At 69.9% G+C, this 54,742-nt stretch carries 57 protein-coding genes and 2 pseudogenes (2 of these 59 cut by a window edge); 25 read left to right on the top strand and 34 right to left on the bottom strand.

Going from position 1 to position 54,742, the window contains the following annotated elements; translation table 11 throughout:
* The 3 genes in view from ACGFJ2_RS54260 to ACGFJ2_RS54250 are tightly spaced (each overlapping or abutting the next) and all read right to left on the bottom strand, a layout consistent with a single transcriptional unit that may run on beyond the window.
* On the bottom strand, positions 1–122 hold the 5' portion of the coding sequence (locus ACGFJ2_RS54260; protein WP_393482419.1) for a shikimate dehydrogenase family protein. It extends 700 nt beyond the left edge of the window; 122 of the gene's 822 nt are visible here — the first part of the coding sequence; its start codon is at positions 120–122; its stop codon lies off the left edge, out of view.
* On the bottom strand, positions 119–733 hold the full coding sequence (locus tag ACGFJ2_RS54255; protein ID WP_357955230.1) for an AAA family ATPase: 615 nt from the start codon (positions 731–733) through the stop codon (positions 119–121). The genes ACGFJ2_RS54260 and ACGFJ2_RS54255 overlap by 4 nt, the downstream gene beginning before the upstream one ends.
* Positions 730–1,377 carry a bifunctional 2-keto-4-hydroxyglutarate aldolase/2-keto-3-deoxy-6-phosphogluconate aldolase gene (locus ACGFJ2_RS54250; RefSeq protein WP_357955228.1) on the bottom strand — a complete coding sequence of 216 codons (648 nt, stop codon included), beginning with the start codon at positions 1,375–1,377 and terminating at the stop codon, positions 730–732. Before ACGFJ2_RS54250 ends, ACGFJ2_RS54255 begins: the two co-directional genes overlap by 4 nt.
* A 395-nt stretch (positions 1,378–1,772) precedes the next feature.
* Between ACGFJ2_RS54250 and ACGFJ2_RS54245 the strand changes: the two genes are divergently transcribed.
* Positions 1,773–3,188 carry an MFS transporter gene (locus tag ACGFJ2_RS54245; protein WP_393482416.1) on the top strand — a complete coding sequence of 472 codons (1,416 nt, stop codon included), beginning with the start codon at positions 1,773–1,775 and terminating at the stop codon, positions 3,186–3,188.
* Positions 3,189–3,220: 32 nt separating this feature from the next.
* On the opposite strand, the gene ACGFJ2_RS54240 is transcribed toward ACGFJ2_RS54245, so the two are convergent.
* The 8 genes and pseudogenes from ACGFJ2_RS54240 to ACGFJ2_RS54205 form a co-directional block, all read right to left on the bottom strand.
* Positions 3,221–3,613, bottom strand: coding sequence for a hypothetical protein (locus ACGFJ2_RS54240; RefSeq protein WP_393482552.1), 393 nt, complete (start codon positions 3,611–3,613; stop codon positions 3,221–3,223).
* 118 nt (positions 3,614–3,731) lie between these two features.
* Positions 3,732–4,075 (bottom strand): annotated as a pseudogene (locus ACGFJ2_RS54235) (DUF4158 domain-containing protein); the annotation flags it as partial.
* A 146-nt stretch (positions 4,076–4,221) separates the two neighbouring features.
* A complete protein-coding gene (locus tag ACGFJ2_RS54230; protein ID WP_393482534.1) occupies positions 4,222–6,816 on the bottom strand; it encodes an SDR family NAD(P)-dependent oxidoreductase in 2,595 nt (864 codons plus the stop codon).
* 11 nt (positions 6,817–6,827) lie between these two features.
* A complete protein-coding gene (locus ACGFJ2_RS54225; RefSeq protein WP_393482549.1) occupies positions 6,828–7,007 on the bottom strand; it encodes an SDR family NAD(P)-dependent oxidoreductase in 180 nt (59 codons plus the stop codon).
* A gap of 470 nt (positions 7,008–7,477) precedes the next feature.
* Complete coding sequence (locus tag ACGFJ2_RS54220; protein WP_357955216.1) at positions 7,478–8,401, bottom strand: RNA polymerase sigma-70 factor; 924 nt, start codon at positions 8,399–8,401, stop codon at positions 7,478–7,480.
* Complete coding sequence (locus ACGFJ2_RS54215) at positions 8,398–9,309, bottom strand: NAD-dependent epimerase/dehydratase family protein (RefSeq protein WP_393482412.1); 912 nt, start codon at positions 9,307–9,309, stop codon at positions 8,398–8,400. The genes ACGFJ2_RS54220 and ACGFJ2_RS54215 overlap by 4 nt, the downstream gene beginning before the upstream one ends.
* Before the next feature lie 76 nt (positions 9,310–9,385).
* Positions 9,386–10,600: an RNA polymerase sigma factor gene (locus tag ACGFJ2_RS54210; RefSeq protein WP_393482409.1), complete on the bottom strand. Its 1,215-nt coding sequence runs from the start codon at positions 10,598–10,600 to the stop codon at positions 9,386–9,388.
* Positions 10,597–10,968, bottom strand: coding sequence for a YciI family protein (locus tag ACGFJ2_RS54205; RefSeq protein WP_393482406.1), 372 nt, complete (start codon positions 10,966–10,968; stop codon positions 10,597–10,599). Before ACGFJ2_RS54205 ends, ACGFJ2_RS54210 begins: the two co-directional genes overlap by 4 nt.
* A 198-nt stretch (positions 10,969–11,166) precedes the next feature.
* Between ACGFJ2_RS54205 and ACGFJ2_RS54200 the strand changes: the two genes are divergently transcribed.
* The 4 genes from ACGFJ2_RS54200 (at position 11,167) to ACGFJ2_RS54185 (ending at position 15,279) form a co-directional block, all read left to right on the top strand.
* A complete protein-coding gene (locus ACGFJ2_RS54200) occupies positions 11,167–12,660 on the top strand; it encodes an MFS transporter (protein WP_393482403.1) in 1,494 nt (497 codons plus the stop codon).
* 37 nt (positions 12,661–12,697) lie between these two features.
* Positions 12,698–13,162 carry a MarR family transcriptional regulator gene (locus ACGFJ2_RS54195; protein ID WP_357955208.1) on the top strand — a complete coding sequence of 155 codons (465 nt, stop codon included), beginning with the start codon at positions 12,698–12,700 and terminating at the stop codon, positions 13,160–13,162.
* A 116-nt stretch (positions 13,163–13,278) separates the two neighbouring features.
* Entirely contained in the window at positions 13,279–14,184 is a 906-nt protein-coding gene (locus ACGFJ2_RS54190) for an LLM class flavin-dependent oxidoreductase (RefSeq protein WP_357955207.1), read from the top strand.
* 678 nt (positions 14,185–14,862) lie between these two features.
* Positions 14,863–15,279, top strand: a complete 417-nt coding sequence (locus ACGFJ2_RS54185) for a hypothetical protein (RefSeq protein ID WP_393482400.1) — start codon at positions 14,863–14,865, stop codon at positions 15,277–15,279.
* A gap of 353 nt (positions 15,280–15,632) precedes the next feature.
* Here ACGFJ2_RS54185 and ACGFJ2_RS54180 read toward each other — a convergent pair whose 3' ends face one another.
* Positions 15,633–16,556 (bottom strand): LysR family transcriptional regulator, encoded by a 924-nt coding sequence (locus ACGFJ2_RS54180; protein WP_393482397.1) that lies wholly within the window; start codon positions 16,554–16,556, stop codon positions 15,633–15,635.
* Between the two features lie 71 nt (positions 16,557–16,627).
* On the opposite strand from ACGFJ2_RS54180, the gene ACGFJ2_RS54175 reads away from it, so the two are divergent.
* Positions 16,628–17,464, top strand: coding sequence for a class I SAM-dependent methyltransferase (locus tag ACGFJ2_RS54175; protein ID WP_393482394.1), 837 nt, complete (start codon positions 16,628–16,630; stop codon positions 17,462–17,464).
* A 492-nt stretch (positions 17,465–17,956) separates the two neighbouring features.
* Here ACGFJ2_RS54175 and ACGFJ2_RS54170 read toward each other — a convergent pair whose 3' ends face one another.
* Positions 17,957–19,036: a Gfo/Idh/MocA family protein gene (locus tag ACGFJ2_RS54170; protein ID WP_393482391.1), complete on the bottom strand. Its 1,080-nt coding sequence runs from the start codon at positions 19,034–19,036 to the stop codon at positions 17,957–17,959.
* Positions 19,037–19,138: 102 nt separating this feature from the next.
* Between ACGFJ2_RS54170 and ACGFJ2_RS54165 the strand changes: the two genes are divergently transcribed.
* From ACGFJ2_RS54165 to ACGFJ2_RS54145, 5 genes and pseudogenes are all read left to right on the top strand, one after another.
* A complete protein-coding gene (locus ACGFJ2_RS54165) occupies positions 19,139–19,729 on the top strand; it encodes a TetR/AcrR family transcriptional regulator (protein WP_393482388.1) in 591 nt (196 codons plus the stop codon).
* A gap of 218 nt (positions 19,730–19,947) precedes the next feature.
* Positions 19,948–20,337, top strand: a complete 390-nt coding sequence (locus ACGFJ2_RS54160) for a hypothetical protein (RefSeq protein ID WP_393482385.1) — start codon at positions 19,948–19,950, stop codon at positions 20,335–20,337.
* Between the two features lie 507 nt (positions 20,338–20,844).
* A complete protein-coding gene (locus tag ACGFJ2_RS54155) occupies positions 20,845–21,357 on the top strand; it encodes a GNAT family N-acetyltransferase (protein WP_393482382.1) in 513 nt (170 codons plus the stop codon).
* Positions 21,358–21,384: 27 nt separating this feature from the next.
* Positions 21,385–22,221, top strand: a pseudogene (locus ACGFJ2_RS54150) (DUF4158 domain-containing protein); the annotation flags it as partial.
* A gap of 51 nt (positions 22,222–22,272) precedes the next feature.
* Positions 22,273–22,524 (top strand): hypothetical protein, encoded by a 252-nt coding sequence (locus tag ACGFJ2_RS54145; protein ID WP_357955189.1) that lies wholly within the window; start codon positions 22,273–22,275, stop codon positions 22,522–22,524.
* Here ACGFJ2_RS54145 and ACGFJ2_RS54140 read toward each other — a convergent pair.
* Positions 22,506–22,796, bottom strand: a complete 291-nt coding sequence (locus tag ACGFJ2_RS54140) for a hypothetical protein (RefSeq protein WP_393482546.1) — start codon at positions 22,794–22,796, stop codon at positions 22,506–22,508. The genes ACGFJ2_RS54145 and ACGFJ2_RS54140 overlap by 19 nt on opposite strands.
* Between ACGFJ2_RS54140 and ACGFJ2_RS54135 the strand changes: the two genes are divergently transcribed.
* A complete protein-coding gene (locus ACGFJ2_RS54135; protein WP_393482378.1) occupies positions 22,722–23,264 on the top strand; it encodes a Tn3 family transposase in 543 nt (180 codons plus the stop codon). The genes ACGFJ2_RS54140 and ACGFJ2_RS54135 overlap by 75 nt on opposite strands.
* Positions 23,265–23,439: 175 nt before the next feature.
* Here ACGFJ2_RS54135 and ACGFJ2_RS54130 read toward each other — a convergent pair whose 3' ends face one another.
* Positions 23,440–24,090, bottom strand: coding sequence for a TetR/AcrR family transcriptional regulator (locus ACGFJ2_RS54130; RefSeq protein WP_357955185.1), 651 nt, complete (start codon positions 24,088–24,090; stop codon positions 23,440–23,442).
* A gap of 145 nt (positions 24,091–24,235) precedes the next feature.
* On the opposite strand from ACGFJ2_RS54130, the gene ACGFJ2_RS54125 reads away from it, so the two are divergent.
* The 3 genes from ACGFJ2_RS54125 to ACGFJ2_RS54115 all read left to right on the top strand — a co-directional run bounded on the left by ACGFJ2_RS54125 (position 24,236) and on the right by ACGFJ2_RS54115 (position 27,408).
* Positions 24,236–25,897: a cytochrome P450 gene (locus ACGFJ2_RS54125; protein ID WP_393482375.1), complete on the top strand. Its 1,662-nt coding sequence runs from the start codon at positions 24,236–24,238 to the stop codon at positions 25,895–25,897.
* 328 nt (positions 25,898–26,225) lie between these two features.
* On the top strand, positions 26,226–27,002 hold the full coding sequence (locus ACGFJ2_RS54120) for a sensor histidine kinase (protein ID WP_393482372.1): 777 nt from the start codon (positions 26,226–26,228) through the stop codon (positions 27,000–27,002).
* Positions 26,962–27,408 (top strand): hypothetical protein, encoded by a 447-nt coding sequence (locus ACGFJ2_RS54115; RefSeq protein WP_393482369.1) that lies wholly within the window; start codon positions 26,962–26,964, stop codon positions 27,406–27,408. The genes ACGFJ2_RS54120 and ACGFJ2_RS54115 overlap by 41 nt, the downstream gene beginning before the upstream one ends.
* 282 nt (positions 27,409–27,690) lie before the next feature.
* Here ACGFJ2_RS54115 and ACGFJ2_RS54110 read toward each other — a convergent pair whose 3' ends face one another.
* On the bottom strand, positions 27,691–28,443 hold the full coding sequence (locus tag ACGFJ2_RS54110) for an alpha/beta hydrolase (RefSeq protein WP_393482366.1): 753 nt from the start codon (positions 28,441–28,443) through the stop codon (positions 27,691–27,693).
* Positions 28,444–28,575: 132 nt separating this feature from the next.
* Here ACGFJ2_RS54110 and ACGFJ2_RS54105 point away from each other — a divergent pair, with 132 nt between their 5' ends.
* A complete protein-coding gene (locus ACGFJ2_RS54105) occupies positions 28,576–30,999 on the top strand; it encodes a M28 family peptidase (protein WP_393482363.1) in 2,424 nt (807 codons plus the stop codon).
* A 76-nt stretch (positions 31,000–31,075) separates the two neighbouring features.
* Here ACGFJ2_RS54105 and ACGFJ2_RS54100 read toward each other — a convergent pair whose 3' ends face one another.
* The 7 genes from ACGFJ2_RS54100 to ACGFJ2_RS54070 form a co-directional block, all read right to left on the bottom strand.
* A complete protein-coding gene (locus ACGFJ2_RS54100) occupies positions 31,076–31,972 on the bottom strand; it encodes a helix-turn-helix domain-containing protein (RefSeq protein WP_393482360.1) in 897 nt (298 codons plus the stop codon).
* Positions 31,973–32,024: 52 nt separating this feature from the next.
* A complete protein-coding gene (locus tag ACGFJ2_RS54095) occupies positions 32,025–32,735 on the bottom strand; it encodes a hypothetical protein (protein ID WP_393482357.1) in 711 nt (236 codons plus the stop codon).
* A gap of 16 nt (positions 32,736–32,751) precedes the next feature.
* Positions 32,752–33,048, bottom strand: coding sequence for a hypothetical protein (locus ACGFJ2_RS54090; protein ID WP_393482354.1), 297 nt, complete (start codon positions 33,046–33,048; stop codon positions 32,752–32,754).
* 251 nt (positions 33,049–33,299) lie between these two features.
* A complete protein-coding gene (locus tag ACGFJ2_RS54085) occupies positions 33,300–33,776 on the bottom strand; it encodes a hypothetical protein (RefSeq protein ID WP_393482351.1) in 477 nt (158 codons plus the stop codon).
* Positions 33,773–34,735 carry an FAD:protein FMN transferase gene (locus ACGFJ2_RS54080; protein ID WP_393482349.1) on the bottom strand — a complete coding sequence of 321 codons (963 nt, stop codon included), beginning with the start codon at positions 34,733–34,735 and terminating at the stop codon, positions 33,773–33,775. The genes ACGFJ2_RS54085 and ACGFJ2_RS54080 overlap by 4 nt, the downstream gene beginning before the upstream one ends.
* Positions 34,736–34,799: 64 nt before the next feature.
* Complete coding sequence (locus ACGFJ2_RS54075) at positions 34,800–35,834, bottom strand: zinc-binding dehydrogenase (RefSeq protein ID WP_393482346.1); 1,035 nt, start codon at positions 35,832–35,834, stop codon at positions 34,800–34,802.
* A 56-nt stretch (positions 35,835–35,890) separates the two neighbouring features.
* Entirely contained in the window at positions 35,891–36,868 is a 978-nt protein-coding gene (locus tag ACGFJ2_RS54070) for an aldo/keto reductase (RefSeq protein ID WP_393482343.1), read from the bottom strand.
* Positions 36,869–37,105: 237 nt separating this feature from the next.
* Between ACGFJ2_RS54070 and ACGFJ2_RS54065 the strand changes: the two genes are divergently transcribed.
* On the top strand, positions 37,106–37,999 hold the full coding sequence (locus tag ACGFJ2_RS54065) for a helix-turn-helix transcriptional regulator (protein ID WP_393482340.1): 894 nt from the start codon (positions 37,106–37,108) through the stop codon (positions 37,997–37,999).
* A gap of 36 nt (positions 38,000–38,035) precedes the next feature.
* Positions 38,036–38,638, top strand: coding sequence for a class I SAM-dependent methyltransferase (locus ACGFJ2_RS54060; protein WP_393482337.1), 603 nt, complete (start codon positions 38,036–38,038; stop codon positions 38,636–38,638).
* Positions 38,639–38,643: 5 nt separating this feature from the next.
* Here ACGFJ2_RS54060 and ACGFJ2_RS54055 read toward each other — a convergent pair whose 3' ends face one another.
* Together ACGFJ2_RS54055 and ACGFJ2_RS54050 are read right to left on the bottom strand one after the other, a co-directional pair.
* Positions 38,644–39,828, bottom strand: coding sequence for an MFS transporter (locus tag ACGFJ2_RS54055; RefSeq protein WP_393482334.1), 1,185 nt, complete (start codon positions 39,826–39,828; stop codon positions 38,644–38,646).
* Between the two features lie 56 nt (positions 39,829–39,884).
* Complete coding sequence (locus tag ACGFJ2_RS54050; RefSeq protein WP_393482331.1) at positions 39,885–40,856, bottom strand: DUF5937 family protein; 972 nt, start codon at positions 40,854–40,856, stop codon at positions 39,885–39,887.
* 131 nt (positions 40,857–40,987) lie between these two features.
* Here ACGFJ2_RS54050 and ACGFJ2_RS54045 point away from each other — a divergent pair, with 131 nt between their 5' ends.
* Genes ACGFJ2_RS54045 through ACGFJ2_RS54020 form a run of 6 tightly spaced genes read left to right on the top strand, consistent with a single transcriptional unit; the run spans position 40,988 to position 48,893 of the window.
* A complete protein-coding gene (locus ACGFJ2_RS54045) occupies positions 40,988–41,905 on the top strand; it encodes a carbohydrate ABC transporter permease (RefSeq protein ID WP_393482328.1) in 918 nt (305 codons plus the stop codon).
* Complete coding sequence (locus tag ACGFJ2_RS54040) at positions 41,905–42,726, top strand: carbohydrate ABC transporter permease (protein WP_393482325.1); 822 nt, start codon at positions 41,905–41,907, stop codon at positions 42,724–42,726. Before ACGFJ2_RS54045 ends, ACGFJ2_RS54040 begins: the two co-directional genes overlap by 1 nt.
* A gap of 5 nt (positions 42,727–42,731) precedes the next feature.
* The gene (locus ACGFJ2_RS54035; RefSeq protein ID WP_393482322.1) at positions 42,732–45,434 is read left to right on the top strand and encodes a family 78 glycoside hydrolase catalytic domain; all 2,703 of its coding nucleotides are present in this window, start codon (positions 42,732–42,734) and stop codon (positions 45,432–45,434) included.
* A 32-nt stretch (positions 45,435–45,466) separates the two neighbouring features.
* Complete coding sequence (locus ACGFJ2_RS54030) at positions 45,467–46,720, top strand: ABC transporter substrate-binding protein (RefSeq protein ID WP_393482319.1); 1,254 nt, start codon at positions 45,467–45,469, stop codon at positions 46,718–46,720.
* Between the two features lie 54 nt (positions 46,721–46,774).
* Entirely contained in the window at positions 46,775–47,650 is an 876-nt protein-coding gene (locus ACGFJ2_RS54025) for a dihydrodipicolinate synthase family protein (RefSeq protein WP_393482316.1), read from the top strand.
* A 40-nt stretch (positions 47,651–47,690) separates the two neighbouring features.
* The gene (locus tag ACGFJ2_RS54020; RefSeq protein ID WP_393482313.1) at positions 47,691–48,893 is read left to right on the top strand and encodes a sialidase family protein; all 1,203 of its coding nucleotides are present in this window, start codon (positions 47,691–47,693) and stop codon (positions 48,891–48,893) included.
* 45 nt (positions 48,894–48,938) lie between these two features.
* Here ACGFJ2_RS54020 and ACGFJ2_RS54015 read toward each other — a convergent pair whose 3' ends face one another.
* The 7 genes from ACGFJ2_RS54015 to ACGFJ2_RS53985 all read right to left on the bottom strand — a co-directional run bounded on the left by ACGFJ2_RS54015 (position 48,939) and on the right by ACGFJ2_RS53985 (position 53,935).
* Positions 48,939–49,250 (bottom strand): type II toxin-antitoxin system PemK/MazF family toxin, encoded by a 312-nt coding sequence (locus tag ACGFJ2_RS54015; protein WP_357955136.1) that lies wholly within the window; start codon positions 49,248–49,250, stop codon positions 48,939–48,941.
* Positions 49,247–49,498: a hypothetical protein gene (locus ACGFJ2_RS54010; protein WP_357955134.1), complete on the bottom strand. Its 252-nt coding sequence runs from the start codon at positions 49,496–49,498 to the stop codon at positions 49,247–49,249. Before ACGFJ2_RS54010 ends, ACGFJ2_RS54015 begins: the two co-directional genes overlap by 4 nt.
* An 81-nt stretch (positions 49,499–49,579) precedes the next feature.
* Positions 49,580–50,335 carry a GntR family transcriptional regulator gene (locus ACGFJ2_RS54005; protein WP_357955132.1) on the bottom strand — a complete coding sequence of 252 codons (756 nt, stop codon included), beginning with the start codon at positions 50,333–50,335 and terminating at the stop codon, positions 49,580–49,582.
* Positions 50,336–50,344: 9 nt separating this feature from the next.
* Positions 50,345–51,142 carry a tryptophan synthase subunit alpha gene (gene trpA / locus ACGFJ2_RS54000; protein WP_393482308.1) on the bottom strand — a complete coding sequence of 266 codons (798 nt, stop codon included), beginning with the start codon at positions 51,140–51,142 and terminating at the stop codon, positions 50,345–50,347.
* On the bottom strand, positions 51,139–52,344 hold the full coding sequence (gene trpB, locus ACGFJ2_RS53995) for a tryptophan synthase subunit beta (protein ID WP_393482305.1): 1,206 nt from the start codon (positions 52,342–52,344) through the stop codon (positions 51,139–51,141). The genes trpA and trpB overlap by 4 nt, the downstream gene beginning before the upstream one ends.
* 276 nt (positions 52,345–52,620) lie before the next feature.
* Positions 52,621–53,319, bottom strand: coding sequence for a class I SAM-dependent methyltransferase (locus ACGFJ2_RS53990; protein ID WP_393482302.1), 699 nt, complete (start codon positions 53,317–53,319; stop codon positions 52,621–52,623).
* A 46-nt stretch (positions 53,320–53,365) separates the two neighbouring features.
* Complete coding sequence (locus ACGFJ2_RS53985; protein WP_393482299.1) at positions 53,366–53,935, bottom strand: TetR/AcrR family transcriptional regulator; 570 nt, start codon at positions 53,933–53,935, stop codon at positions 53,366–53,368.
* 75 nt (positions 53,936–54,010) lie between these two features.
* Between ACGFJ2_RS53985 and ACGFJ2_RS53980 the strand changes: the two genes are divergently transcribed.
* On the top strand, positions 54,011–54,514 hold the full coding sequence (locus tag ACGFJ2_RS53980; protein ID WP_357955124.1) for an FBP domain-containing protein: 504 nt from the start codon (positions 54,011–54,013) through the stop codon (positions 54,512–54,514).
* 65 nt (positions 54,515–54,579) lie between these two features.
* On the opposite strand, the gene ACGFJ2_RS53975 is transcribed toward ACGFJ2_RS53980, so the two are convergent.
* Together ACGFJ2_RS53975 and ACGFJ2_RS53970 are read right to left on the bottom strand one after the other, a co-directional pair.
* A complete protein-coding gene (locus ACGFJ2_RS53975; RefSeq protein ID WP_393482296.1) occupies positions 54,580–54,729 on the bottom strand; it encodes a hypothetical protein in 150 nt (49 codons plus the stop codon).
* Positions 54,726–54,742: the 3' end of a PadR family transcriptional regulator gene (locus ACGFJ2_RS53970; RefSeq protein WP_358184956.1), read on the bottom strand. Its footprint extends 319 nt past the window's final position; only the last 17 of its 336 coding nucleotides appear in the window; its start codon lies beyond the right edge, outside the window; its stop codon occupies positions 54,726–54,728. The genes ACGFJ2_RS53975 and ACGFJ2_RS53970 overlap by 4 nt, the downstream gene beginning before the upstream one ends.

Genomic DNA, 54,742 nt, shown 5'->3' with positions numbered 1-54,742 from the left:
ATCGGGACGACGACGGCGTCGATGCCGTTCTTCTCGAACCAGGGGTTGCAGATCAGCGACGACTTGAACGTGTGCGTGGGGTAGCCCAGGTGCGCGATGAGTGTGGTAGTTCCGCTGATCATCGGGTGCCTCCGTCCGTGCCGCGTCCTCCGTGCTCGAAGTCAACCGAGGGGGCTGTCACGTCCGAGGCGGTCCCTGCCTCCAGCGCGTCGTTGGAGAGCTCTGACAGCCGTACGCCGGTCCACGCGCACCGCAGCCCGCCGTGCACGGCCCAGTACTCGTCCCAATGGGCGAGCTTGACCTGGTCGCGTTTGAGGCCACGCTTGCGCAGTCGGTCCTGCAGCGTCCTCGGGGAGACGCGGACCCGTACCACCTCCACGTCGACCGGCGGCCAGTCGAAGCGCTCCGCGGCCGCGGTGATGAAGGTGGGGTCGGACAGGTAGGGGCTGAAGGGTGCGTCGATCACCACGGGGCAACCGAGGCGAAGGTTGGCCCCGGCGACGTCGAGCAGCGAGTCGTACTCGAGGGGCAGGATGTTGTCGCGGTAGAACTGGTTGGCCTCGCGGTCGCCGGGGTCGTACCCGGCCGACACCAGGGCGGACTCGACGAACCGTGCGCTCATCGTGTCCTTGTCGAGGTAGGCGGCGCCGTGTTGCTGGGCGAGGCGCTGGGCGATCGTCGACTTGCCGGAGCCCGCCGTGCCGATGACGATGCGCAGGATCGGCGCGTTCATCCGCGCGCTTCCCGCACCGCTGCCAGGAGGTCGCGGGCGGCGGCGGTCACCCGGGTGAAGTCGCCGTCAGGCTGCCACGCCTTGGTTACGGCGCTGCCCACACCGACGCCCGCCACACCGGCGGCGAACCACTCCTTGACGTTCTCGACAGTTACACCACCGGCGGGCATGATCGGCAGGTGCGCCAGCGGCGCGAGCACGGCCTTGGCGTACGGGATACCCGCGTTCTCGGTCGGGAACATCTTGACGATGTCCGCACCCGCCTCAGCGGTCTCGAGGATCTCGGTCGGGGTGAAGGCCCCGCTGATCGTCGGCACCTGGTAGCGGTTGGCGACCCGGATCATCTCCGAGTTGAGCTGCGGGCTGACCAAGAAGGCAGCACCGGCTCGGATGCACTCGTACGCGGCGTGGCCGTCGAGGACGGTTCCCGCTCCCACGGCGACACCGTCCGGTGCGTACCGGGTGGCCAACCGTCGGATGAGCTCGACGGCCCCTGGGATGGAGAGCGTGATCTCCAGGGCGCGGAATCCGCCCTCGATCGCGGCGTGCGCAACGCGCTCCGCGCTGTCCGCGTCGGGTAGCCGAACGATGAGCACAGCGCCTGACTCGTCGATCGTGCGCAGTGTCGCAAGCTTGGTGAACACCTGTTTCCCTTGGCCGAGAGTGTGATTGACAAATGGTCGCATGCTCCTTACTGTCTCTGCAACCGATCTCAGCAACCGATCTCATCGGAGACGCTCATGGAGCTCGCAGAACCTTCGGCCCCTGAGATCCGCCTCGCCGGGTTCCGCACCCCCGGCACGGGTCTCGTGGCAGATCGGTGCCAGGCGGCCTGTGCTGACCTGGACGGGTGCCGATGACGACTCGTACGGCCGGAGCCAGGCTCGACGAGCTCGACCGGTCCAGGAACACCAAGGCGCTGCCCAACCGCTGACTTTCGCCCCCCTCGACAGGGGCCTGCTGACGGGAACGGCGATGTCCTCGACGAACAAGTCCTGACGATGCCCAGCACGGCATCACACCCTCCAAGGAGCTCTCAATGACGACGAACTCACCAGACGGCTCCGGGCCTTCAAGCCCTCCGGGGCCCTCTGAAGTTCTGGATCGCCCTCGCCGCCCGGTCAACATGGTGGCGGGCACGATCGGCCACTTCGTCGAGTGGTACGACTGGTACCTCTACGGGTTGCTGAGTGCGGTGTTCGCCCCGCAGATCTTTCCGAGCCACTCCCCGTTCGCCTCGCTCATGGCGGCGCTGCTCACATACGGAATCGGGTTCGTGATCCGCCCCTTCAGCGGGGTCATCGTCTCGCCGCTAGCCGATCGCTACGGCCGGCGGGCCATCCTGACCCTGTCCGTGTCCGGGATGGCGCTCGGCTCCCTGATCATTGCGCTCACCCCCGGGTACGGCACGATCGGCTACGCGGCGCCCATCCTCTTCGTGGTGGCCCGGATCCTGCAGGGTATATCGGCCGGCAGCGAGCAGCAGAGCGCTATCTCGTTCATGGTCGAGCACGCCCCGCCGAACAGGAGAGGTCTGTTCGGGTCCATCTCGAACATGGCGAGCGGCCTGGCGACCCTCGCCGCGACCGGTGCCGCCGCGATCCTCGCCACAGTCCTCGCTCCGGACGAGCTCGAGGCCTGGGGCTGGCGCATCCCCTTCCTCGTGGGCGGCCTCCTGGGGGTGGTCGGTCTCGTCCTGCGGGCCCGCGCCGACGAGACCTCCGAGTTCGAGGCCAGCTCCCTCGTCGACAAGAAGTCGGCACCGGCACGGATGCTGGCTCTGCTCCGTGAGCATCCGAAGGCCCTGCTGCAGACAGCGGCGCTGTCCGCGCCGGCCGTGGCCTACTACACCTGGGCGACGTTCCTGCCCACCTACGCCGAGCTCACCAGCGGACGGGACAAGAGCTCCACCCTGGTCGGCAGCGTCATCGGGCTCACCCTTCTGGTCATCGTCGTGCCGATCTGCGGCGCGCTGTCGGACCGGCTCGGTCAGCGCAAGATCTTCCCCATCGTGGGTGCGGCCGGCATGATCGTGCTCTTCTACCCTCTGCTCCTCCTCCTCGACCGGCCGGGCTTCTGGGTCTACGTCGTGGTGGCCGCATCAGGATGGCTCGTCCTGGGCATCTGGCAGGCGGTGTACCCGACCATCCAGGCGGAGCTGTTCCCCGCGTCGGTCCGGGTGGCCGGCATCGGCTTCTCCCACCAGCTGGTGATCGCTATCTTCGGCGGCACCGCCCCTCTGATTGCTGCCGCGTTCGTCGGCGCCGGGCAACCCAAGTACGTCGCTCTCTACATGATCGTGGTCGTCGCTGTCTGCCTCGCCGTCTACTTCACGCTCCCGGAGACGGGCAGCAAGACGCTGCGAGCGACGGTTGCGCTGAAGGACCTGGAGGTGGTGGAAGGTGAGCTGGAGGAGGCCACTTCGCGCACCCAGACGAAGCGTTCCCTGCCGTAGGCGCCGCCTGCTCTCCGTGTGCAAGGCGCTCTTCATCGTCGCGGGCCGCTTCGCATCGAGGCCGGAGGTTGGTGACACTCCGCTGAGTGCTTGACCTGACGAGGGCCTCCGGGCGATGGGATGCGTGTCACCTCCCATCGCCCGGAGGTGGCCACCAGCGTGGCCACCCGCCGCTCACCCTGCAACTGCTTGATCTTCGCGGCCTTGGCATGCAGTCCATAAGAGGCCAGCTCGGCCAGCTTCACCGGCGCCACCGCCGACAGATCCACCACCCCGGCGCCCAGCCCCAGCACGTAGGAGGTGCGATCGAGCGCGTCGCTCATCCCTGTCCCCGACAGCTCGGTCACCGGCGTGCGCATCCATTCCAGCGTCGAGACCCGCTTGCCGTCCGGCACCTCCAGCGTGCCGATCAACTCCCGCCGCATGTGCGCCGGGACCCGGAGCCACCACCGCGGCGTTGATGTTCTCCAGGCCGGACTGCTGGACCTCCCGCACCAGCCGCGCCAGCGTCGAGATCCCCGGCAACAGAACCCGCTCCTCGATCAACCACAGCACCGCCCGATCGAACAGCTCCCGTCGCGAGTCCCGCGTCGCGGCCACCCGCCAGGCGACGAACGCCGTGACCTGCGCCTCGGCATCGGCGAAGTCCCGAAATCCCAGCAGGTCCCAGATCTCCCACGCGTGCTCATAGTGGGTCTGCAGCCGCTCCCTGTACTCCTTCAAGCACGACGGATCATCGACACCCAGTTGCTCGCCGCGTACTCGGCCACCACACGCGGCACGTCCACCGGGTCCTCGAGGAACGTGCCGAGTATCCGCACCGTCCGCCACTGCACCGCGAAGCCCAGCCGATTGTGCCGCCGACGCTTCTGACGCGCGGTCTCCAACGCGGCCGCATCCAGGAAGAAGAACAAGCGCTCCAATTAGCCCTCCCAAGGAGATCGGGCCGGGGCGGCGATCGGGACGACAAGACCGCCCGCCCTTTCTTCACCACACAGAGACAGTTCGCCAACCGACACCAACACCTCAGTGATCAAGCGGCCAGTTCGACGTCGGTGAAGTCGACCTCCTTCAGCAGGGGGTCGAACGGATCCGGCTGCTGACGGAGCTCGTCGGTGGCGTACGCGCCGAAGCGGCTGATGTGGGCCCGCAGGTAGGGAGCGATCTGGCCGAGCTGATCGGCGGTGATACTCCAGCCCTCGGCCACCAGCTGCCGCACGATGTCGGAGATGTCCAGCGCGTTGTGGAAGACGACCAGGTTGGCCAGCAGGGTGTTGAACTTGATCAGTTTCTCCTGCTCTTCGGGGTCGTTGTCGGCCAGCACCCCGCCGAACCCGAGCCACTTGGAGAATCCGTTGTAGGACTCGACCTTGTTGGTCGCCGCGGTGACCCGCGCCCGCAGCGCCGGATCGGCCAGATACCGCAACAAGGCGACGGTGCGCACGCTGCGGCCGACCTCGCGGAAGGCCTTGTAGATGCGGTTCTTGCGGGAGTTGGACCGCAGGCGCCGCATCAGCGTGGCCGAGGACAGGCGGCCCTCGCTGATGGAGATCGCCACCTGCATCAGGTCGATCCAGTGCTTGTCGATCAGCTTCCAGTCGATCACGTTGCGGCCGCTCTCCCCGAACAGCTGGTCGATGTGCGGGTAGACGATCTTCTCAGAGGCGCGGAAGAAGATCAGGTCCTTGAAGTTGCGGATGCGCGGCATCAGGTCGAACCCGAACAAGGTCGCCAGGGCGAAGACCGGGAAGTTCTGGCCTTGGGTGTCGGCGTGCACGGTGGAGGGCTGGATGTCGGAGGTGTTGGCCAGCAGCCCTTCGATGAGGTGCACCGCCTCCCACACCCCGCACGGGATGAACCGGGAGAACAGCGCCACGTAGGTGTCGGAGATGTAGTGGTAGGCGATGCCGCCGAATCCTCCGTACCGGATGCTGGTCTCGGCCAGCAGGTTGTCGATGTAGGTGTCCACCTGGGTGCCGTCGGCGGCCACCGTGCTGCCGTCCCCCCAGGCCTTGACCACGTCCAGCTCGGCGAAGGCGTTGACCACATCGGCGATCGCGGCGTTCAGTTTCTTCAGGGTGATGTGCCGGTTGCGGACCATGGACAGCTCGCGGGCGGTGACGCCGGCGATGTGCTTGGCCGCCTCGTACGGGCCGATGTTGATGCCGCCGGCGAACACTGCCAGTGAGTACCGCCCCAGCTTGTCCTTGATCTTGGGGTCGGAGCCGGAGGCGGGGCCGAAGTGGCGATACCAGGTGAGCCAGTGGGCGGTGCGCGCGACGATGGACAGCAGCGAGCGTTCGGGCATCCGCCGTTCGATCGCGGCCGCCAGCCGTTCGGCCTCCGCATCGCTGCCCTTACCGCGGCGGCGCTTCAGGGTGGGCACACCACCCTCGTCGATGACCAGGTCGGCGTTGTCGAGGTAGCCGGCGTCCAGGTGCGCGGCCGCGCTCAGGTGGGCGTCCTTGAGGTGGGCGACGAAGCCGGCGGGGGTGTCGGGCAGGCCGACCTTCTCGCAGAAGGCGGCCAGCTTCGGCTGGCATTCTTCCCAGGGCAGCAGGTGGGCACCCCAGTCGGCGTACTCGTTCGAGCCGAGCACGGCCACGTCACCGGTACGCGGTTCCTCTGCCAGGTAGCAGAACACCATCGCCTCGAAGTGCCGCCGCGCCACCCTGCCGAGACGGCGCCGGTCGGTCACCGCGCGCCGCCAGTTGCCCGAGGCGAACGCGATGCCCGACTCCGGCTCATCCTCCTCCACCGGGGGCGGCAGCGGGATGAAGTCGCGCCGCTTGGGTGAGTGCTCACGGGCGTGCGCCAGCGCGGCCAGCACCGAATCGTCGCTGGAGGTGGCCTTCAGCCGCAGCTTACCCGCCAGCTCGAACAGCGCCGGCCGGTCCTTCTTGAAGAACCGGTACACCAGCAGCTCGTGCGCCTCGCCGTGGAAGGCGGCCACCTCCTCGATGTCGGCCAGTTGCGCGGCGAACCCGCCGGCCTGCTCCACCGCCGCCCGCACCGCCTGCACGCTGTGGGTCTGCACCACGAGCGCCGACAGCATCTCGCCCAGCGCCTGGACCTGCCCGGCGTTACCGGCGCACGAGGTCACCGCCTCCATGGCCCGCGCCACCGCCTCGACTCCGGCGGCCGAGGTCTCGCTGCCGGGGTCGAGACGTTGCAGCACCTGACGGTAGGTGCCGATCAGCCGCTCGCTGGTCGCGCGCTGGCGGGCGCGAATCTCCTCAAGCTCCCCCTTGGCCCGCTTGACGTGGGAGGCCATCCGCTTGCACAACATCTCGGCCAGGTCGTCGCGGGCCCGCATCCGGGCGGTGTGCGTCAGACAGGCCAGCAACGCCACCTGCTTGACTGGGTCGTAGCGCGACAAGGTGTTGGCGTCCTGGGCGTCGGCCTCACCGGCGAAGTCGGTGGCTCCGGGCAGCAGGGGGGTCACGCTCACGCCGTGCTCCTTCAGTTCCTCACGCAGGCCTTCGGCGAACATGTAGGTGAAGGCGCGGGAGGGTCCGTAGACGGTCTCGTACGGCGTGGGCAGGGATGAGGCGATCAGGATCCTTCCGTTGCGGTTGGCGGCCATGTGCCGGGCCACGTGCTTGACCAGGTGGACGACCGAGGCGATGTTCAGGGAGATCAGGTCCAGTTCGTCGTCCAGGTCGGTGTCGAGGAAGGCGCGCCGATGCTGCGGCCGGTGGCCACCAGGTCGTAGCCGTCGCGGGCGAACAACCGAGCCAGTTCGTAGCCGATCCCGGCCGACGCGCCGGTCACCAGCGCCAGCGGTCGGCCGGACGAGCGGGGCGTGGTGGCGCTCACGATGTACTCCTTCGGGCGTTCGCGGTACAGCCTTAGGAACCCACTTCCCCCGCAGGTCAGGGCCATTCTTCCGGGAATCCGGCGACGTGACGGAGACCTCCCGCCGGCCGGCGGCCTGGTCGGCATCCAGCGCGTAGTCCGCGACGCCTCCGTGCGGGTCGTCCGGGTGGCGGGGCTCGGCCTCCTCGCAGTCCTCGAAGTACCGGCCGCTGACCCCGTCGAGCAGGGGCGAGGCGGCGACCAGCACGGAGGTGGCCGTCCCGCGCCACGCGCTGCCCGGCGGCCGGGTCCCCGCGGCGCCGGCGCAGCGGAAAGGAGCCCGGCTGCCGGGTGACCGCGGTGACCCGATGCCCGGCCGCGAGTGCCTGGCCGGTGAGCAGGCGGCCGGTCGGACCGTTGGCTCCGAAGACTGTGATGAACATGACGGCTGTCCTTCCTTGGTTACGACAGCATCAGGTCGGCGCGTATGGTCAGTTCGTGGGCCGGCGGGCCTGGTTCGCCTCGCGAACCACCGCCCAGGCGTCCGCCACCGGGCCCAGGTGCCGCAGCTTGTCGGGGTTGAGCACCGCGCGGATCGTCTGGATCTGCCCGTCGAGGGTGTCGAGCGCCAGGATGTTGACGACGTTGCCGTCCCGGTCGCGGAAGATGGCGCCCGGCCGGCCGTTCACCTCGTGCGGCTCCACGACGCCGCCGATCCGGGCGAACGGCGCGACGATCGCGGCCAGCGTCCGGGCCACGTTCGCGGCGCCGAAGACGCCCTTGCCCCACAGCGGGGCCTTGCCTCCGCTGTCGCCGATCATCTGTACGTCGGCGGCGAGCAGCTTCCGCAGGCCGTCGACGTCCCCTTCCCGGAAAGCGTCGAAGAATCGCTCGGCGAGCGCCGCCCGCTCCCGTCGATCGGCCGCGAACCGGGCGCGGCCCGCGTCCATGTGGCGGCGCGCCCGCACGGCGAGCTGGCGGCAGGCCGCCTCCGACCTGCCCACCGCCGAGGCGACCTCCCCGAAGCCGAACCCGAACACCTCCCGCAGCACGAAGACCGCCCGTTCGAGCGGGCTGAGCCGCTCCAGCAGCAACAGGGCCGCCATCGATACGGAGTCGGCCAGCTCCGCCGACCGCTCCGGATCCTCGTACGGGTCGGCGAGCAGCGGCTCGGGGAACCACTGCCCGGCGTACTCCTCCCGCCGGACGCGTGCCGAGCGCAGCACGTCGATCGCGATCCGGGACACCGTGGCCGACAGGAACGCCTTGGTAGAGGCAGGTCGCGTCGGGGATGCCTCGTAGCGCAGCCAGGTCTCCTGGACCGCGTCCTCGGCCTCGCTCACGCTGCCCAGAATCCGGTAGGCGATGGAGAACAGCAGCGGCCGCAGCTCCACGAACTCCTCCGCGCGCGTCACGCCAGCTCCTCCTTGAAGCCCTGCCGCCAGGAGGGATAGCGCAGCCGCCAGCCCAGCTCCCGCTTGGCCTTGGCGTTGGAGAAGCCGCGCCCCTGGGTCATCATCGCCACCGCCGTACTCCCGGCCAGTGGCCGCGCGAGCCACACCGGGACCCGCATCGGCGGCTTCGCCCCCGCGCACGCCGCCAGGTAGGGCAGCCACTCGCGGGCCGGGGCCGGCTCGTCGTCGACGATGTTGAACACGCCCTTCACCTTGCGCTCCACGGCCAGGAGCGTGGCGCTCGCCGCGTCGTCGAGATGCACCCATGAGCTGTGGCCGGCGCCGTTCCCGACGACCGGGTACTGCCGCTTGCGCACGAGCTCGACCTGATCATCGGTGGCGCCCGGCCCGTAGAACGCGCCGTAGCGCAGGACCGCGCCGCCGGCCTTGACGACCACGTCCTCAAGGTGGCGGATCGCCGCCGCCCCCTTGCCCGTGCTCGTCGGGTCCAGCGGCTCCTCCTCGGTCTTCACCCATCCGCCCTCGCGGATGCCGTTCCAGGAGCCATAGCTCTGCGCGACGAAGTGGGACACGCCGGTCGCTTCGGCGGCGGCCAGCAGGTGGTCCGTCCCCTCGGTGCGCAGCCGGTTGGTGGTGGCGAACCAGCGGTCGAAGTGCTTGATATCCGGCTTGCCGGAGATGGCGGTCATCTGGTGCACTATCACGTCCGGCCGGGCCTGGGCCACCGCCTCACCGACCGACATCGCATCCAGCCCGTCCATCACGACCGCCTCGGCGCCCAGCCGCTCCAGCAGGCCCCGCTTGGCCGTGCTCGTCGTCGTCGCCGTCACCTCGTGGCCACGCGCCACCAGCTGCGGCACCAGCCGCCGCCCCAACACCCCGGCCCCGCCCGCCACGAACACCCGCATGACCATCACCTTCCGGATCCCAGAGCTTGTCTTCGGAACCCGAGACGAGACAGCCCGCCCATCTGTGACATGCCGCCTAGGACGTGCGCACCCGGCCGGCCCGGGACTCCAGGTAGCGCTGCTCGGCGATGCTGGCCGTGGACTTCGCGGCGAGCCGGAAGTGCTCGTACGCCCCCGCCGCGTCTCCCGCCTTCTCCAGCAGATGCGCCCGTACGGACAGCAACCGGTGATGCCCGGCCATCCGCTCGTCACTGTCCAATGTGGCCAGCAGGGCCAGCCCGGCCTGCGGGCCCTCGGTCTCGGCGAGCGCGATGGCCCGGTTGAGGGTGACCATCGGGTTGGGCGCGATCCGTTCCAGGACCAGGTACAGCGCGTGCACCTGAGCCCAGTCGGTCGCCGCGGCCGTGTCCGCGTCGTCGTGCGTGGCGGCGATGGCGGCCTGCAACTGGTAGGGCCCCAGCGCCGGGCCGGCCAGTGACGCCTTGACCAGCTCGGTGCCCTCGTCGATCAGCGCGCGGTCCCACTTCGTACGATCCTGCTCGTCCAGCGGCACCAGGTCGCCGGTCGCCGTCGTACGTGCCTCCCGGCGGGCGTCGGTCAGCAGCATCAGCGCGAGCAGCCCGGTCACCTCGTCGTCCTCGGGCAGCTGCGCGTGCACCATCCTGGCCAGCCGGATCGCCTCGTGCGCGAGGTCGGTGCGGTGCAACTCGCTGCCCGAGGAGGCGGTGTAACCCTCGTTGAAGATCAGGTAGAGCACGTGCAGGACGACCCGCAGCCGCTCCTCGCGCTCCGCGCCTTCCGGCAGGCTGAACGAGCTGCCGGCCGCCTTGATGCGCTGTTTGGCCCGGCTGATCCTGGCCGCCATCGTGGCCTCCGGCACCAGGAACGCACGGGCGATCTCAGCGGTCGTCAGGCCGCCGACCGCACGCAGCGTCAGGGCGGTCTGGGAGGCCGCGGTCAGCGTCGGATGGCAGCACAGGAACAGCAGGACGAGCGTGTCGTCGGTGTCCGGCACGTCCTCGGGCACCACCTCGGTGGCTGTCGCCGACTCCCGTTCGCGGCGCGCGTGGTCGCTGCGCATCTGGTCGATGAGCCGCCGGGACGCGACGGTCATCAGCCAGCCGCGCGGGTTTTCCGGCAGCCCTTCGGCCGGCCACTGCACGGTGGCGGCGAGGACGGCCTCCTGCAGGGCGTCCTCGCACGCCTCGAACTGCCCGTTCCGCCGTACCAACATGCCGAGGACCTGCGGCGTGAGTTCACGCAGCAGGTCCTCGATGGCCGATGTCGTCATGCCTCCAATTGTCCGTCAGCGAACATCACCTGCCGCACCTCTACCCCCAGACCCTCGATCGCGGTGTCCGGGATCTGCGTCGCCAGCTCGATCGCCCGCTCCTTGTTCTCGCAGTCGATCAGGTAGAAGCCGCCCAGATACTCCTTCGCCTCCAGGAAAGGGCCGTCGGTCACGACCGGCTGGCCGTTGCGTACGGACACCACGGCAGCCTGCGACGGGTCGACCAGCGCCTGGGTGGTGATCAGCTCGCCGGACTTCTTCAGCGCCTCGATGAACGCGCCGTGGCCGTCGCCGATCGCCGCCTTCTCCGGGTCGGTCAGCGCGTCCAGCACGGCCGGGTTGATGTGCATGCTGATCAGGAACTTCATCTCGTACTCCTTGTGGTCGCGAGCCCCGGCCGGGGCCCTTCGACCGGTTGGTCGGAGCCGCCGCCGTCGTCTTGACATCCCCCGCCAAAACTTACCCGCGAGTTTTTCACTGGCGCGCGACCGCGGCGATGTCAAGAAGCTCGCGACCGCTCCGACCACCCGGCGAAACGTCGACCGAACAATCAGGGAGTTTCGGATATGCGAGTCAACCGGGCGTGGCTGGGATTGATCGTCCTGGTGCTGCCGACCTTGCTCGTCGCGATGGACATGACGGCGCTGCTCCTCGCGCTCCCACAGCTGAGCGCCGGACTGGGCGCCACCAACGTCCAGCAACTGTGGATCAGTGACAGCTATGGATTCATGGTGGCCGGCCTGGTCATCACGATGGGAACGCTCGGCGACCGGATCGGCCGCCGCCGGCTGCTGATGATCGGGGGAGCGGCGTTCGCGGTGCTGTCGGTCGTCGCCGCCTTCTCGGTCAGCCCGCTGATGCTGATCGTCGCGCGTGCGCTGCTGGGTGGCGCCGGCGCGACCCTGATGCCGTCCACACTCGCCTTGATCACCAACATGTTCCACGATCAACGGCAGCGCGGGCAGGCCATCGCGATCTGGGCGACCTGCCAGTTCACCGGCGGCGCGCTCGGGCCCGTGCTCGCCGGATTCCTGCTCCAGCACTTCTGGTGGGGATCGGTGTTCCTGGTCGCCGTGCCGGCGATGGCGTTGCTGCTGCTCGCCGGGCCGGTCCTGCTGCCAGAGTTCCGTACCGACCAGGCCGGCCGGCTGGACCTGACCAGCGTGGGGCTGTCGCTCATGGCGGTGCTGTTGATGGTGTATGGGATCAAGCAGCTGCCGGTCGAGAGCGTGCCGGTCGTCCCGGCGGTGGCCCTCGTCGTCGGCGCGGCCGTCGGAGTGCTGTTCGTCCGCCGGCAGCTGCGGCTGGAGACGCCGCTGCTGGACCTGCGGCTGCTCCGCAACCGCCCGTTCACGGCCGTACTCATCGCGCTGGTCTTCGCCGGCATCGCCATGGCCGGTACGGGCCTGCTGGTGACCCAGTACCTGCAGAGCGTGCTGGGCTTCTCGCCGGTCGCGTCGGCGCTGCTGTTCGCGCCCATGGGCCTGGGCACGGCGGTCGGCACCATGGCCGCGCCCGCGCTGGCCCGGCGGATGAAGCAGCCGACCGCCATCGCCGGCGGGCTGGTGGTGTCAGCGCTGGGCAGCCTGCTGCTGGTCGGCGTCGGCGGGGCGAGCGCCCTGCCGCTGGTGATGATCGGCATCACCGTGCTGGCGCTGGGCACCGGTCCGCTGTTCGCGCTGGGCACGGGGCTGGTCGTCGGGGCCGTACCGCCGGAGCGCGCCGGATCGGCGGCGTCGATGTCGGAGACCAGTAACTACTTCGGCGGTTCGCTCGGCTTCGCGCTGCTCGGCGTGGTGGCCGCGGCGGTCTACCGAGGCCGGATGGACGGCACGTCCGACTCGTTGGCGGGCGCGGTCGCCGCCAGCCGGCACCTGCCCGCCGGCCAGGGCGCGGAACTGCTGCACGCCGCGCGGGAGGCGTTCACTACCTGCGTGCACGTCACCGGCGTCATCGCCGCGGTCATCTTCGCCGGGCTGGCCGTACTGATGCTGACCATGCGCCCGGCGACCCGGACCACCCCGGCCGCACTTCCCGATTGCCAGGCGGCTCGCCCGTAGCGGTAGTTCGTCCCACGAAGTTTGTTAGCCTGGGCCGGTGAGTAAAGATGTCGACGGCCAGATCGGGACGGTGGCCGCACTCGTACGGTCTACCTTTCTGGTGAATGCCGTGTACGCGAATTCCGCCCGCGAGTATGGCCTCACCCAGCAGCAGGGCCAGTTGTTGTGCGTCTTGATGCCGCAGCCGTACGGCATGAGCGAACTGGGCGCGATGCTCGGCCTGGCCAAGTCGAGCCTGACCGGCCTGGTGGACCGCAGCGAACGCAACGGCCTGGTCCAACGCCGGCCCGACCCGCAGGACTCCCGCGCGGTACGGGTGGCGCTCACCCCACGGGGCGCCAAGCTGGTCGATGAGTTCTACGCCGAGACCTGCCGCCGCGTCGAGGAGCTGACCTCGGGGTTCGCCCCGGCCGAACGCGACACGCTCGCCGCGCTGCTCGGCCGGATCGTGGCGGACAACAAGGTGCCCACCGTCTTCGTGGAACCGGATCGCCCGCGCTGAACCCCTGCGGGGGAGTTGCAGTTCGTACTGCGAACTAATATGGTTCGTAGTACGAACTCAACTCGCCGCGGCCCATCAGGGCGCGCTGACGATCATTCGCAGAGAAAGGCGGAACGTTGTCCGCACATAACGTCGTCTTCGGTTTTGGCGCGCATTCCAGCATTGACGACATGCCTGAGCTGTTGCGCATGGTCCAGCAGGCCGACCAGGACGGGCTGGACATCTTCACCTTGTCCGACCATCCCTACATAGGCGAGCGTCTGGACGCGTATGCCGCGCTCGGCTTCATCCTCGGGCGTACGCGGCACATCGCCGGCTTCGCCAACGTCACCAACCTGCCGACCCGGCCGCCCGCCATGCTGGCCAGGACGGTGACGTCGCTGTCGGCACTGTCGGACGGCCGGATCGTGCTCGGCATGGGCGCGGGCGGGCTGTGGGACCGCATCGCCGACATGGGAGTGCCGCGGCTGACGCCCGGCGCGGCCGTGGACGCCTTCGAGGAGGCGATCGTCCTGGTCAAGCTGCTGTCGGGCGGCGGCCCGCCGGTCACCTACGAGGGCAACCACTACCAGGTGCACCAGATCGAGCCCGCTCCCGTCGCCGCGCCGCCCGTGTGGACCGGCTCGGTCGGCGCGAAGTCCCTGGCCGCCACCGGCCGGGTGGCCGACGGCTGGATCCCCGGCCACGCGGCCGACTGGCTCAGCGAACGCTACCGAACCTCCCGGCCGATCATCGACGAGGCGGCGGCATCCGTGGGCCGCGATCCGAGCGAGATCCGTACGGTCTTCAACTTCCCCGGACGCATCACCGACCGGCCGCTGCCCGCCACCCGCGACCGCGACGGCCGCTGGCTCGGCGGCTCCGTCGGCCAGTGGGTCGAGGAGCTGACCGGAGCCGTGCTGGAGCACGGCGCGTCGGGCTTCACGCTCTTCTCCGACGGCCACGGCGCCGTTGACCTCACCGTCCTGGCCCGCTGGGCGCAGGAGATCGTCCCGGCCGTCCGCGAGGCGATCGCGAAGTAGCGCGACATCGGCCGCATACCGCTCGCCGGGTTCACGTACGCCGACTCCGACCACCTCCACGTCCTCGCGGGAATCGCGCCGAGCCGTTCCGGAATGCACCGGCGCGACGTCCGCCCGAGCATCCTCCCGCTCCTCGAGCGGCTGCCGCAGACGGCCGCTTTCCGACGCCACGGAGTTCCGGCACCAAGGTCGTCGTCGGGGAGATCACCGTTGACTGCGACGCGCTCGGTCGGGGAGTCCGTTCCGCTGATCAAATCTTGGACGTGGCGAGCGCGGGCCACCGACTAGCCTCAGCCTCTCCCCGAAGGCGCGTCCCTGGTACTCAAGCTCGCTTTTGGCAACCGCGACCCGAAACGGTTCCGCGAGCCGATCGAAGCCCACATCTCACTTGGAGCGCTGATCCCCGCCTCGGCACCGCAAGACCTGCCGCTTTTCCGGCACAACGCCATGCTGTGCGGACCTGGCACCTCCCCATCGAGGTGCGGCAACCTGACTGGGCTCCGGCGGTGCCGTCGTGGCGCCCTCAGGGGTCCCGGTAGCAATGCAGAAATTTTCCACGAAGTTGCGTCTGACCTGCGATAACGCAGGAGCCGCCGACTGGCGTCTCGGTTTGATCACGGTTTTGGATCATGGCTAAGGACAGTTCGCGGCTCGGGTACCGGCCAGGGACTACGGCCGTTGCTTCGCATCGTCGGCAAGCAATCCCTCGAACGGCAACTCGACGCGCTCGCCTCGGCGGGGATCCCTGTCGAGCGGATCTACATGGACAAGAAGACCGGCACCACCATCGACCGCGATGGCTTGAGCCGACTACTCGCCTTCCTGCTGCTAGCCCTGTTCGCCGAGATGGAACGCACCTTCACCGCCGAACGCGCGGCTCACGCCCGTGCCGTGGCCGAGGCCAGCGGCCGTCAGATTGGCCGGCCGGTGGCCCACCCGGAAGACAAAATCGAATACGCGCGGCTACTGAAGGCCCAGGGTGACTCCCTCGGCATCACCGCTACCTCGCCGCCACTGACAACGGCGATGAGCCGGTCGGACGCTGACAAGCACCAACGCCAACCGATACCAAGGGCAAACGGGGGTGAAGGATGAGCCCACGGCCGGATGTGTCTCGCATGACATGGAACTGGTAGACCGACCGTCCCGTATTTGGCGAGCTGGTCGCTGCGGTGGGCGCGCCTGCAGCTCCTCGATGCGGCCCGCCCCTGCCAGCACCTCAGCCAGCTTCCAGGCGTCCCCGTCGCTGTGGCGGTCTTCAGGCGTGCCCGTCCGCCTGTTGATACAGAGGTCAACCCAAAGATCACCTTGCAGTCAAAGTAGGCATCATCAGCGGCGGCCCACTGATCAGTCCAGCGGTTGACGGCGGTGGGCCGGTTGTGCGGTCTGTCTATCGCCCCGGTTCGCCAGGGGCTGGGGCCGCGGCTGGAGTGGAGGTGTGGGGAGCCTTACCGGCCGATTTCATCGGTTTCTGGCGGTAGGGCCTGCTCGGAACGCGGTCGCCTGGCCGCGAGTGTGGTGAGCAGGGTCAGCATGGCGGCGGTGGCCGGGGTGCGCAGTCGCGGCGGGTCCGCCGCTGCCAGGACGTGGCGCCGGGGCAGTTCCGGGTCGGTAGCGCGTAGCGTCAGGTCGGGGCGGACCGCGGCCGCGGCGAGGGTGGACATGATGGTGATGCCCAGCCCGGCGGCGACCAGGGCCTGCTTGCCGGTCCAGTCGTCGCAGGTGAAGCCGATGCGCGGTGGGCCTCCGAGGGCCTCGGCGAGGGGGTGCAGCGGCCCGAGGCAGTCGGGGTGCGCGCCTTCGATCCAGGTCTCGTCCCGCAGTTCCCGGAGGGGCACGGTGGACCGGCGGGCCAGCGGATGCCGCGACGGCAGAGCTACTCGGTGCTCCTCCTCGAGCAGGGGGACCAGGTCGATCTCGTCGCCGATCTCGTCCCAGTCGGTGACCAGCGCCAGGTCGAGATCGCCGGTCCGGATCGCCTCGGCGCCGGCCTGGATCAAGCTGACCTCGATGCCCGGGTACGCCGCCCGGAACCGGCGGATCGCCTCCGGGACGAACGCGGTGTTGGCGGACGGGAACGCCGACATCCGGACGCGGCCGGTCTGCAGTGCGGTGAAAGCGCTCATCCGGGCCTTCAACCCGTCCAGCCGGTCGAGGATCTCCCGCGCCTCCTCGATCGCCGCGTCCCCGGCGGCCGTCGCCGTGACCCCGCGCGGGACCCGCCGGAACAGATCGACGCCCAGCTCTCGCTCCAACGAGGCGATCTGCCGGGACACGGCGGGTTGCGTCATGACCAGCTCCTGTGCGGCGCCCGAGAACGAGCCTTGCTCCGCGACCTGCACCAGCACTCGCAATGACCACGCTTCAGGCATGCACTGAACGTATACCAGATCTGCAAAGCCTGCAGTTGTCCTTATGGCTTTCGTGGTCGACCGTAGAGCGCATGGAGTTCATCGACGACAACCTTCCACCTGCTCCAGCTCGGATCCTGGACGCCGGCTGCGGCAACGGCGAACTCGCCGACCGCCTGAGGCGCGCAGGCCATCACGTCACCGCGATCGACATCGATCCGGCCCTGGAGGGGCCGTCGATTTGCGTCGCCGACATCTGCACCTACCAGGACGACCCCTTCGACGTGGTCGTCTTCTCGCTCTCCCTCCACCACGTCCACTCTCTGGAGATGGCCCTGGACCGGGCCGCCGCTCTGCTCAAGCCCGGGGGAACGCTTCTGGTGGACGAGTTCGCCTACGAGCGCGCCGACGCGGCCATCGCCGACACCTACTTCGGCGTTGCGGGGTCGCTGGCCCGCTGGCGCGAGCACCACCGCGACCTCCACACGGGCGCAACGATGATCGACGCCATCACGCGCCGCTTCACCGTCGACACCCTCAGCCGGGTCCCCTACCTCCACCGCTACCTGGAGAACAACGCGCTCTATGACAGCGAGTCGGTGCTCGGCTTCCAGCTCATCGCCACCGGCAAGGAGTCAGTCATGCCGGTCATCAGGACCACCCGCTACACCGCCACCGTCGACCTCGCCGAACTGCTCACCCGGCGCGCCGCGCTGATCGACCGAATCCGGGCCGACCACCCCGAGCTCACCGAAACTCGGCTGACCCGGTTCCAAGACGGGACCTACCAGGACATCTGGCACTGGTCGAGCATCCAGGACCTGGAAAATGTCATGGCCATCGCCCCGAGCTGGCCGGAGGCCGGGGCGGCGTTCGCCGTCACCACGGACGCCACCGCTGAGACCGCCGAGATCATCGACGAACGCTAATGCCGCGTCGGGCAACGTTCGCCCGGTCCGGGCTGCAGCGGATCGGACGGCGGCTTTCTGTCCGGGGCAAGGTTCGAGGCCGCCGGGAATGCTGGTTCGGCGCGCGACGAAGCCCATCAGGGGTCGGCCAGGCGGCGCGAGTGGGTTGAGCCGGTCCGGCACGGTGACGGGACTGGCCGAGCTCGGTCCTGGCCGGTGTTCCGTTTCCGGCGGGTTGGTCCGACCATGCGAGTGCTTGTGCAGAAGACTCCGGAAATCCGTGCAGTCGACTTCGGAAATCGACACCTCATGGAACAGGATCGGGGCGGGAACGCCCTGGACGGTCGGACGCCGGGTCGCTGTTTCGTAGGTGAACGCTTATGAAACACATGCCACCGAACATCAGGCCCGCTACCGGGTCCTGCACGAAGAACTCGATGCCGTCCAGGGTTGAGCATCTGCGCCCAGCTGCCGTCGCCCTCGCCGCTGCCGGTGTGCGCCGAGCCGAGCGAGTTACGAGATTTCCCGGGCGATTCCATCGGCTGCGGACCGTTCGATGGCGGCAAGGAGCCGGTGGTGGCGCAGGGCGGTCTCGAAACTGGGGTGTGGCTGCCGGTCTTCGGCGATGGCCTGGGCGACCTCCCGGTAGAGGGCCGCGATGTTGGCCGGCGGGCCGGACCGGACGCTGGCGGGGACGGTGCGGTAGGCGTCGGGCATGGCTAGGACGTCGTCTCCGATTCTGATGTCCCAGTCGCCCCAGTGGATGAACGTCCCGCGCTGGGCCGGGGTGGCGGTCAATGTTCCGTCGCTGCCGACGAGCTTGAGCAGGAACGCGTCCTGGATGGGTCCGTTGCCACCGTGCACGGCGACGGATGCGGTGGCGCCGCTGGTCAGCAGTCCGTGTAGCAGCACGTGGCTGGGTGTGGCGTTGGGCACGGTCCGCTCCGTCCCGTCGACCAGCACGCGGTCGTGCGTGCGGGGCAGTCGTGCGGAGACCTCGGCCAGCGGGCCCGCGACCCGTTCGAGGGTGGCCAGGAAGTGGCCGGCCATGATGGTCAGGATGTTGGTTCCCTCTGAGGGGTCGAGGCCGAACACCAGGTTCGGCCAGATTCGACTGCCGCCCCAGGGGGCGCCCTCCGCCACCAGCACGACCGATTCGAGCGTGCCGATCCGGCCAGCGGCCAGCAGGTCGGCGGCGAAGCGGGCGCTCGGCGAGTGGTGCCCCTGGAGGACGACCGCGTGGACGACGCCTGCGGCGGTGGCGGCCTCGGTCAGCTCGGTCGCCTCGTCGGCGTCGACACCCAACGGCCACTCGGACACGACGTGCTTGCCGGCCTTGAGCGCGGCCCTGATCACGGCGGCATGCCCGGAGGCCTTCACCGAGACGACGACCAGGTCGACATCGGGGTGCGCGGCGAGCTCGCCCGCGTCGGCGAAGGCGTGCCGCACGCCATGGGCGGCGGCCGCCCGGTCCGCGCTGGCCTGGTTGGTGGTCGCGACCGCGGTCACCTCGAACTCCTCAAGCGCGGCCAGCGCGGGTAGGTGCGAGCCGTCCGCCCAACCGCTGGCCCCGACAACTCCGACTCGGATCATGCGTCACTCCTTAGTTGTGTACCTTTCGGTATGAAACTAGGGCAGCGTGACGCTCTCCGGCAAGAGGTAACGTACCGAGAGGTATAAAATTCGGGAGAGAGCATGGAGGACGGCATGCCCGGCGGACGCCCACGCTCGTTCGATGCAGACGCCGCACTCGACCGCGCGCTGGAGGTGTTCTGGCGGCACGGCTACGAGGGCACCTCGCTGTCCGACCTGACCGCCGCGATGGGCATCAACAAGCCCAGCCTCTATGCCGCCTTCGGCAACAAGGAGGAACTGTTCGGCAAGGTCCTGGCCCGCTACCTCGACGGCCCCGGCGGCTACACCGCCGACGCGCTGGACGCGCCCACCGGCCGCGAGGTCGTCGAGCGGCTGATCCACGGAGCGGTGGACCTGACCGCGGGCGAGAACACGCCCCACGGCTGCCTGTGCGTCAACAGCGTGCACGCCTGCGGACCCGACGCGCACACCGTACGCCAGGACGCCATCGCGGTGCGCAAAGCCGGTGAGGCGGCGCTGCGCAGGCGGCTGGAGCAGGCCACCGATCTGCCCTCCCGCTACGAACCGGCCGCCCTGGCCGCACTCATTCACACGATCTCCGACGGCATCGCCGTCCAGGCGGCAGCCGGCCGCAGCCACAACGAGCTGCGGCAGATCGGTGACTTGGCGCTGCGCACCCTGCTGGCCTGAAAGCCCTCAGACCACCGCCGTATCGCGCCCCAAGGACCCTTACCGGGCACGTAGAACGATCAGTCCCGCAAGGCGGACCACCCGGCGCCTTGAGCGGGACATTCGTTCGGCTGCCACATCAGCCTCGAAACGCGGGAACCCCCGGACGCATCGGAACGAAAGTCACGCCAGCGTCAATGCAGGCGACCGCCTACCGTGACTTTTCGTTTCGATGCTGGTTGACCCCCTACTCCACCCGCGGCGTACGCGCGATGCTCACCCGCCCCGCCCAGAGCGCCGGACTGACCCACACCATGCCGCCGCACCGGCTGGGGCACTTCCTGTTCACCTGGCTCAAGACCCAAGGCATCGACGCCCTCATCCAGCCCTACAGCGGCCACGACTCCCGCACCAGCCTGGACATCTACCGCCGCCTGGCCCTGACTGGAGCCGGAGCCCTCCTGGGCGCCGAGACCGCCCACGCCACCGTCCCACCCGCGCCCACGTGCGGCGGGATGACGGCAGCCGCCGCCTCCGCGGCCGGCTACACCGTCTATGAGGGGCAGTCGGTGGAAAAGCCCGACTTACCGCTACGTGGCGATTCTGAGACGTTACCCAAAGTTACTTGAGGGCTGGTCGCTCCGACCCGAACGGGGAGCCACGCGAGTGGGCTTGCGCGGTCGACCTGTGCAACCTGGCGGCTGGCCTGGTCGAAGGTGCCGGCGGACATCGTGACGACAAGGCCCGCCGGCGTGTGGTCGCCTCCTGCCGGCACGAGACCACGATGATGGCGTTGGGCTCGATCTGTGCCGTCGCCGAGACCAGCGCCCAGGTACTCATCGAGCACCTGGCCGTCATCGACGCCGAACCCGCGGCTGACTCCGATCACCGGACCGACGACGCGGCCACCTCCCCGATCGCCGATGAGGATCTGCAGGATGCGGCTGCGGGACTGCGGGGTCTGCGGGCCGTGGTCGTCCGGGTACGGGGTGAGCGGAACCGTGCTCCCGCCAGGTCGCGGCCGCTCGGGCATAGCCGGACGATGCGGGGAGCGCGGCGATCGGTTTGCGCTTCTGCTTCAGCGGTAGCGGGGCGGTGGCTAGTCAGACATGATGTGACGAATAACCACTGTGCGCATGATTGCGGATCAAGAGCCCGTTGAGATCGTCATTGCGGATGAGACCGATCTCTCCGGGATCGTCGACATCTTGAACGACGTGGCGGCAAGCTCGATCGCAACCTTCGATACCCGACCGACCAGCGTGGCCGAGCGGCGCGCCTGGTTCGAGCAGTTCTCCTCGACAGGCCCCTACCGGCTGCTGGTCGCTCGGCGTCACGGTCGGATAGTCGGCTACGCCTGCAGTCAGCCCTACCGGAATCACGAGGCGTTCCGGGACACTGTTGAGCTCAGCGTTTCTCTCGACGCTGGTTGCCGAAGCCGGGGCGTGGGAACGTCGCTGTATCGAGCCCTATTCGAAAGCATCGCCGACGAGCCGATCCACGCCATCGTCGTGGGAATCGCCATGCCAAACGACGCGTCGGTCGCCCTCCATCGCAAGTTCGGCTTCACAGAAGTCGGTACTTTCCGCGAGTACGCCACCAAGAACGGCCAGTACATCAGTTCGCTGTGGATGCAGCGACTCCTCTGACCGTCGACTGCCCGCGTCTCAAAGGATGACTTCGCGAAGTACACGCTGGTCGGCCGGACTGCCGAGTACCACCGCAAGCAGATCCGTGAGGCCCTGGGATTTAGGCCGTCGACGGTCGCGGATGAGAAGGTGCTGGCTGAGTGGCTGGCCGTGGAGGTCTGTCCGGTCGAGCTGGTGGAGGACCGGCAGCGCGATGCCCTGCTGGTCGAGTGCCGGGCCCGGAAGATCGAGCCGCCGGGCCGGACCCGGGTCGAGAAGGTACTTGTCGCGGCGCGCGGCAAGTGGGAGAGGACGTTCTGCGCCCGCACGATCGGCCGCCTCGGCGAGGCGGGCACGGCTCAGCTGCTGTCCCTGGTGGCCGAGGACAACGAGGCGGGTACCGCGCTGCTGGCCGCGCTCAAGCGCGACCCGGGCGCGGTCGGTCTGGACTCCCTGCTGACGGAGATCACCAAGCTCAACGACGCGCGCAAGCTCGGGCTGCCCGACGGGCTGTTCACGGACTGTTCGGAGAAGCTGGTGGCCGCCTGGCGGGCACTGGCGATCAAGATGTACCCCTCGGACTTCCGCGACACGAGCGAGGACGTACGGATCACCCTGCTCGCGGCGCTGTGCTCGTCCCGGCAGGCGGAGATCACCGACGCCCTGGTCCACAAGATCAACGCCCGTGCCGAGCGTCGGGTGGAGAAGCAGCTCACTGCCGAGTTGAAGAAGGTCCGCGGCAAGGAGGGCATCCTCTTCAAGCTGGTGACGGCCGCCGTCGACAAGCCCGACGAGGTCGTACGCCGGGCGCTGTTCCCGGTGGCCGGGGAGAAGACGCTGCGCGAGCTGGTGGCCGAGGCGAAGGCGAACGAGAAGGTCTTCTAGGCCAAGGTCCGCACCACCCTGCGCTCCTCCTACAGCTCGTACTACCGGCAGATGCTGCCGCCGCTGCTGAACACGCTGGGCTTCAAGTGCAACAACACCGCGTATCGGCCGGTGATGGACGCGATGAGGCTGCTGAAGAAGTACGCCGATGTCGACGGCAAGACTCGTTTCTACGACGCCGGTGACGAAGCGCCCATGGACGGCGTGGTGCGCAAGGACTGGCGCGAGGCGGTCGTCGCGGAGGACGACCTGCCCGGTGACTTCGAGGCCACCCGAGTCGTGCACTACGCCGCGATCCGGTAGCCGCTGAACCCGAGGGCGTTTATCGCAGATCTGAAGAAGCGCATGACCGCGGGCCTGGACCAGCTGTCCGGCGCGCTCGCGGACGGCTCGGCGGGCGGCGTGAAGGTCACTAGTCGCAAGGGCGAGCGTGGATCACCATCGAGCGTGACGTCCTCCAGCGCCGCCTGCTGCTGGCCTTCTTCGCCCTGGGCACGAACATGGGCATCCGGGCGATTGTGGCGACCGGCGAGCACGGCGAGGGCGAGGCCGCATTGCGGCATGTGCGTCGGCACCTCATCACTGTCGACAACCTGAGGGCCGCCGTCACCAGGCTGGTGAACGCCACCTTCGCCGCCCGCGCCACCGCATGGTGGGGTCGCGGCACCGCGTGCGCGTCGGACTCGAAGAAGTTCGGGTCCTGGTCCTCGAACTTCATGACCGAATACCACGCTCGCTACGGCGGCAACGGCGTGATGATCTACTGGGACGTCGAGCGCAAGAAGGTCTGCATCTACTCCCAGCTCAAGAGCTGTTCGTCGTCCGAGGTCGCGGCGATGATCGAGGGCCTGCTGCGGCGCTGCACGGACGCTGAGATCGAGTCGAACTACGTCGACACGCACGGCGCGAGCGTGGTTGGGTTCGCCTTCACCGAGCTGCTCGAATTCCGGCTGCTGCCCCGGTTGAAGAACATCGGCAGCATCCGCTGGTACCGCCTTGACGACACCCCGCCCGGCTGGCCGGCCCCCTCGGCTCCTCACTGACCCGCCCGATCCGCTGGGACCTGATCGAGCAGCAGTACGACCAGATGGTCAAGTACGCCACTGCTCTCCGGCTCGGGACGGCGGAGGCCGAGCAGGTCCTGCGGCGCATGCCGCCCGATATGGGACAGCAGGCACGACGGCCGAACGGCGGCGCACATGCCGCGGACGGGCCCGGTTACGCGACGACGCTGGGAAGGAGCCGGTCCAGGTCGGACAGGGGACGCCGGGAGATCTCGTGCGCCTCGTCGGCGGGGATGCCGAAGGTGCGCAGGAGGTCTTCGGTGATCTGGTCGGTGGCCTGGGCGTCGTCGCGGTCCGGCTGGGTGTGCAGGAGTTGGCCGAGGCACAAGGCGGTGCCCGCGGCGATGGTGAAGGCGAGTTCGGGGTCGCCGACGGTGAAGCGGCCGGCTTGGACGCCGGCCTGGATGTCGCGTCGCACGCGTGGGGCGATGCCGTGTTCTGAGGTGGCGATGGCCAGGCCGGTGTTGAGGAGGACCTTGCTGAGCTGGGGCTGGCGGCGGTGCAGGCGGCCGGTGAGCCGAAAGCTGAAGGCGAAGACTTCGGCGGGGTCGTCCATATCGCGGGTCAGTTCGTCCAGCGCGGCGCCGTGTCGGCCGAGGGCGTCTTCGACGGCGGCTCGGAAGAGTTCGTCCTTGCTGGAGAAGTGGTTGTAGAAGGAGCCCATGCCGACGTCGGCGGCCTGGGTGAGGTCGAGGATCGCCGTGTTGGTTCTGCCGTCGGCGATGAAGGTCTGGGCCGCGCGGATGAGCGCGGCGCGGGTGCGCGCCTTGCGCCGGTCCAGGCGGCTCGGTGCGGGGTCGGCCATCTGTATGTCTCCTTGGGCGGTGGTGCGCGTTCCACTGTAGTAGAGACCGTCAACAGTGACGGATTCCTCACTTCTGTTTTGACAAGTCATTACATGACTGACGGTAGTGTCCATAAATGACGAAATCGTCAGAAAGGAGAAGTCCTTGCCTATCGCTCAGCCCGCGCCCGGGCTCCGTCCCGTTCGGTCCCCGCGCGGGATCCCGATCCTCGGCCACACGCCCCAGATTCCCGGCACCAATCCAGTCGCCTACTTCGGCGAGCTGTCCAAGCAGTTCCCCGAGGGCCTCTTCAGCATGGACATCGCCGGCCAGAACAACGTCTTCGTCTACGACCCTGACCTGGTGGCGGAGGTCTGCGACGAGACCCGCTTCGGCAAGCCGATCCTCCCGCCGCTGAGCCACGTCCGGGACTACGCCGGCGCGGGCCTGTTCACCGCCCATGACGATGAGGAGGTCTGGGGCATGGCGCACCGGATCCTCATGCCGGCCTTCAGCCAGCGGGCCATGAAGAGCTACTTCGGGCAGATGCTGGAGATCGCCCAGAACCTGGTGGGCAAGTGGGAGCGCAGGCAGGGACGGCTGGTCAAGGTGACCGACGACTACACCCGGCTGACGCTGGACACCATCGCCCTGTCGGGGTTCGGCTACCGGTTCGACTCCTTCCGCGACGAGGAACTGCACCCCTTTCTCACGGCGCTGCTGCACGCGCTGGTGGAGTCGATGCGGCGCTCGCAGGAGCTTCCGGTGATGACCAAGCTCCGCAAAACCGGCGACAAGACGTACCGCGAAAACATCCAGCTGATGCGCGAGCTGGTCGAGACCGTGATCAAGGAGCGCCGTCAGGGGAGGATCATCGAGGTCAAGGCCGCCGGCGTGTGCCTGTCGGACCTCCACCTGATCGACGGAATCCTCGTCCCCCTGTACCCCAATGCCCGCGACGCCGTCACCATCGGCCACGAGGTCTCCGGTGTCATCCACGCCCTCGGCCCCGGCCTCCGGCGTGGCCTGACCGTAGGCACCCGCGTCATCCTGGAGGCCGGACAGAGCTGCGAGCAGTGCGCGGACTGCGCGCGCCGCCGCCCCTGCACCCAGGTCCACACCCGGGGCATCGACTACGACGGTGGCTGGGCCCAGTACGCCATCGCCCGCGAGGACACCCTCGTCCCCATCCCCGACAAGCTGCCGTTCGACCAGGCCGCGATCATCCCTGACGCGGTCTCCACCTCCTACGCCGCCGTCGTGGCCACCGCCGGGGTGCGCCCCGCGCAGGCCGTGGGCGTGTGGGGCGTGGGCGGAGTGGGCGCGCACAGCCTCCGCGTCGCCCGCCTGGTCGGAGCCGCCCCGATCATCGCCGTCGACCCCCTGCCCGGCGCCCGGGAACGCGCTCTGGGCTTCGGAGCCGACATCGCGCTCGACCCGGCCACCGAGGACTTCGCCGACCAGGTACGTGCGGCCACCGCCGGCCGCGGCCTGGACTTCGCCTTCGACTGCGCCGGCGTGGCCGCCGTCCGCGAGCAGGCCGCCGCGGTGCTCGGCCTCAACGGAGCCCTCATCCTGGTCGGCATCACCCCCAAGCCGCTCACCCTCAGCGAAGGCCTGACCTTCAACTACATGGGCAAGCAGATACGCGGCCACTACGGCGGCACCCCCGGGTCCGTCTCCGAGCTGGTGCGGCTGGCCTCCAACGGCCGGCTCGACCTGGCTCCCTCCATCTCCGACCACATCCCGCTCGCTGACGCCGCCGAGGCGATCCACCGGCTGGAGCACAAGATCGGCGACCCGATCCGACTCATCCTCGTTCCCTGACGGCAGAGGACGACCGGCCCGCGCACGTGTGGGGGCGGGCCTCGTCCTTTGTCATTTTCCCGAGCGCCCGAAGAGAAACGACAGCGACATGACCAACCCCGATTCCTCAACCGCCCCGGACATCTATGAAAGCGGTACTGCACCTGGACGATGCGCGGTGTGCGGCAGCAGCTTGCCGGTGAATATGCCCGCCAACAGCCCCGATTTCGCCGATCCTGATCGAGACAAAGGATCGACCGCCATCACGTGTCCAACATCTCGGCATGGCTGCGAGGATCCACACTCGCTCTGTGCGCGCCGAACTACGACAATCCCGATCGTTCCCGACATGCTGAGAGAGCTGGAGCAGGAGCTTCAGAAGAACCGGCAGTTCGCCTCCGACGCCTCACACGAGCTGCGCGCGGCCTTCGCGGGACTGCGCGTGGAGCTGGAGGCGGCCCACCTGTATCCCGACCAGACCGATCTCCACGACCTTCTCGCCAGGGCGCTGAGAGGCGTCGACCGGTTGGATGCGATCCTCACCGATCTGCGAGTGCTCGGCGAAATGGAGGCGGGTCCGGCCGTGGAGCCGCAGCAGGTCGACCTCGCAGAACTGGTCCGGGACGAGGTCTGTCGACGAGTCGATCGCCTCCCGGTCCAGCTCCGCCTGCAACGGGGCGTGACCGTCCAGGCCGTCCCGATCCGGATCTCCCGGCTGCTCACCAACCTGCTCGACAACGCTCAACGGCACGCCAAGCGGATCGTCGAGGTCCGGGTGAGCCGCGCGGGCGACAACGCCGAGATGACGGTGGCCGACGACGGAGGAGGCATCGCGGAGTGCGAGCGGGAACGAATCTTCCAACGCTTCACCCGCCTCGGCGCCGCACGCCGCCTGGATCGCAAGGGCACGGGCCTCGGTCTGGCGATCGCCCGCGACATCGCCCAGGCGCACATGGGCACCCTCCACGCCAGGAAGTCCCCAAGCGGCGGGGCTTGCTTCGTGCTGCGACTTCCCCTCAGTGCAACGGCCCCCATCGCGACCGCGGTAAATACCGGATTTACTGCGGCAGAGGCGGGGCGGACGCGTGAGCCTGATCGCCGCCGACGTGATCCCGCTCGGACATGACCGGCCCGGCACCGCCCAACTGCTGCCCCGCCTGCTCAAGGGACGGACCCGCGGCCCGCTCTTCCTCGCCGGCCGGCGCGCTCCCGCCGCCGGACGCCGCGCGCCGGCCCTGGGCGACATCTGCCCGGACACCGGCCGAGGCCGATTGTCCTACCCACGCGCCGAGTACCTGTTCAAACAGGCATCCAAGCTCCACCACCCGCACAGCACCGGATACACCCTGCACCAGCTGTGCCACTCCGGGCTGACCCACCTGGCCGTCAAGGGCCGCGGCACCGCCGACCTACAGGCCAACTCCCGCCACCGGCACCTGGCCACCCTCGGCCTCTACGTCCGGCTCGGCGAGGAGACCGCCGCCCGCATCACCGCCGAGAACGACGAGCACCACCGCCAGCACCGGCGCTGATCTCGCATCCCACCTGCCAGGACCACGGAAAACGGCGAAGTGCTTCCCGGCAACCCGCCATCTTGAGGGCAGTCATCCCAGGTACGGCCCTAGATCAACTGCCTGGCGTTGTTTTTGGTCTGGAAACTACGGACGGGCCTCTACAGCGCGCCGCCGGGATCCCCCGGCGCCGAAGCCCTGGCTCTGCTGAATGTCCTCGGAATCGAGTACGTCAAGGCGAGCAGGTCACTCGGACGGAGCGATGCCTCTCCCGTCCGCGATCGGCCACCCGAGCGGGCCACCTCACTCGGCCAGGGCGCGGCGCAGGGCCGCGCCGAGTTCGGCGATCTGCCGCTGCGACACCTCGGCGGACAGGATCGCCTGTGACCCGTGGAAGGTGCCGGGCCACTGGTGCAGCTCGGCCGACACGCCCGACTGCAGCAGCCGTAGCGCGTACGTGATGTCTTCGTCGCGGTTCGGGCAGAATTCCGCGGTGGCGATGTAGGCGGGTGGCAGGCCGGACAGGTCGTAGGCTCGCGCCGGGGCGGCGTACGGCGTGGCGGGTGCGGAGCCCAGGTAGTGCCCCCATATTGCGGTGACTTTGTCGCGATTCATCCACGGGGTGTCGGTGAAGTGCCGCGCCGACCACGTCTCCTGCCGGTCGTCGAGTCCAGGCTGGTTGAGCAGCTGGAAGCGGATCGGCGGCCCTTGCTCGTCACGCGCTCGCAGCGCCACCGCGGTGGCGAGTCCGCCGCCGGCGCTGTGGCCGCCGACCGCGATCCGTTCCGGGTCGACGCCGAGGTCTGCGGCGTTCTCGGCCGTCCAGGTCAGCGCGGCGTAGACGTCGTCCAAGGCGGCCGGGAACCGATGCTCGGGGGCCAGCCGGTAACCCACCGAGACCACCACCGAGCCGGAGACGTTCGCGAGCCGGGCGGCCCAGGGGTGTTCGGTGTTCAGGTCACCCATGACGAATCCACCGCCGTGCCACCAGACGATTGCGCCCTGCGGGTGGTGCGGGCGGTAGATCCGCACCGGCACGTCCGGATCGGCGGGCACGATGCGGTCCTCGATCTCCAGGTCACCGGTGTGGCTTTGCCCTGCTCGACCGGGGGCTGCGGAAAACCGCAGGTACGGGCGGGTGAGCGCCTCATTCCGCGGGGCAAGTGGCCGGGCTTAGCCTTCCTGGCCATGATCGGAAAGTTGTTCGACGTCCCACGGCGGCTGCCGGCCGGGCTGGCGGCCCTGCTCACCCTGATGGCGGTGATCACGCTGTCCGCCATGGCCGACAGCACCATGCAACCCCTGCCGGCCACCGCCCCGAGCGCGCAGTTCAGTGCCGAACGCGCGCTGGCGCACCTGAAAGAGTTCGCCGCCGAGCCGCGGCCCATCGGCAGCCCGGCGAGCGGCCGGGCCAGGGACTACCTGGCCGGGCAGTTGCGCGCGGCGGGGCTTCAGGTCGAGATCCAGCGTTCGGTCGGCGGCCGGTCCGCCGCGGGGCTGGCGACGTTCGGCCAGGTCGACAACATCGTGGGCCGGCTGCGGGGGACGGGCTCGACCGGCACCGTGCTCATCGCCGCGCACTACGACTCCGCGGCCATGGGACCGGGCGCCTCCGACGACGGCGCCGCGGTGGCCGCGATGATCGAGACCGTCCGGGCGCTGCGCACCGGTCCCGGCATGCGTAACGACATCGTGCTGCTCATGTCGGACGGCGAGGAGGACGGCGTGCTCGGCGCCGAGGCCTTCGTCCGCGACCACCCCCTGGGCAAAGCCGGCGGTGTGCTGCTGAACTGGGAAGCCCGCGGAGTCAGCGGCCCCTCGTTGATGTTCGAGACCACCGCCGGCAACTCCCGCCTGGTCGAGACCTTCGTCCACGCCGTCCCCGCGCCGCGTGGTCACTCCGCCATGGTGGAGGTGTACCGGCTGCTGCCCAACAACACCGACTTCACCCCGCTGACCAAGGCCGGCTTGACCGGCATGAACTTCGCCTACATCCAGCGTTCCTCGCTGTATCACACCGCGGGCGACTCCATCGCCAACCTCAACCGGGGCAGCCTGCAACACCACGGCACCAACATGCTGGCGCTGACGCGCGCCCTCGGCAACGCGGACCTGCGGACGCTGACCTCCGATCAGGACGTCACCTACTTCCGCGCGCTCGGCACCATGATCACCTACCCGGCCCGGCTCGTCTGGCCGCTGGCGGCGCTGGCCCTCCTCGCGGTGGCGGGCCTGGCGCTGCTGGGCCGCCTCAGGCGGCTGCTGAGCCTGCCCCGGCTGATCATGGCCGCGGTCTCGGCCGTGGTGCCCCTGGTGCTGTCGGCCGCCCTGGCGCAGGGATTGTGGGAACTGCTGGTGGCCTGGCGGCCCGCCTACGACCTGATGGGCGGGCTGCTGCACCGTCCGCGGCCGTACCAGGCGGCGATCGCGGTCCTGTGCGCGCTGGCGGTTCTCGGCTGGTATCTGATGCTGCGGCGCAGGCTCGGTCCGGCGGCGCTGACCGTCGGGGCGCTGACCTGGCTCGCCGGGCTGGGCGTGCTGTGCGCTCAGGTCGCTCCCGGCGCGTCCTTCCTGTTCGCCCTGCCGGCGCTGCTGGGCTCGCTCGGCTGCCTGGCCGCCGCCTTGTCGCGCGGACCTGCCTGGGCGCGGGCGGCCGCGGCGATGCTGGGCCCGGTCACGGCCGCGATGCTGCTGCCGTCACTGGCCGGGGACGTCTTCGACGGGATGGGGCTGGCACTCGGCGGGGTGAGCGCGCTGATACTGGCACTGTTCGGACTGACCGTGGTGCCGATCGCGGAACTGTTCCTGCCCGATCCCGCCACCCGCCGCCTGCCCGATCCCGCCACCCAGCGCCTGCCGGATCCCGCCGCCCGGCTCCTGCCCGACCCCGCGGCCCGGCTCCTGCCCGATCTCGCCATCCGGCCGAAACGCGCCGTCCTCCTCCCCGTGTCTCTGGTGGCCCTTCTCCTGACGACGGGACTGGTCGCCACCGGGCTCGCGGCGGACGACTTCGACGCCGGCCAGCCGCAGCGCACGCACCTGGCCTACGTCATGGACGCCGACACCCGCACCGCTCACTGGGTCAGCGCCGACACGGACCCGCCACAGTGGACCAAGCAGTATGTGTCCGGCCACGACACCTCCGGGCTGCCCGCCGGGTACGCGCGAGGCACGCTGTGGACCGGCCCCGCACCCGCGATCGCCGCCGACGGCCCGCGAGCCACCGTTTTGGCCCGCCGCGAGGGCACGCTCAAGCTGCAGGTGACAGCGGGGAAGGGCGCGCGCTCGGTGACGCTTAGGCTCGACCAGCCGATCACCCGGGCCACCGCCTCAGCCGGCCGGTTCGGGTCGGCGAGCGTGCCCGTGACCGGTACGCGAGCCGGAACCTGGCCCTCAGAGATCCGCTTCCGTGGCATCCCCGCCCAGGGAGTCCAGATCACCCTGCGCATACAGGAAGCGGACCGGATTCGCCTCACCGTCATCGGCGAGACCGACGGGCTGACCGCGGTGCCTGGCTTCATCCCCAGGCCACCGCACCTGGTCGCGGCCACCAGAGAGGACGGCGGCCTCATCGCGGTCACCCGCGGTTACACCTTGGCCGGAGACGCTTAGACCCACCTGCCGTCCGGCTCGGGCAAGGGGGCGTGATGATCACGGGTCGGCCGTCATGGGCAAGGGCGCGCGCGGATTACGGGTCGGCCGTCACGGGTTCGGACCTGTCCATGTCGAGCAGAACCATCTTGTCGTGATCGGCTGTCCCCGGCTCGGCGTAGAACATGACGAAACGCTGGGCCAGGGTGCCGTCCAGCGGCATCGATTCGTAACCGAGGCGAAGGTCACCGACGTCGGGGTGGTGGAAGGTCTTGACACCCTGGGCGTGCGGTTTGACGTCGTAGCGGCTCCATAGGTCGGCGAATTCCCGGCTCTTCACCAGAAGTTCTTCGACCAAGCCGGTCAGGCCGGGGGCGGTGGGATCCGTGCTGGCCAGCACCCGCAGTCGGCCCACGCAGGCGCGGGCCTGCTCGTCCCAGTCGTCCAGCACGTGGGGGGCCTGGGGATGGAGGAACACGTACCGGGCGATGTTCCGTGTTTGCGGCGGCTGCGCGTCCAGCCCGGCGAAGAGCCGGAGCCCGCTCGGGGTGCAGGTGAGCACGTCCAGCGTGCGGCTGAGCACGAAGACCGGGTTGGGGCGCAGTTCCTCGAGGAGCACCAGGACGCCTCGGCGAACCTCGCGCGACGTGGGGGTGGGCGGCGCCTCCGACGTGCCGCGGGTGGCTCGTGCGGCCAGATCGTACAGGTGCTGGTGCCCGTACGCGTCGAGGCGCAGGGCTCCGGCGAGGGCGTCGAGGATCGCGGTGCTGGGATGGGTCTCCTTGCCGCGTTCGAGACGCGCGTAGTAGTCGATGCTGACGCCGGCGAGCGCGGCCAGCTCCTCCCGGCGCAGACCCGGAGTCCGGCGCGGGCCGCAGGAGCTGAGTCCGGCGTCCTGGGGTGCGACCTGGGCTCGCCTGGCTCGCAGATACGATCCGAGCCCACTCTCGACGTCGGGCACCGCGTCATGGCGACTCCGCGACTCACGTCCCATATGTCTAGTTTGACGCTTATATGGTGATGCGTCACTATGGGCCGCCGGCGCCTTAGGTGACGGCGATGGCGGGAGCCACGCGCGCCGATCCGATGCCGCGGTCGGGCTTGCCGAGCCGGAAACGCACCTTGCCCTTGAGTACGGTGCCGGATTCGGCTTGGCCTTCGGTGAGGCCCTCGCCGGGGAACAGCGTGAACGTCCATCTCGCGTTCGATTCGCAGTCGGGCAGGTCACGCCCGCTTTGCAGGACTCGCGCGCCCCAGAGCTGACGGATCATCAGCGCCCTGGTGTCCGTGCCCGCCACCGTGAACGACGCCGCCGGCCCGTCCACGATCTGGTGGTGACTACCCAGAGACGGCCCATAGACCCCGGTGACCGTGGCGACCATGGTCCACGGCCTGCCGGGCCGGACGCCGAGGACGCCTGCCGGCAGCCGCGCGTCGAACACGTCCTCGGTCGGCGTGCCGAGCTGATCCGCTCGCATGGCCGCGGTCATCGGGCGCCGGGTGTCCAGCCGGTCGGGGTCGGGTATCAGCAGGATCCCGTACGTCGTCTCCTCCGCGAAGCGAGCCGAGGCGAAGTGGTTCCGAAGCGCCAGCACCGCGCGCCCGGCGGCCTCCCACAGATCGTCGGAGAACGCGGCCGCCAGGTAGTCAGGCGTCACCGCCGGTAGCCCCGCCCGCGCCACCGCTTCGGCCACGGATTCGCAGCACGACCACCCGGACTCGGCCAGCCGCGCGACCTGCTCGGCCTTGAACGACATCACTCACCCCCGATCGTCACAGATCCTTCTCATCGAGTACACCCTCATACAGGCCCGCCAACTCGGTCGTCTCCACGATCTCGGCGAGCCGCTCCAGTGCGTCCGGACGGGTCAGCGCCGCACGCTTGTCCTCAAACTCGGCCAGGGACATGTCCAGCTCAAGGACCGTGATCACCTGCCGGTCGTCGGCGACATTGCGCGAGACGCTGACCTTCGCGGGATAGCCGTCCGTATCCTCCGGAACCCAAGCTTCCTTGAACTGCTCATACGTCACACCCGCCTTCAAGGTTCGTACGAACACCGCACGCAACATCGCTACCCCTCCATATGAGAAACGGACCGCCGGACGCGCCCGATGCTCACGATACGGACACCGAGTTCCCGACGGCGAGCGTGCGACGACCGCTGTTATCGGGGTTCTCTCCGCAGTGAGAGAAGAACGCCGGCAGCGTTGTTGGTTGGGCCGGCTGGGGCATTGGCGGCGTTATCTTCCTGGCGCCTGGCTGCGCCGGATCGCCCTGGCTCCTGGTTCGGCAAAGGCCGCTCCGCCGGCGCCCGAGCGGGTCAGTTCGCCGCTTGCCGCTTTATCTGGTCCAAGGCGTCGTTGAAACCGACCGGAGTGCCGCTGGAGCCGGCCGTGCGGGACAGACGGACGTCATCGAGGTCCTTGCCGACGACCATCTGGGTTACGGCGGTGGCGAACCGTTCCTGGTAGTCGCGGGAGGTCGGATTGGTAGCGTGCGGTGCGACGGCCACTCGGGTGATCACGTCGTCGTCGATCGTGAGCGTCACGGTGATGTGGGAGGGCCCGCCGCCGTAGGTGCCGGTGGCGGTGTAGGCGCCGTCGCGGTACTGGGAATCTCCTCGCGCCGACGCGGACGCCGGTGGCGGTGATGGTGACGAGGGGGCCGACGAGGGTGGCCTTGGGGGTGCGGTACCGGCCTCGGGTTCGGTGCCGGCCGAGCAGCCTGCGCCGGTCAACGCGAAGGTCGAGGCGGCGATCGTGAGCAGTGCCGTGGCGGTGCGGTTCGGGGCGGTCATGAGCGGTCCTCCTGTGTTTCGGGGCCGAACAGGGCGCCGGGGAATCGGGATGAGATCTCAGCGCGTCCGTCGTCTAGCAGCCGGACATAGTCGAAGGCGAACGAGCGGCCCAGCGTGCGCGGGTCGGTGACGAACAGGGCCGTGGCCAGGGCGTCGGCGTGGGCGGCGTCGTCCGCGACGACCCAGGTGGCCACCACCTCCGCGGCCGGGATCCCGGTGCGGGCGTCCAGGATGTGGTGCAGGCCGTCCCCCCAGGCGCGCCGGTTGACGGCCGAGGCGCACAGCGCCCGATCACGCAGGTCGGCGACGCCGATCACCTGGGACGGGTCGGCGGGGTACTCCAGCCCGATCCGGATCGGTTGCGGCCCGGCATGGCGCAGGTCCCCGCCCGCGTCCACCACGAATGCGCCGATCCCGGATTCGGTGAGCAGAGCGGCGACAAGGTCGACCAGGTACCCCTTGCCTGCGGCCCCGACGTCCACGACGACCGGGCGGCCAGTGGTGAGCACCGTCCCCTCCCGTACCGTGTCGCGTCCCCAGACCGGCCGCGGCCCGGCAGGCCAGGCCGCGGGGGCGACGGGCCGCAGGGTGTAGGCCGCGTCGTAGCCGAGCAGTTCCAGCTCGCGGCCCACCAACGGGTCGATGGCGCCGCCGGTGACAGCGGCCAGCCGGTCGTACAGGTCGAACAGGGCGGCGGCGTCCTCGGGAAAGACGAACCGGCCACCCTGCTGCGCGGTGGCGATCCGGGAGACCAGCGAGTCCGGCCGGAAGCGTGAGTAGGCCAGATCGAACCGCTCGATCCGGTCCTGGATCTCAGCCCGCACCCGCCCGTCCAGCAGTTGGCGGGTCTCGATCTCCCAGCGCGTGCCGATTGCGTCGAACGCCCAGATCGCCTTGGCCGGCCCGCCGCCCTGCGCCGTACCGGTCGCCGGAGCGGGGTACTTCGTGGGCATGGTCATGCCTCCATAAGGGGGATGCCGGGAAGGACGGCGCGGCTGCTTTTGTCCGGCGCTCTGTCGAAGATCAGGGGCGGATGAGGACCTTGAGGGCTTCGCGGTCGGCCATGGCGCGGTAGGCGTCGGGGACCTCTTCCAGGCCGATGGTGCGGTCGAAGACGCGGCCCGGGTCGATGACGCCGTTCAGGATGTCGGGCATGAGTTCCTCGATGTAGGCGCGGGCCGGTGAGACGCCGCCGGTCAGGGTGATGTTCCGCATGATCATGGCGGGGCCGATGGGGCCGTCCTCGTACTGCGGAACGCCCAGGCGGCTGATCGTGCCTCCGTCGATGACTGCGGCGAACGCGGTCCGCAGGGCCTCCAGGGCGCCGACGGCCTCCACGACGCGGTCGACGCCGTCGCCCCCGGTCAGCTCGCGCACCCGGGTCGCGCCTTCGTCGCCGCGTTCGGCCACGACGTCGGTGGCGCCGAAGTCGCGGCCCAGGTCGGTGCGGTCGGTGTGCCTGCCCATGAGGATGATCTGTCCGGCGCCCAGGCGCTTGGCGGCGAGCACGGCGGACAGGCCGACCGCGCCGTCGCCGATGACCAGGACGCGGTCGCCGCGGGTCACGCCGGCGGTGACGGCGCCGTGGTGGCCGGTGCCCAGCACGTCCGAGAGCGTCAGCAGGGACGGCAGCAGCGGGCTGCTCTCTTCCACGGGGAGCTTGACCAGGGTGCCGTCGGCCTGGGGGACCCGCACTGCCTCGCCCTGGCCGCCGTCCACGCCGTCCAGGCCGTAGCGGCCGCCGTGGCGGCAGGAGGACTGCAGGCCCTTGCGGCAGAAATCGCAGGTGTTGTCGCAGTAGGTGAACGGTGCGACGACCAGGTCGCCCGTCTTCAGGGCGCTCACCTGGGAGCCGGTGTCCTCGATCACGCCGAGGAACTCGTGCCCCATCGGGCGTCCGGTGGCGGTGGTGGGCATGGACTTGTACGGCCACAGGTCGCTGCCGCACACGCACGACAGGACCACGCGGACGATCGCGTCGGTGGGCCGCTGGATCTTCGGGTCGGGCCGGTTCTCGACGCGGACGTCGCCGGCACCGTACATCACGGCTGCACGCATGACGTGCTCCTTTAGATTTCGGGAAAGGGTGGTGAACCCAGCTGACGGCAGGCGGGTCAGCGCTCCAGCATCCGCAGGCCGGCCTCGGTGTGGGTGTCGCCGGCGGCCGGGGGCAGGCTGGAGAGCGCCGCGAGCTGCTCATCCGACAACTGGATGCCGTCGGCGGCGGTGTTCTCCTCGACCCGGCTCACGCGCTTGGTGCCGGGGATGGGAGCGATGTCGTCGCCCTGGGCCAGCAGCCAGGCCAGCGCGACCTGCGCCGGGGTGGCGCCGGCCTCGGCGGCGATGGCTTGGACCTCGTCGACCAGGCGCAGGTTGTGCTGGAAGTTCTCACCGGTGAAGCGCGGGTTGCCGTGCCGGAAGTCGCCTTCGGCGAAGCCGTCGGTGGAACGGATCTTCCCGGTCAAGAAGCCGCGCCCCAGTGGCGAGAAGGGCACCAGGCCGACGCGCAACTCGCGCAGCAGCGGCAGCACCCGCTCTTCCAGGCCCCGGGTGAACAGGGAGTACTCCGACTGCACGGCGGTGACCGGGTGCACGGCGTGCGCGCGACGGATGGTGTCCGGCCCGGCCTCCGACAGGCCGATGTGGCGGATCTTGCCCTGCTCCACCAGCTCGGCCAGCGCGCCCACGGTCTCCTCGATCGGCGTGTTCGGGTCGACCCGGTGCTGGTAGTACAGGTCGATGTAGTCGGTGCCCAGCCGCTTCAGCGATCCCTCGACCGAGGTGCGGACGTTGGCCGGGCTGCTGTCGAGGTTCCACGGGCCCGCGCCGGCGTGCGCGATCAGGCCGAACTTCGTCGCCAGCACCACTTCCTCGCGGCGGCCCTTCAGGGCCCGGCCGAGAAGTTCCTCGTTGGTGTACGGCCCGTAGATCTCGGCCGTGTCGATGAAGGTGACGCCCAGTTCCAGGGCCCGGTGGATGGTACGGATGGATTCGGCCTCGTCGGTGCCGGAGCCGGTGTAGCCGTGGGACATGCCCATCGCGCCCAGCCCGATGCGGGAAACGTCCAGGTCACGCAGTTTGATGTGCTTCATCGTTGCTATCTCCGATGGATCGATACGTTGATGGCGGGTACCGAAGGGACACAAGGGCCCTGACGAGGCGTCATGCCGCGTCCAATCGCGGGCGGCGCGGCATCGTCACCAACAGCCATCGTGCTCTGCGCATTCGCCCGATGGCAGACCGTGCTGTGCCGGGGAGCCGTGTTCAGGGGTGTGACAGGGCCCCCCTCGGCCACACGGTTCGCGGCCGGCGGCTGTAACACTGAAAGCATGGCTGAGCAGCACAACGACGCCGGAGGCAGCGAGCTGGGCCGCTTTCTGCGCGCCCGTCGCACCCAGATCACCCCCGCCGAGGTCGGCCTGACCGCCGGCCCCGGCCTGCGCCGCACTCCGGGCCTGCGCCGGGAGGAACTCGCCACCCTGGCCGGCGTCAGCATCGACTACTACACCAGGCTGGAGCGCGGCAAGGAGACCCGGCCCAGCCCCGCCGTCATCGACGCCCTCGGCCGCGCCCTGCGCCTGGACGAGGACGAACACGAGCACCTGCGCAGCCTCGCCGCCCGGGCCGCCCGCTACGCGCCCGAACCGCCGCCCCCGCCCAGCCGTACGGTCCGCCCGCACCTGAAGCTCCTGCTGCAGACCATGCGCCCGAACCCGGCCTACATCGTCAGCCGCAGCATGGACCTGCTTGCCTGCAACCCCGGCGGGCTCGCCCTGTACGCCGGGATGGACGACTGGCCGGCCAAGCAACGCAACCTGGCCCGCTACCTGTTCCTCCACCCCACAGCCCGCGGGCTGTTCCCCGACTGGGAGAACCAGATCCGCGGCTGCGTCGCCCGGCTGCGCGCCCAGGCCGGCACCGACCCCGACGCCCCCGACCTCACCAACCTCGTCGGCGAGCTCCTGCTCAAGAGCCCCGACTTCGCCAAGCTCTGGGAACGCTACGAGGTCACCGGCCGAAAGAACGCCCGCAAGACCTTCCGCCACCCCCACGTCGGGACGATCACCCTCGACGTCCAGAGCATGCACCTGGAAGGCACTCCCGGCCAGCGCCTGGCCGTGTACGTCGCCGAGCCCGGCACCCCCGACTACGACGCCATGGTCCTGCTGGACCTGGCCACCCCCCACCACGCTCCGCAGACGGCCGAAGAGCGCCAACGCTGACCCATCAGGCGTGCGTCATTGTGGCAAAATGATCAAATGCCAGATAAGGGCCGCAAGCGATGGAATCACAACATTCATTACCACCCCCGCATCCTCCACGCCGTCCCCGATGGCGCCCGGCGGGCTCTCGACGTCGGCTGCGGCGAAGGCATGCTCGCCCGTGAACTGCGGCGGGCCGTGCCGGAGGTCATCGGTATCGATCTCGACGCGCCCAGCATCGACCAGGCCCGTGAGCAATCGGACGACGTCGAGTATGTCCTCGGCGACTTCCTCACTCATCCGTTCGAGCCCGCCTCGTTCGATGTCGTCGCGTCGGTGGCCACCCTGCATCACCTGGACGCCGCCAGCGGGCTGGCCCGGATGCGCGATCTGCTGCGTCCCGGTGGCGTCCTGGCCATCGTCGGCCTCGCCCGCAGCACCATGCCCAGGGACCTGCCGCGCGACCTGGCCGGCGTCGCGGTCGGCACCTTCCACCGTGCCAGGAAGGGCCTCTGGAAGCATTCGTCCCCTACCGTGTGGCCGCCGCCGGTGACATATCCGCAGATGCGCGCGTTGGCCGCGGAGATCCTGCCCGGTTCCCTGTACCGCCGCCACCTGCTGTTGCGCTACAGCATCGTTTGGCGCAAGCCGCAGGTCTGAGCCCCCTACGGCCTTTCCCGCCGTGCGACCGCGGGCATCAGGGTGAAGGCGAACACCACGCACACGACGCCCGTCGCGGCGCAGGCCCACCACAGCATTCCCGCCTGGAACAGTACGGCGCCGACGGCCGGTCCGGCGAAGCGGGCGATGGCGGTGGTCCAGCCGTACAGGGCCTGGTAGGTGCCGTGGGCGCCGTCCGGGGTGAGGTCGGCGATCAGCGCCGCCTCGAAGCCCGCCATGCCGATCTCGCCGATCGACCACAGCACCACCGTGACCACGTAGTGCCACGGCTGGCTGGCCAGGCCGGTCAAGGCCAGGCCGAGGCCCACCACGGTCATGGAGACGCCGAGGACCGGCAGCCGGGGCAGGCGCGACAGCCAGGAGATGAACAGCGGCTGGAAGATCACGACGATCGCGCCGTTGACGGTGATGAGCAGCCCGTAAAGCGACGCCGGGAGCCCGTCGGCGGCCAGGGCCAGGGGCAGTGCGTACGAGGCCTGCGCGTACAGGATCAGCCCGAGCAGCAGGAAGGCCAGCGCGGCCAGCAGCACCCGGTCGCGGGCCGCGATCGCGTAGCCGTTGCGCGCGGGTCTGGCGGCGGCCTTGTCGTGGCCACGGGGGATGCCGATGGCCACGATCACGGCGAAGGCGACGCTGGTGGTCACGTCCAGGATGACCAGGAGCCAGAAGCCATGGGCGAGCAGGAGTCCGGCGACGGCGCCGGCCGCGGCGGTGCCCACGTTGACCGCCCAGTGCATGAGCCCGAAAGCCTTCGCGCGGAGGTGCGGTGGTGTGGTCTCGGCGACCAGCGCCGAGGCGGCCGGCCGGTAGACGTCGCCCGCCAGCCCCATGGCCAGGGCCGCGGTCATCAGCCAGGCCAGGCTGCCGGCGGCCGCGATGAGGATCAGGCAGGCCGCGGTGGCGAGCAGTCCGCCGATGAGGGTGACGCGGCGGCCGAACCGGTCGGCCAGGTAGCCGCCCAGCGGCTGCCCGCCCAGGCCGCCCAGCCCGTACGCGGAGATGACGGCGGCGATCTGCGCGGCCGCATACCCCCGCCCGGTCAGGTAGAACACGAGGAACGGCAGCACGACCCCGCCGAACCTGTTGACCAGCTGGCCGGAGAACAGCAGCCAGAACACCTTGGGCAGCCCCTGGAATACAGGGGTGGGGGCGGGAGCCGTGATCGTCATGAGTGCATGGTGCGGGCGGCCCTCGGGGCGGGGCGACACATTCGGCGTGCGCCGAATCAGTCGTCCAGCAGGGCCTGGGCGCGCGGGGTTCGTACGTAGAGCATGGCCCGGCCGACGCGGTGCTTGGTGACCAGGCCCGCGGACAGCAGCAGGGCGAGCTGCTCGGAGACGTTGGCGGGGGACAGGCCGGTGCTCCGGGACAGGTCCGTGGTGGAGGCGGGGGTGTCGAGCTCGGCCAGCAGCAGCGCGCGGGAGCGGCCGATGACGGCGGCCAGGGCGTCGGGGGCGGGCGCGGTGCCGCGTTCCCACAGCGTGGCGACGGCGCGTACGGGGTAGGTGATGACCGCCTGGCCGGGGGAGTCGGTGCGGTAGAGCAGTCTGGGCCAGACGAAGACGGACGGGGCCAGCAGCAGGCCCTCGCCGTTCAGCGTCCGGGACAGCTCTTTCGGGCGGTCGTCCAGGTAGAGGGTGCGGTCTTCCCAGCGGATGGCCGCGTGCATGTCCGCGAACACGCCGGCGGGGCCGCGTTCGGCGTACTGCCGGGCGCGGTAGAGCAGGTCGCCTTCGAGGAGATTGCGCATGCGCGGCCAGTGCGGTGCCATGGCGAGTCGCCAGAAGGCCTCGATGACGTGCGCCAGCCGTTCGAGGCCTGGGCCCGGATCCTGGTACAGCTCCATGGCGCAGCCGGTCAGCGAGCCGGGGATCTCGGCGGCCATGCGGTCGAGGTCCGTGCGGATGATCTCGTGCGGGGTGGCGCGCAGGACCGCCAGCTCGCCGGCCAGGTCCGGGGTCGGGCTGGTGGGGACGGGACACAGGAAGTCGGGGATGTAACCGGCGCCGGTGATGAGGTCGAGCAGCGGGGCCAGATCGCCGCCGATCAGGGGGCCTACCTGCTTGAACCACGGCAGATGCAGGGGCCGCCCGGCGGGGGTGCGCAGCGCTTGGATACCGGCGGAGACCTCCCTGAGCGGGGAGTACGCGAACCTGATGGAGGTCAGGTCGTAGGCGGAGAACGCCACCGTGAGCATGCCAGAGACCCCTTGGATTCGGCTACGGCCGAAGGTATCGCAGGAGTCCGGCCCAGGGGCTTCCGGTCTTGACGCGCGCTCTTTGTTAACGGTTAACTGACCACCGTTAACGGTGAACGGAAGGTTTCGGAGTGCTCACGTCGAAGAGACCCACAACGGACGGCGGTGGGCGGCGCGGGCCGGCGGCACCGTCGCGGAAGCTGCTGTGGTTCGCGCTGCCCGCGCTCGCCTTCTACGGGTTCGCCGTCGTGGTGCCGACCCTGCGCGGCGGGGCGCTCGCCTTCACCGACTGGGACGGCCTCTCCCCGGACTACAACTTTGTCGGCTTCGACAACTTCGCCCGCATCTTCTCCTCGGACCGTTCGCTCGAAGCGCTGACCATGACGCTCATCTTCGCGCTCGCGATCACGGTGCTGCAGAACGGAGTCGGGCTGCTGCTCGCGATCGGTCTGCACACGGGCCTGAAGACGCGCAACGTGCTGCGCGTGGTCTTCTTCGCCCCGGTCGTGATCACACCGGTCGTGGTCGCGTACCTGTGGAAGTTCATGCTCACGCCGGACGGCGCGGTCAACGGCCTGCTGGAGGCGGTCGGACTGGGCGCGCTGCGGCAGAGCTGGCTCGGCGACCCGACGTGGGCGGCGGTGTCGGTGGTCATGATCGTGGTGTGGCAGCACGCCGGCTACTCAATGGTGATCTACCTGGCGGGCCTGCAGTCGATCTCGCCTGAGGTGATCGAGGCGGCGGCGGTGGACGGCGCGGGCGCGTGGCGCCGCTTCTGGTCGGTGACCTGGCCGCTGCTGGCCACGGCGACCACGATCAACGTGATGCTGACCCTGATCGGCGGATTCAAGATGTTCACCGAGGTGTACGTGCTCACGGGCGGCGGACCGGGTGGGGCCACGGAGACGCTCTCCACGCTGCTCTACAAGTCGGCCTTCCAGTTCGACCAGTTCGGGTACGGCATCGCGCTCGCCCTCGTGCTGGCCGTCATCGTCGCGGTGTTCTCGGTCGCGCAGTACCGGATGTCCAACCGGCAGGCGGTGAGCTGATGTTGCGCTACACCAAGGGCGTGTTCGCGCGCGAGGTCGTCATGCTCCTGGCCGCCCTCGTGTTCGTGTTGCCGGTCTACATCCTGGTCAACCTGTCCCTGCAGCCGGCCGGCGACGCCTCCTCGCCGCTGCGGCCGGTGACGGCGCCGACCTTCGACAACTACCTGGCCGCCTGGGAGCAGGCGGGCCTGGCGGGCGCGCTGGTCAACAGCGCGATCGTGACGGGCGTCAGCGTGGTGCTGATCGTGGTCATCTCCTCGATGGCGGCCTACCCGCTGGCGCGGATCACCTCGAAGCTGTCGTCCACGGTCTTCTGGCTGGTGCTGGCCGGCATGCTGATCCCGTTCCAGGTGGCGCTCATCCCGCTCTACCAGACCATGCGCGACGTCGGGCTGCTCGGCTCGCTGTGGGCGCTGGTGATCCTCTACGTCGGCATGCAGGTGCCGTTCTCGATCTTCCTCTACACCGGGTTCCTGCGCGCGATCCCGAGGGAGTACGAGGAGGCGGCCTCGATCGACGGCGCGGGCGCGCTGCGTACCTTCCGCAGCGTCGTCTTCCCGCTGCTGCGCCCGGTCACCGGCACCGTCGTCATCCTGAACGCGATCACCGTGTGGAACGACTTCCTGGTCCCGCTGCTGTATCTGAGCGGGACGCCGCGGCAGACGGTGACGGTCGCGCTGTACGCCTTCGTCGGGCAGTACGTGTCCAACTGGCCGATCGTGTTCGCCGGCCTGGTGATCAGCATCCTGCCGGTGCTGGTCGTCTACTTCCTGCTGCAACGCAGGATCATCAGCGGTTTCGCGGGAGGGCTGAAGGGATGACCGGGTTGCGACCTTACGAGCTGCGGACCGGCGGGCAGCACGAGCCGCTGGGCGTCGTCGCCGCGCCCTCGTTCTCCTGGCGGCTGGAGTCGGACCGGCGTGGCGCGCGCCAGCGCTCCTACCGCGTCCGGGTGCGGCACCTGCCGGCGACCGGCGGCGCGGTGCTGGTGTGGGACTCCGGCGTGGTGCAGTCGGACAGCACTGTCGGCGCCCGCTACGGCGGCGGGCCGCTGGTGACGTCGTCGGCCTACGAATGGGAGGTCGAGGTCGAGGACGAGACGGGCGCGCGGGCGATGGCGCGGGCCCGGTTCGGCACCGGGGTGGTGCACGCGGGGGAGTGGCGGGCCGCGTGGATCGGCCGCAACCCGATCTACCGCCAGGCGGCCTCGCCGCCACAGGACACCGACATCAGCTACACGGTGAACAAGCTGCAGCCGGTGCGCCGCTTCGTCCACGGCTTCGACCTGACCGAAGTGCCGGCGTCGGCCCGGGTGCACGCGTCGGCGAAGGGCGTGTACCGGCTCTACGTCAACGGCCGCCGGGTCGGGCGGGACGAGCTGGTGCCGGGCTGGACCGAGTACCGGGAGCGGATCACGTACCAGACCTGGGACGTGACCGCCCTGCTGCGGCCCGGCCGCAACACGGTCGCGGCGCTGCTGGGCGACGGCTGGTACGTGGGCTTCATCGGCACCGACCGGCGCCACCAAGCGCAGCACTACGGCACCGAGCCCGCGCTGCTGGTGCAGCTCGACATGGACGGGGCGGACGGGTCGCGCCGGTCGATCGTCAGCGGCGAGGGGTGGAAGGAGTCGCCGAGCGACATCCTCTACGCCGACCTGCTGATGGGCCAGTACGAGGACTCGCGCCGCGCCGAACCGGGCTGGGAGCTGCCGGGACACGACACCTCGACTTGGTCGGCGGCGGTGGTGACCTCCCGCGACACCTCCACGCTGGTCCCGGAGGCCGACCCGGCGGTCCGGGTGATGGGCCGGGTGCCCGCGGTCGCGGTGACGCCGCGGGGCGACGGGCGGTTCGTGGTCGACTTCGGGCAGAACGTGGTCGGCCGCGTCGCCCTCACCCTGACGGGCCAGCCCGCCGGCACCCGGGTCCAGCTCACCCACGCCGAGGTGCTCGACGAGCACGGCGACCTCTACACGGCGAACCTGCGCACCGCCGAACCCGTGGACGTCTTCTGGACCGACGGCTCGCCGGCGCAGGTGTTCGAGCCCCGCTTCACCCTGCACGGCTTCCGCTACGCCGAGGTCTCCGGCCTGACCGGGGACCTCGGCCCCGAGCAGGTCGATGCGGTCGTGCTGCACAACGGCTTCGCGCTGACCGGCGCGTTCGAGAGCTCCAGCGCGGACCTGAACGCGCTGGCCTCGAACATCACCTGGAGCCTGCGGGGCAACTTCGTGTCGATCCCGACCGACTGCCCGCAGCGCGACGAGCGGCTCGGCTGGCTGGCCGACGCGCAGGTGTTCACGCCGACCGCGCTGCTGCTGGCCGACGTCGCCCCGCTGCTGCGCCGCTGGCTGCGGGACGTGCGCCTCGGCCAGTCCGCGGACGGCGCGTTCCCCGACCTCTCGCCCCGCCTCATCCACCTGCGGGAAGGCGCGCCGGCCTGGGGCGACGGCGGGGTGACGATCCCCTGGCACCTCTATCGCGCGAGCGGCGACGCCGACGTGCTTCGGGAGTCCGTGGACGCGATGGTCGCCTGGGTACGGCACATCGAACGGCACAATCCCGGACTGATCTGGCGCGAGCGCGTCGGCAACAACTACGGGGACTGGCTGCAGGTCGGCGCGGAGACCCCGAAGGACGTGCTGGCCACCGCCTACTTCGCGCACAGCGCCGAGCTGACCGCGCGCAGCCTCGCCGTGCTCGGGCGGGACGCCGAGGCGCGGGAACTGGCCGGCCTCGCCGAGCGCGTCCGCGCGGCCTACCGGGCGGAGTTCATCGGCCTCGACGGCCGGGTGCACGGCGACACCCAGGGCGCCTACCTGCTCACCCTCGCCTTCGACCTGTGCGCGGCGGAGCAGCGCGATGCCGTCGCCGGGCGGCTCGTGGCGGCGATCGAACGCCGCGGCGTCTCCCTCACCTCGGGTTTCATCACGGTCGGGCTGCTATGCCCGGTGCTGACCGCGATCGGCCGCTCGGATCTGGCGTACGCGCTGATCAACGACGACCGGTACCCGTCGTGGCTGTTCTCCGTGCGCAACGGGGCGACGACGATCTGGGAGCGCTGGGACGGCTGGACGCCGGAAGGCGGTTTCCAGTCGCCGCGGATGAACAGCTTCAACCACTACTCCCTCGGCGCGGTCGGCGAGTGGCTGTTCACCGGGGTGCTCGGCATCGGACAGGCGCCCGGCTCGGCCGGGTACGCCGACATCCGGCTCGCGCCGCAGCCGCACACCTCCCTCGACTGGGCGCGCGGCGCGATCGACACCCCTCGCGGGCGCGTCGCCAGCTCCTGGCGCCGCGACGAGGCGGGATGGTGCGAATGGTCGGTCCTGATACCGCCGGGAGCGGCCGCCGTAGCCGTGCTCCCGGTGCCCTCGGCGGCGACGATCACGGAAGGCGGCGAGGCCGTCACCCGATCGGAAGGGGTCACCCTCCAGGCGGAGCGGCCGGGGTGCACCCAGCTGCGACTGGCGTCGGGAAGCTACACCTTCCGCTTCCCGGCCGGAGCCGCGACGCCGACCCACTGATTTCCCTTCGACCCCCTTGGAGTACCACCAGCATGTTCAACCGGAAGATCGCCGCTCTCGCCGCGGCGGCGCTGGCCCTGACCGCCTGCGGGTCGCAGCCGCAGGCGCCGGGCAACGACAAGACCAACGCGCTCACCATCGCCACGACGTCGAACAACCAGGCGCCGATGCAGGCGGTGGTCGAGGCGTACAAGAAGAAGACCGGCCTCGACATCAACGTGACCGTGGCCGACACCGCGCAGTACCAGACGACGCTGCGTACCCAGCTGTCGTCGGGGACGGCGCCCGACGTGTTCACGGTGTGGCCGGGCAGCGGCAATCCCGGCGCCATCTCCATCCTGCAGAAGGCCGGTTACCTGGCCGACCTGTCGGACCGGCCGTGGGCCGCCAAGATCGAGCCCGGCACCGCCGAGACGATGCGGATCGGCGGCAAGACTTACGGTCTGCCGTCCAAGCTCGACGCCATCGGCGCGATCTACAACGTCGCCACCTTGAAGGAGATCGGGTTGAAGACGCCGGAGACCTACACCGAGCTGCTCAAGTTCTGTGCGGACGTCCAGGCCAAGGGCAAGGTCGCCTTCGCGCTGGGGATCCAGACCGACTGGGTGACGCAGCTCATCCCGTACGCGCTGGTCGCCTCGACCGTCTACGCCGCCGACCCGTCGTTCAACGACAAGATGACGAAGCAGCAGGCGCGTTTCGCCGGCTCCGGCTGGGAGGCCGCCTTCACCAAGTACCTGGAGATGAACAAGGCGGGCTGCTTCAACACCGATCCGCTCGGCACCGACGTGACCGCCTCCTACAACCTGGTCAACACCGGTAAGGCCGTCGGCGTGGTGCAGGTGCTCGCTTCCTACTCGCAGATCACCTCGACCGCCCCGAAGGACGCGGAGTTCGGGTTCTTCCCGCTGCCCGGCGGTGACAGCGGCACCAATCCGGTCCCGCGGGGCATCGGCGTGAGCTTCGCGGTCAACGACAAGGCCAAGAACAGGGTGAACGGCCTCGGCTTCGTCGACTGGCTGGCCACGCCGGAGGCCATCAAGGTCTGGTTCGACACCGCGCCCGGCATCCCCGCGATCCAGGGGGCCGAGGTCGAGGCGGCACCGGCCGTGCGGGCGGCGATCGACATCATCGCCGCCGGTCACACCGCGCCCTTCCCGGACTCCGGCTGGCCCAACGCGCAGGTGCAGGCCGCTCACTTCACCGGGATCCAGCAGCTCTTCTCCGGACAGGCGGACGCCAAGCAGGTGCTGGCCTCGATGGACGAGGCGTACGGCGCCGGGTGACCCGCTCATCTGCCCCCGGAATCCCTCAATCTCCCCATCTCCCGCGAAAGATCCATGACTGATACCTCGTCCCATGACATCATCGCCGCCGTACCCGTGTCGTTCGCCGAGGACGGCGCACTCGACCTGGCCGGGACCCGTGAGATCCTCGCGTACGTCGCGGGCTCCGGGGTCCAGGGGGCGCTCGTGCTCGGCACGACCGGCGAGTTCCCGGCCCTGTCGATAGAGGAGCGCAACGCCGTCGCGGCGCTCGCCGTGGAGGTGCTGCCCGGTATCCGCGTGATCGTGCACGTCGGGGCCGCCAGCCGGTACGAGGTGTCGCGACTCATCGCGGGCGCGCGGGCGGCCGGCGCCCGCGAGATCGCCGTGCTCACCCCGTTCTACCTGCCGACGCCACCAGAAGAGGTCTACGCGTTCTTCCGGGACGTCGGCGCGGAGGCCGGTGGGCTGGACGTGTTCGTCTACCTCTTCGAGGCGCGCACCGGAGTGGTGGTGGACGAGGAACTGCTGGTGCGGCTCGCGGGCCTGCCGAACGTCGTGGGGGTGAAGGTCAGCGGGGAATCGCTCGACACGATCGCCTCGTACCGGGCCCGCCTGCCCGAAGGGTTCCTCATCTACACCGGCAGCGACGCCGACTACGCGGGGGCGGCCGCGGCGGGCGCCGACGGGATCGTGTCCGGGGTGGCGTCGGCGTTCGCCAAGCCGTTCGTCGCGATGCGGGCCGCGCTGGAGCGCGCGGACGCCGGCGCGGTGGCGCGCCTGCAGGGCGACGTGGACGAGGTGGTGGACGCGATCCGCGGCGAGCCGACGCGGATGCTCGCCGTGCACCGCCTCGCCGGACGGCCGGTCGGCCGCTCCCGCATGCCGATCCCGGAACCCGACCAGGAAGCCCTGCGGCGGCTCGCCCGCGACCTCCCGCTCCACCACTGACCACCTTGATCGCTTCGCATCCAGCCAAATGGAGAATGCCATGACGCGTACGCGTTCACACCCCCCTGTCCGCACCGCCGCCCTCGCCCTGGCGGCCCTCCTCGCCCTGTCCGCCGCCCCGGCGCACGCCACCGTGGACGGCCCGCCGCTGAAGGTGCCCGACGGGCTCATCGACACCTCCAACACCGCCACACTCGGCCTGGACCGCGCCGCGCGCGCCGAGACCATCACGGTCTTCGCGCCCGGCGCCGAAGACCGGAAGTACAACCACGGCGTCGTGCTCATGCCGTTCAAGGGACGGCTGTACGCGCAGTGGCAGAGCTCCGCCGTGGACGAGGACGCGCCCGACACGATCGTCACCTACGCCACCAGCAAAGACGGGAAGAGGTGGTCGAAGCCGATCCCGCTCACCGCGCCACGCACCGACGGCTACACCTCCAGCGGCGGCTGGTGGACCAACGGGCGGACCCTCGTCGCCTACCTCAACGTCTGGCCACGCGGCCTGACCCCGCGCGGCGGCTACACCGAGTACGTGACCAGCAAGGACGGCCGGCACTGGAGCAGCCCCCGCCGGGTTACCGGCGCCGACGGGCAGCCGGTGAACGGCATCATCGAGCAGGACGTCAAGGCACTGCCAGGCGGGCGGGTGCTGACCGCGTTCCACATGCAGCCCGGCCTGTTCGTCAAGCCGTACTACACCGACGACCCGCTCGGCGTCTCCGGCTGGAAGCAGGGCGACTTCACCAACCAGCCGAACACCCCGGAGATGAGCCGCGAGCTGGAGCCGAGCTGGTACCGGCGCCCGGACGGCTCGATCGTGATGGTCTTCCGCGACCAGGGCGGCGGAACCCTGCGCAAGCTCGCCGCGGTGAGCACCGACGACGGCGAGACCTGGTCGGCATCGGTGGAGACCAACGTGCCCGACTCGCGCACCAAGCAGAGCGCGGGGAACCTGCCGGACGGCACCGCCTACCTCGTGGGCAACCCGACCGGCACCCGCAACAGGTACCCGCTGACGGTGCTGACCAGCGCCGACGGGGTGACCTTCGACAAGGCGTACAACCTGCGCACCGCCGAGGACCTGCAGCCGCGCCGCTACGAGGGCCTGTACAAGAACGCCGGATACAGCTACCCGAAGAGCATCGTGTGGAAGGGCTCCCTGTACGCGGCGTATGGCACGAACAAGGAGGATGTGCAGCTCAGCCGGGTCCCTGTCGCCGACCTCGCGCGGCGGGTGAGGTAGGCCGGCCTCCGCCGCGGTCCGCGACGCGCTGGCGGCGTCGGCGGGTCATCCCGTGACGGAGAAGATCGTGCCCAGCATGCTGCGCGCGGCGGCGAGCTGGGCCTCGGGCAGGTCGCCCACCTTGCTCTTGAGCCGGGTGGCCGCCACGGTGCTGATGCGGTCGATCATGGCGGCTCGGTCGTCGCCGACGTCGACGACGAAGGCGGTCAGGGCGTGCGCCAGGTCGGCGGCCTCGACGTGCGCGGTGAGCACGTTGTCGTTGTAGAGCGTGTGGTAGAAGTCGCCGGTCACGACGAGCCGGACTTCCTCACGGTCGCCGAGCTGGACGGTCCACAGCTCGCCGAATCGGTGGCTCACGCGGCCTCGCCGCGGTGCTCGTCGGCGGCCCGCGCGGTGTCGTCGGCGACGATCCGCTCGTCGGCTTCCTGGTGGGCGCTTTCGCCGTAGACCTTGGCGCGGGCGGCAGCGCTGTGGGTGGCGGCGATCTCGCGAAGGGCTCCGCGCTCCAAGACGGTGGAAACGCTGAGCCCGTTCGCCTCGGCGTGCTTGCGTACCGCCTCCAGGATCCACGGGGCGATGCTGACGGACGTTCTCTCCTTGGCCATGATCCGTATGCTACGGCCGATGCGCCGAGAGTGCTACCCGTCGTAATACTCGGGCTCATACTCTCGCCGTCGCGCCGCCGCCTAGCTGGTGGCGCGCCAGGTGAGGGAGAGGCCGGTCGCGGCGCGTTCGGTGCGGATCTCCATCATGGTGCCCAGGATGGTGGCATGATCGGACACGACGGGCACGGCGTCGGGCGTATAGGCGATCCGGGTGCTGACGAGCACGGCACTGCCCTCGGGCTCGTGCAGGCGGCGCGCGGCGGCGGGGTCGAGCAGGCCGGGCCGGACCACCTCCGACGCCCGGGCCACCGCCACTCCCGCCTCGGCGAGCGCCGTGTAGAGGGAGACGGCGGTGAAGTCGCGGTCGCGAATCTGGTCGGCCGCCGGCCGGCGTACCCAGGACACCTGGTGTACGGCGGGACGGCCGGCGAACTCGCGGACCCGCTCCAGCCGCAGGGCGGTCTCGCCGGGAGGCAGCCGCAGCTCCGCGGCGATCCGGGCGGGGGCCCGGCGCATCGCCCGCCCGGCCACCACGGTGCGTACATCGTGGCCCTGTTCCCGCAGATCGTCGGCCAGGCTGCGGAGCGAGCCGAGCTGGTACGCCAGATGGGCCGGGGCCACGAACGTGCCCTTGCCGGGCCGCTGCACGATCAGCCTCTCGTCGCTGAGCTCCCGCAACGCCTGGCGCAGCGTCATGAGGGTCACCCCGTAGGAGGTGCTCAGCTCCCGTTGCGGGGGCAGGGCCTCACCGGGGGCGTAGTGTCCCGACCGGATCTTCGCGGCGAGGTCGGCGGCGATGGCGCGGTATCTCGCCTCATGCCCGGCGTCGGGGGTCATCCTGGTGCGTCACTCCTGGTCGAGGGCCCGGCGCAGGGCCGCGAGGAAGGCCGTCAGGTCGTCCGGCCCCGCCCCGTCGAGCACCCGCCGCATGACCGCGGCGCCGACCACCACGCCGTCGGCGTACCGGCCTGCCTCCCGCGCCTGGTCAGGCGTGGAAATGCCAAATCCTAGCAAGACCGGCCGGTCGGTGCCGCGTTTGATCCGCGCGGTGAGCTCGGCCGCCGAGGCGGCGAGGTCGGCCCGCTCGCCGGTGGTGCCCATCACCGACACCGCGTAGACGAATCCGCGACTGCGGCGCGAGATCTCCGCCAGCCTGGGTTGCGGCGTCGACGGCGATGCCAGCAGGGCCAGCTCGATCCCGGCGGCGGCGGCCACGTCCGTCAGCTCGTCCGCCTCGTGCACCGGCAGGTCGGGCACGATCAGGCCGCCGACACCGGCCCGGCGCAGCGCGGCGCAGAACGCCTCGGGCCCGTCATGCAGCACCAGGTTGTAGTAGGTGCTGGCGACCAGCGGTACGCCCACGCTCTGGACCTCGGCCAGGTCGGCGAGGATCCGGCGGGTGCTCGCTCCCCGGGCCAGCGCCACGTTGCTCGCCTGCTGGATGGTGACGCCGTCGAGCGTGGGGTCGGAGAACGGCAGGCCGACCTCGATCGCGTCCGCGCCGGCCGCGGCGAACGCTTTCAGGTATGCCGTCCAGCCGGGGGTGACGCCCCCGGTGATGTACGGCATGAGCAGACCCCGACCGGTGTCCCGGCGGCCACGCAGGTGGCGTTCGACCTCGCCCGGGGCCAGGATGTCCGTCACAGCAGCTCCTTCAGGGTAGAGATGTCCTTGTCGCCCCGGCCGGACAGCGTCATCAGGACCGTCGATCCGGCGGCCAGTTCGCCGTCGCCCGCCGCGCGGATCACCCAGGCGAGGGCGTGCGCCGATTCGAGCGCCGGGACGATGCCCTCGGTGCGCGCCAGCCGTAGCGCCGCGCCGACCGCCTCCTCGTCGGTCACCGTGAGGTACCGGGCCCGGCCCAGCTCGCGCAGGTGGGCGTGCTCCGGGCCGACCCCCGGGTAGTCGAGGCCGGGGGCGATGGAGTGCGCCTCGACGATCTGCCCGTCGTCGTCCTGCAGGAACAGCGACCGGCAGCCGTGCAGGACGCCGAGCCTGCCGCGGGCCGCACCGGCGCCGCCCTCCGCCTCGACACCGACGAAGCGCGCCGAGGTGTCGGCGAAGCCGGCGAACGTACCGGCCGCGTTGGAGCCGCCGCCGACGCACGCGACCACGTGGTCCGGTACGCCGGTCCGCAGTTCGGCGGCGCACTGCGCGCGGGCCTCGTCGCCGATGACCCGCTGGAACTCCCTGACCATCCACGGGTACGGATCCGGCCCGATGACCGAGCCGACGCAGTAGTGGGAGTCGCCGGTGACGCCCACCCAGTGCCGCATGGCCTCGCTGGTCGCGTCCTTGAGCGTACGGCTGCCCGTGGTGACCGGGATCACCTCGGCGCCCAGCATGCGCATCCGGAAGACGTTCAACGCCTGCCGCTCGATGTCGCGCTCGCCCATGAAGATCGTGGCCTCGAGCCCGAGCAGCGCGGCGGCGGTCGCGGCGGCCACCCCGTGCTGACCCGCTCCCGTCTCGGCGATCAGCCTGCGCCGTCCCATCCGGGTGGCGAGCAGGGCCTGGCCCAGCACATTGTTGATCTTGTGTGACCCGGTGTGGGTGAGGTCCTCGCGCTTGAGGTAGAGCCGCACGCCCAGCTCCTGCGACAGGCGCCGGGCCGGTGTGAGCGGGGTCGGCCGTCCGGCGTGCAAGGCGAGCAGTTCCGCCAAGTCGCTGCGGAAGCCCGGATCCGCCCGCGCCTCCCGGAACGCCTCGTCCACCTCGCGGCACGCCTCCACCAGGGACTCCGGCGCGTACCGCCCGCCGTACTCGCCGAACCGGCCCCGCGCTTGGGGCTCGCCCATCGTCCCGCCCACCGGGACGGGCTCCCGCCATGGCGACATCTCTCGCATCTCACGCTCACCTCGTTCTATAACTCTTCATAGAGTTCTATAACAGTGAGTGTGGCATGGACGGCGCGGATCTCCAAGGGCCGGGTCCGGTTGCGCGCGGAACCCTCTACGCCGCCTTCGATCGCCTGCAGGAAGAGGGCCTGATCGCTGAGGATCGTGAGGAGGGGGAATGGCGTGACCCCTGCCCGTGCTCGCGGTCGCGCAGATCGGCTGCGTGCTCAGCGCTTTCGCGATGGGCACGATGCTCGCGCGCCGGTCTCCACGACTACAAGAGCCCTAGGAGGGCCGGCGGCGGCCGACGAACACATACTCTCGGCTGTCCTCGGTGAACGGCTCGCGGGCGAACCCGCCGTAGAGCGCTTCCACCTCAAGACCGGCGACATCCAGAAGCCCGAGCCACTCGTTCTTCGTCGCCCACCAGAAGGAGCTCTTCGCACCGTCGTCGAGGACAAGGTCGACGCGGTTGTCTCCAACCGCGTAACGGACAGTGTGCGGTACGGGCTTCTCCTGCCGCGCGCCGTCGAGCTGGACCGCGATCCGATGGTCGAAGGCGATGGCGTTCCAGGCGAACCGCCCCTCCGGCCGGAGCGAGGCGGCGACCCGCTCAAAGGTACGGCGACGGTCGGCCCAGGTCGGCAGGTGCTGGAGTGATCGGAACGGGCAGTAGATCAGCGCCGCGGGCTCGTCCAGGACGAAGTCGCGCATGTCACACTCGCGCAGGTCGAGTTCCACACCGGCCTCGGCCGCACGGGTACGGGCTTGCGCGAGCATCGCCGGTGAGACGTCGATCCCGACGACCCGCCGGCCGGTCTCCCGCGCCACCGGGATCGCGACCCGCCCGTCCCCGATCGCCAGCTCGACCACCGGCCCGTCCGCCTCGCGTGCGAGATCGAGGTAAAAGTCCACGTCGGCCGTCATGTGACCCGACCATTCCTGGTACCGGTTCGCGAATGCTTCGTCCCAGGTCGTCGCCATCGCTCCATGATCGCACCCCGCGCACTGAAGCAGCCAGCGAAAAAGCTCAGGTTGGCGGCCAGTTGCGGAGAACGGCGTCGAGGGCGTCCAGCGCTCTGTACCACGAAGCGTCCACGTCACGAGGGTGGCGGCGGAACCCGCCCGCCGTCTCCAGGCTCACATAGCCGTGGAACGTGCTGTGCAGCATGCGTACCGCGTCCGTCTGGTCGGGCTCCGACAGCGCGTATCCGCGCAGTATCGCGCGAGTCATGTCGGCGTGCGGACGCCCCGCGCTGGTATCCACTCTGTCCGAGTCGAGCTCGATCTGCATCGCGGCGTACCTGCCCGGATGCTCTTTCGCGTAGCCCCTGTAGGCGTTCGCGAAGGCCACCAGCGCGTCCTTGCCCGCGCGGCCGGCCAGGGCGGCGCCGGCCCTGTCGGCGAGCTCCGCCAGGGCCAGCAACGCCACCCTGGCCCTGAGATCCTGCACGTCCTTGACGTGCGAGTACAGGGCCGCGGGCTTGACGTCGAAACCGCGCGCGAGGGCCGAGACGGTCACGTTCTGAAAGCCGATCTCGTCGGCCAGGTCCGCCGCCGCCCGGGTCAGGCGTTCGGCGGTCAATCCCGCGCGTGCCATGTGCCGCCCTTCTCCGCTAACTTACATGCTTTAAGTATTTGCATAATACCTGTAAGGAAGCTAGCCTCCCCGCCCATGAGAGCAATAACCGAGCGCGACATCCGTACATCATTCGTGAACTGTTCCAAGGGAGAGACCAAGCGGCTGAGCGTCCCCAAAGACCTCGCGGACCATCCCTGGGAAGACCTCGACTTCCTCGGGTGGCGAGATCCGGGTGCGCCCGAACGCGCCTACCTGGTCGCCGAACGCGACGGTCCCCTCGTTGGCATCGCGCTGCGGGTGACATCCGGCGCGTCGCGCGGCTTCACCTCGCGCAGCATGTGCTCGCTGTGCCTGACCACGCACACCAACGGCGGCGTAGCGCTGATGACCGCGCGCCGAACCGGCGAAGCCGGCCGCCAGGGCAACTCGGTCGGGCACTACCTGTGCACCGACCTGGCCTGCTCCCTCTACACGCGCGGGAAGAAGGAGGCGGCAGGGGGCGGGACCATCGATGAGTCCCTCAGCCTGGGGGAGAAGGTCGCGCGCACCCGGGCGAACCTGTACTCCTTCCTGGACAAGGTGGTCGGCCAGGGATAGCGGCCTGATGTTCAGCCGACATCAGACGGCAGCGTCTTCGCCGGCAGCGCGATCGATGGCGTTGGTCAGCCGTTCCCGCTCCCGGCTGATCCACTGGGAAGCCGCTCCGCGCGCGCCTTGTACTGCCAGTAGCGCTTCTTGTCCTCGATCGGTCCGGTGACCATCTCCAGGTAGCGCAGGTAGCGCCGCTTCGGCTCGTTCGGCTCTGTGGTCATGTCTGCTTTCCTC

The sequence above is a fragment of the Nonomuraea sp. NPDC049028 genome, from assembly GCF_043197735.1.
In the GTDB taxonomy this organism is placed as follows: Bacteria; Actinomycetota; Actinomycetes; order Streptosporangiales; family Streptosporangiaceae; genus Nonomuraea.
This window is presented reverse-complemented; position numbering and strand designations above follow the sequence as displayed.

Coding starts and splice junctions, on each gene's coding strand:
- ACGFJ2_RS54255 (WP_357955230.1), bottom strand. CDS start 733: ATGAACGCGCCGATCCTGCGCATCGTCATCGGCACGGCGGGCTCCGGC.
- ACGFJ2_RS54245 (WP_393482416.1), top strand. CDS start 1,773: ATGACGACGAACTCACCAGACGGCTCCGGGCCTTCAAGCCCTCCGGGG.
- ACGFJ2_RS54240 (WP_393482552.1), bottom strand. CDS start 3,613: ATGCGGCGGGAGTTGATCGGCACGCTGGAGGTGCCGGACGGCAAGCGG.
- ACGFJ2_RS54215 (WP_393482412.1), bottom strand. CDS start 9,309: ATGCGGGTGTTCGTGGCGGGCGGGGCCGGGGTGTTGGGGCGGCGGCTG.
- ACGFJ2_RS54210 (WP_393482409.1), bottom strand. CDS start 10,600: ATGACGACATCGGCCATCGAGGACCTGCTGCGTGAACTCACGCCGCAG.
- ACGFJ2_RS54205 (WP_393482406.1), bottom strand. CDS start 10,968: ATGAAGTTCCTGATCAGCATGCACATCAACCCGGCCGTGCTGGACGCG.
- ACGFJ2_RS54200 (WP_393482403.1), top strand. CDS start 11,167: ATGCGAGTCAACCGGGCGTGGCTGGGATTGATCGTCCTGGTGCTGCCG.
- ACGFJ2_RS54180 (WP_393482397.1), bottom strand. CDS start 16,556: ATGCCTGAAGCGTGGTCATTGCGAGTGCTGGTGCAGGTCGCGGAGCAA.
- ACGFJ2_RS54175 (WP_393482394.1), top strand. CDS start 16,628: ATGGAGTTCATCGACGACAACCTTCCACCTGCTCCAGCTCGGATCCTG.
- ACGFJ2_RS54170 (WP_393482391.1), bottom strand. CDS start 19,036: ATGATCCGAGTCGGAGTTGTCGGGGCCAGCGGTTGGGCGGACGGCTCG.
- ACGFJ2_RS54165 (WP_393482388.1), top strand. CDS start 19,139: ATGGAGGACGGCATGCCCGGCGGACGCCCACGCTCGTTCGATGCAGAC.
- ACGFJ2_RS54155 (WP_393482382.1), top strand. CDS start 20,845: ATGATTGCGGATCAAGAGCCCGTTGAGATCGTCATTGCGGATGAGACC.
- ACGFJ2_RS54145 (WP_357955189.1), top strand. CDS start 22,273: ATGCTGCCGCCGCTGCTGAACACGCTGGGCTTCAAGTGCAACAACACC.
- ACGFJ2_RS54135 (WP_393482378.1), top strand. CDS start 22,722: ATGGGCATCCGGGCGATTGTGGCGACCGGCGAGCACGGCGAGGGCGAG.
- ACGFJ2_RS54130 (WP_357955185.1), bottom strand. CDS start 24,090: ATGGCCGACCCCGCACCGAGCCGCCTGGACCGGCGCAAGGCGCGCACC.
- ACGFJ2_RS54120 (WP_393482372.1), top strand. CDS start 26,226: ATGCTGAGAGAGCTGGAGCAGGAGCTTCAGAAGAACCGGCAGTTCGCC.
- ACGFJ2_RS54105 (WP_393482363.1), top strand. CDS start 28,576: ATGATCGGAAAGTTGTTCGACGTCCCACGGCGGCTGCCGGCCGGGCTG.
- ACGFJ2_RS54100 (WP_393482360.1), bottom strand. CDS start 31,972: ATGGGACGTGAGTCGCGGAGTCGCCATGACGCGGTGCCCGACGTCGAG.
- ACGFJ2_RS54095 (WP_393482357.1), bottom strand. CDS start 32,735: ATGTCGTTCAAGGCCGAGCAGGTCGCGCGGCTGGCCGAGTCCGGGTGG.
- ACGFJ2_RS54090 (WP_393482354.1), bottom strand. CDS start 33,048: ATGTTGCGTGCGGTGTTCGTACGAACCTTGAAGGCGGGTGTGACGTAT.
- ACGFJ2_RS54085 (WP_393482351.1), bottom strand. CDS start 33,776: ATGACCGCCCCGAACCGCACCGCCACGGCACTGCTCACGATCGCCGCC.
- ACGFJ2_RS54080 (WP_393482349.1), bottom strand. CDS start 34,735: ATGACCATGCCCACGAAGTACCCCGCTCCGGCGACCGGTACGGCGCAG.
- ACGFJ2_RS54075 (WP_393482346.1), bottom strand. CDS start 35,834: ATGCGTGCAGCCGTGATGTACGGTGCCGGCGACGTCCGCGTCGAGAAC.
- ACGFJ2_RS54070 (WP_393482343.1), bottom strand. CDS start 36,868: ATGAAGCACATCAAACTGCGTGACCTGGACGTTTCCCGCATCGGGCTG.
- ACGFJ2_RS54065 (WP_393482340.1), top strand. CDS start 37,106: ATGGCTGAGCAGCACAACGACGCCGGAGGCAGCGAGCTGGGCCGCTTT.
- ACGFJ2_RS54060 (WP_393482337.1), top strand. CDS start 38,036: ATGCCAGATAAGGGCCGCAAGCGATGGAATCACAACATTCATTACCAC.
- ACGFJ2_RS54055 (WP_393482334.1), bottom strand. CDS start 39,828: ATGACGATCACGGCTCCCGCCCCCACCCCTGTATTCCAGGGGCTGCCC.
- ACGFJ2_RS54050 (WP_393482331.1), bottom strand. CDS start 40,856: ATGCTCACGGTGGCGTTCTCCGCCTACGACCTGACCTCCATCAGGTTC.
- ACGFJ2_RS54040 (WP_393482325.1), top strand. CDS start 41,905: ATGTTGCGCTACACCAAGGGCGTGTTCGCGCGCGAGGTCGTCATGCTC.
- ACGFJ2_RS54030 (WP_393482319.1), top strand. CDS start 45,467: ATGTTCAACCGGAAGATCGCCGCTCTCGCCGCGGCGGCGCTGGCCCTG.
- ACGFJ2_RS54025 (WP_393482316.1), top strand. CDS start 46,775: ATGACTGATACCTCGTCCCATGACATCATCGCCGCCGTACCCGTGTCG.
- ACGFJ2_RS54020 (WP_393482313.1), top strand. CDS start 47,691: ATGACGCGTACGCGTTCACACCCCCCTGTCCGCACCGCCGCCCTCGCC.
- ACGFJ2_RS54010 (WP_357955134.1), bottom strand. CDS start 49,498: ATGGCCAAGGAGAGAACGTCCGTCAGCATCGCCCCGTGGATCCTGGAG.
- ACGFJ2_RS54005 (WP_357955132.1), bottom strand. CDS start 50,335: ATGACCCCCGACGCCGGGCATGAGGCGAGATACCGCGCCATCGCCGCC.
- trpB (WP_393482305.1), bottom strand. CDS start 52,344: ATGCGAGAGATGTCGCCATGGCGGGAGCCCGTCCCGGTGGGCGGGACG.
- ACGFJ2_RS53990 (WP_393482302.1), bottom strand. CDS start 53,319: ATGGCGACGACCTGGGACGAAGCATTCGCGAACCGGTACCAGGAATGG.
- ACGFJ2_RS53985 (WP_393482299.1), bottom strand. CDS start 53,935: ATGGCACGCGCGGGATTGACCGCCGAACGCCTGACCCGGGCGGCGGCG.
- ACGFJ2_RS53980 (WP_357955124.1), top strand. CDS start 54,011: ATGAGAGCAATAACCGAGCGCGACATCCGTACATCATTCGTGAACTGT.
- ACGFJ2_RS53975 (WP_393482296.1), bottom strand. CDS start 54,729: ATGACCACAGAGCCGAACGAGCCGAAGCGGCGCTACCTGCGCTACCTG.